The sequence below is a fragment of the Tateyamaria omphalii genome (assembly GCF_014651375.1).
GTDB classification, from domain to species: Bacteria; Pseudomonadota; Alphaproteobacteria; order Rhodobacterales; family Rhodobacteraceae; genus Tateyamaria; species Tateyamaria omphalii.
Genome location: NZ_BMWT01000002.1, coordinates 349,407 through 404,774 on the forward strand (window position 1 = coordinate 349,407; position 55,368 = coordinate 404,774).

At 59.8% G+C, this 55,368-nt stretch carries 59 protein-coding genes, 1 tRNA gene and 1 pseudogene (2 of these 61 running past the window's edge); 30 read left to right on the top strand and 31 right to left on the bottom strand.

The window, feature by feature from the left end:
* The 14 genes from IE087_RS07345 to fabD all read right to left on the bottom strand — a co-directional run.
* Positions 1 to 134 carry the 5' end (the start) of a head-tail connector protein gene (locus IE087_RS07345; protein WP_189368658.1) on the bottom strand. 463 nt of this gene lie to the left of the window's left edge, so only the first 134 of its 597 coding nucleotides appear in the window; the start codon lies at positions 132 to 134; the stop codon falls past the left edge of the window.
* A 161-nt stretch (positions 135 to 295) separates the two neighbouring features.
* On the bottom strand, positions 296 to 1,474 hold the full coding sequence (locus tag IE087_RS07350) for a phage major capsid protein (protein WP_189368659.1): 1,179 nt from the start codon (positions 1,472 to 1,474) through the stop codon (positions 296 to 298).
* 41 nt (positions 1,475 to 1,515) lie between these two features.
* On the bottom strand, positions 1,516 to 2,079 hold the full coding sequence (locus IE087_RS07355; RefSeq protein ID WP_189368660.1) for an HK97 family phage prohead protease: 564 nt from the start codon (positions 2,077 to 2,079) through the stop codon (positions 1,516 to 1,518).
* A gap of 27 nt (positions 2,080 to 2,106) precedes the next feature.
* Complete coding sequence (locus IE087_RS07360) at positions 2,107 to 2,334, bottom strand: GTA head formation protein, RCAP_rcc01685 family (protein WP_189368661.1); 228 nt, start codon at positions 2,332 to 2,334, stop codon at positions 2,107 to 2,109.
* A complete protein-coding gene (locus IE087_RS07365) occupies positions 2,327 to 3,511 on the bottom strand; it encodes a phage portal protein (protein WP_189368662.1) in 1,185 nt (394 codons plus the stop codon). The genes IE087_RS07360 and IE087_RS07365 overlap by 8 nt, the downstream gene beginning before the upstream one ends.
* Positions 3,512 to 3,664: 153 nt before the next feature.
* Positions 3,665 to 5,035, bottom strand: a complete 1,371-nt coding sequence (locus tag IE087_RS07370) for a DNA-packaging protein (RefSeq protein ID WP_189368663.1) — start codon at positions 5,033 to 5,035, stop codon at positions 3,665 to 3,667.
* Positions 4,944 to 5,288, bottom strand: a complete 345-nt coding sequence (locus IE087_RS07375) for a hypothetical protein (protein WP_189368664.1) — start codon at positions 5,286 to 5,288, stop codon at positions 4,944 to 4,946. Before IE087_RS07375 ends, IE087_RS07370 begins: the two co-directional genes overlap by 92 nt.
* 341 nt (positions 5,289 to 5,629) lie before the next feature.
* Positions 5,630 to 6,796: an endolytic transglycosylase MltG gene (gene mltG / locus IE087_RS07380; RefSeq protein WP_189368665.1), complete on the bottom strand. Its 1,167-nt coding sequence runs from the start codon at positions 6,794 to 6,796 to the stop codon at positions 5,630 to 5,632.
* A complete protein-coding gene (gene fabF / locus IE087_RS07385) occupies positions 6,796 to 8,055 on the bottom strand; it encodes a beta-ketoacyl-ACP synthase II (protein ID WP_189368666.1) in 1,260 nt (419 codons plus the stop codon). Before fabF ends, mltG begins: the two co-directional genes overlap by 1 nt.
* 422 nt (positions 8,056 to 8,477) lie before the next feature.
* Positions 8,478 to 9,014 carry a GNAT family N-acetyltransferase gene (locus tag IE087_RS07390; RefSeq protein ID WP_189368667.1) on the bottom strand — a complete coding sequence of 179 codons (537 nt, stop codon included), beginning with the start codon at positions 9,012 to 9,014 and terminating at the stop codon, positions 8,478 to 8,480.
* Between the two features lie 147 nt (positions 9,015 to 9,161).
* The gene (locus IE087_RS07395; protein ID WP_189368668.1) at positions 9,162 to 9,395 is read right to left on the bottom strand and encodes an acyl carrier protein; all 234 of its coding nucleotides are present in this window, start codon (positions 9,393 to 9,395) and stop codon (positions 9,162 to 9,164) included.
* A gap of 183 nt (positions 9,396 to 9,578) precedes the next feature.
* Complete coding sequence (fabG, locus tag IE087_RS07400; protein WP_189368669.1) at positions 9,579 to 10,316, bottom strand: 3-oxoacyl-[acyl-carrier-protein] reductase; 738 nt, start codon at positions 10,314 to 10,316, stop codon at positions 9,579 to 9,581.
* Positions 10,317 to 10,330: 14 nt separating this feature from the next.
* A complete protein-coding gene (locus IE087_RS07405; RefSeq protein ID WP_189368670.1) occupies positions 10,331 to 10,768 on the bottom strand; it encodes a GyrI-like domain-containing protein in 438 nt (145 codons plus the stop codon).
* The gene (gene fabD, locus IE087_RS07410) at positions 10,761 to 11,693 is read right to left on the bottom strand and encodes an ACP S-malonyltransferase (RefSeq protein WP_189368671.1); all 933 of its coding nucleotides are present in this window, start codon (positions 11,691 to 11,693) and stop codon (positions 10,761 to 10,763) included. The genes IE087_RS07405 and fabD overlap by 8 nt, the downstream gene beginning before the upstream one ends.
* A gap of 168 nt (positions 11,694 to 11,861) precedes the next feature.
* On the opposite strand from fabD, the gene IE087_RS07415 reads away from it, so the two are divergent.
* The 4 genes from IE087_RS07415 to IE087_RS07430 all read left to right on the top strand — a co-directional run bounded on the left by IE087_RS07415 (position 11,862) and on the right by IE087_RS07430 (position 15,179).
* On the top strand, positions 11,862 to 13,088 hold the full coding sequence (locus IE087_RS07415) for a cytochrome b/b6 domain-containing protein (RefSeq protein ID WP_189368672.1): 1,227 nt from the start codon (positions 11,862 to 11,864) through the stop codon (positions 13,086 to 13,088).
* A 106-nt stretch (positions 13,089 to 13,194) separates the two neighbouring features.
* On the top strand, positions 13,195 to 13,524 hold the full coding sequence (locus tag IE087_RS07420) for a hypothetical protein (protein ID WP_189368673.1): 330 nt from the start codon (positions 13,195 to 13,197) through the stop codon (positions 13,522 to 13,524).
* Between the two features lie 464 nt (positions 13,525 to 13,988).
* Positions 13,989 to 14,291 (top strand): transposase, encoded by a 303-nt coding sequence (locus IE087_RS07425; RefSeq protein ID WP_189368674.1) that lies wholly within the window; start codon positions 13,989 to 13,991, stop codon positions 14,289 to 14,291.
* Between the two features lie 324 nt (positions 14,292 to 14,615).
* Entirely contained in the window at positions 14,616 to 15,179 is a 564-nt protein-coding gene (locus IE087_RS07430) for a GNAT family N-acetyltransferase (protein WP_189368675.1), read from the top strand.
* 13 nt (positions 15,180 to 15,192) lie between these two features.
* On the opposite strand, the pseudogene IE087_RS23500 reads toward IE087_RS07430, so the two are convergent.
* The 6 genes and pseudogenes from IE087_RS23500 to IE087_RS07460 form a co-directional block, all read right to left on the bottom strand.
* A pseudogene (locus tag IE087_RS23500) lies at positions 15,193 to 15,575 on the bottom strand (methylated-DNA--[protein]-cysteine S-methyltransferase).
* Between the two features lie 111 nt (positions 15,576 to 15,686).
* Positions 15,687 to 16,214 carry an MFS transporter gene (locus IE087_RS07440; protein ID WP_189368676.1) on the bottom strand — a complete coding sequence of 176 codons (528 nt, stop codon included), beginning with the start codon at positions 16,212 to 16,214 and terminating at the stop codon, positions 15,687 to 15,689.
* A complete protein-coding gene (locus tag IE087_RS07445; protein ID WP_189368677.1) occupies positions 16,211 to 16,840 on the bottom strand; it encodes an MFS transporter in 630 nt (209 codons plus the stop codon). Before IE087_RS07445 ends, IE087_RS07440 begins: the two co-directional genes overlap by 4 nt.
* A gap of 93 nt (positions 16,841 to 16,933) precedes the next feature.
* Positions 16,934 to 17,749: an isocitrate lyase/PEP mutase family protein gene (locus tag IE087_RS07450; protein WP_189368678.1), complete on the bottom strand. Its 816-nt coding sequence runs from the start codon at positions 17,747 to 17,749 to the stop codon at positions 16,934 to 16,936.
* A gap of 46 nt (positions 17,750 to 17,795) precedes the next feature.
* Complete coding sequence (locus IE087_RS07455) at positions 17,796 to 18,407, bottom strand: DUF3237 domain-containing protein (protein WP_189368679.1); 612 nt, start codon at positions 18,405 to 18,407, stop codon at positions 17,796 to 17,798.
* 21 nt (positions 18,408 to 18,428) lie between these two features.
* Positions 18,429 to 18,962 carry a VOC family protein gene (locus IE087_RS07460; protein WP_229801307.1) on the bottom strand — a complete coding sequence of 178 codons (534 nt, stop codon included), beginning with the start codon at positions 18,960 to 18,962 and terminating at the stop codon, positions 18,429 to 18,431.
* A gap of 105 nt (positions 18,963 to 19,067) precedes the next feature.
* Between IE087_RS07460 and IE087_RS07465 the strand changes: the two genes are divergently transcribed.
* Positions 19,068 to 19,574, top strand: a complete 507-nt coding sequence (locus IE087_RS07465) for a MarR family winged helix-turn-helix transcriptional regulator (RefSeq protein WP_189368681.1) — start codon at positions 19,068 to 19,070, stop codon at positions 19,572 to 19,574.
* Between the two features lie 311 nt (positions 19,575 to 19,885).
* Here IE087_RS07465 and IE087_RS07470 read toward each other — a convergent pair whose 3' ends face one another.
* Positions 19,886 to 20,455, bottom strand: a complete 570-nt coding sequence (locus IE087_RS07470; RefSeq protein ID WP_189368682.1) for a YceI family protein — start codon at positions 20,453 to 20,455, stop codon at positions 19,886 to 19,888.
* A gap of 134 nt (positions 20,456 to 20,589) precedes the next feature.
* Positions 20,590 to 21,075, bottom strand: a complete 486-nt coding sequence (locus IE087_RS07475; protein ID WP_189368683.1) for a hypothetical protein — start codon at positions 21,073 to 21,075, stop codon at positions 20,590 to 20,592.
* Positions 21,076 to 21,314: 239 nt separating this feature from the next.
* Here IE087_RS07475 and rpsF point away from each other — a divergent pair, with 239 nt between their 5' ends.
* The 6 genes from rpsF (at position 21,315) to IE087_RS07505 (ending at position 24,676) form a co-directional block, all read left to right on the top strand.
* Positions 21,315 to 21,668 (top strand): 30S ribosomal protein S6, encoded by a 354-nt coding sequence (gene rpsF, locus IE087_RS07480; RefSeq protein WP_189368684.1) that lies wholly within the window; start codon positions 21,315 to 21,317, stop codon positions 21,666 to 21,668.
* 16 nt (positions 21,669 to 21,684) lie between these two features.
* A complete protein-coding gene (gene rpsR, locus IE087_RS07485) occupies positions 21,685 to 21,912 on the top strand; it encodes a 30S ribosomal protein S18 (RefSeq protein WP_005608650.1) in 228 nt (75 codons plus the stop codon).
* Positions 21,913 to 21,924: 12 nt separating this feature from the next.
* Positions 21,925 to 22,569: a 50S ribosomal protein L9 gene (rplI, locus tag IE087_RS07490; protein ID WP_189368685.1), complete on the top strand. Its 645-nt coding sequence runs from the start codon at positions 21,925 to 21,927 to the stop codon at positions 22,567 to 22,569.
* Between the two features lie 105 nt (positions 22,570 to 22,674).
* Complete coding sequence (locus tag IE087_RS07495; RefSeq protein WP_189368686.1) at positions 22,675 to 23,238, top strand: DUF4329 domain-containing protein; 564 nt, start codon at positions 22,675 to 22,677, stop codon at positions 23,236 to 23,238.
* A 252-nt stretch (positions 23,239 to 23,490) separates the two neighbouring features.
* Positions 23,491 to 24,003, top strand: coding sequence for a hypothetical protein (locus tag IE087_RS07500; protein WP_189368687.1), 513 nt, complete (start codon positions 23,491 to 23,493; stop codon positions 24,001 to 24,003).
* Complete coding sequence (locus IE087_RS07505) at positions 23,990 to 24,676, top strand: CatB-related O-acetyltransferase (RefSeq protein WP_189368688.1); 687 nt, start codon at positions 23,990 to 23,992, stop codon at positions 24,674 to 24,676. The genes IE087_RS07500 and IE087_RS07505 overlap by 14 nt, the downstream gene beginning before the upstream one ends.
* Before the next feature lie 130 nt (positions 24,677 to 24,806).
* On the opposite strand, the gene tig is transcribed toward IE087_RS07505, so the two are convergent.
* The 3 genes from tig to IE087_RS07520 all read right to left on the bottom strand — a co-directional run bounded on the left by tig (position 24,807) and on the right by IE087_RS07520 (position 27,635).
* The gene (gene tig, locus IE087_RS07510; RefSeq protein ID WP_189368689.1) at positions 24,807 to 26,141 is read right to left on the bottom strand and encodes a trigger factor; all 1,335 of its coding nucleotides are present in this window, start codon (positions 26,139 to 26,141) and stop codon (positions 24,807 to 24,809) included.
* 320 nt (positions 26,142 to 26,461) lie between these two features.
* Positions 26,462 to 27,247, bottom strand: a complete 786-nt coding sequence (locus IE087_RS07515) for a class I SAM-dependent methyltransferase (protein ID WP_189368690.1) — start codon at positions 27,245 to 27,247, stop codon at positions 26,462 to 26,464.
* 303 nt (positions 27,248 to 27,550) lie between these two features.
* Positions 27,551 to 27,635 (bottom strand) — tRNA-Leu (locus IE087_RS07520).
* Between the two features lie 127 nt (positions 27,636 to 27,762).
* Here IE087_RS07520 and IE087_RS07525 point away from each other — a divergent pair.
* Positions 27,763 to 28,266 (top strand): Hint domain-containing protein, encoded by a 504-nt coding sequence (locus IE087_RS07525; RefSeq protein WP_189368691.1) that lies wholly within the window; start codon positions 27,763 to 27,765, stop codon positions 28,264 to 28,266.
* Here the strand turns inward: IE087_RS07525 and IE087_RS07530 are convergent.
* Positions 28,263 to 29,957 carry an NAD(P)H-hydrate dehydratase gene (locus tag IE087_RS07530; protein ID WP_189368692.1) on the bottom strand — a complete coding sequence of 565 codons (1,695 nt, stop codon included), beginning with the start codon at positions 29,955 to 29,957 and terminating at the stop codon, positions 28,263 to 28,265. The genes IE087_RS07525 and IE087_RS07530 overlap by 4 nt on opposite strands.
* A gap of 173 nt (positions 29,958 to 30,130) precedes the next feature.
* On the opposite strand from IE087_RS07530, the gene IE087_RS07535 reads away from it, so the two are divergent.
* From IE087_RS07535 to IE087_RS07550, 4 genes are all read left to right on the top strand, one after another.
* Positions 30,131 to 30,469 (top strand): P-II family nitrogen regulator, encoded by a 339-nt coding sequence (locus IE087_RS07535; protein WP_189368693.1) that lies wholly within the window; start codon positions 30,131 to 30,133, stop codon positions 30,467 to 30,469.
* Between the two features lie 31 nt (positions 30,470 to 30,500).
* A complete protein-coding gene (gene glnA, locus IE087_RS07540) occupies positions 30,501 to 31,904 on the top strand; it encodes a type I glutamate--ammonia ligase (RefSeq protein WP_189368694.1) in 1,404 nt (467 codons plus the stop codon).
* Between the two features lie 512 nt (positions 31,905 to 32,416).
* Complete coding sequence (locus IE087_RS07545; RefSeq protein WP_189368695.1) at positions 32,417 to 33,226, top strand: lytic murein transglycosylase; 810 nt, start codon at positions 32,417 to 32,419, stop codon at positions 33,224 to 33,226.
* Positions 33,227 to 33,437: 211 nt separating this feature from the next.
* Complete coding sequence (locus IE087_RS07550; protein ID WP_189368696.1) at positions 33,438 to 33,881, top strand: glyoxalase superfamily protein; 444 nt, start codon at positions 33,438 to 33,440, stop codon at positions 33,879 to 33,881.
* A 25-nt stretch (positions 33,882 to 33,906) separates the two neighbouring features.
* Here the strand turns inward: IE087_RS07550 and IE087_RS07555 are convergent, their stop codons facing one another.
* Entirely contained in the window at positions 33,907 to 34,653 is a 747-nt protein-coding gene (locus IE087_RS07555; RefSeq protein ID WP_189368697.1) for a heme-dependent oxidative N-demethylase family protein, read from the bottom strand.
* Between the two features lie 121 nt (positions 34,654 to 34,774).
* Between IE087_RS07555 and dddP the strand changes: the two genes are divergently transcribed.
* From dddP to IE087_RS07585, 6 genes are all read left to right on the top strand, one after another.
* Positions 34,775 to 36,115 (top strand): dimethylsulfonioproprionate lyase DddP, encoded by a 1,341-nt coding sequence (gene dddP, locus IE087_RS07560; protein WP_189368698.1) that lies wholly within the window; start codon positions 34,775 to 34,777, stop codon positions 36,113 to 36,115.
* 256 nt (positions 36,116 to 36,371) lie between these two features.
* Positions 36,372 to 38,306 (top strand): LodA/GoxA family CTQ-dependent oxidase, encoded by a 1,935-nt coding sequence (locus IE087_RS07565; RefSeq protein ID WP_189368699.1) that lies wholly within the window; start codon positions 36,372 to 36,374, stop codon positions 38,304 to 38,306.
* On the top strand, positions 38,306 to 39,382 hold the full coding sequence (locus IE087_RS07570) for an NAD(P)/FAD-dependent oxidoreductase (RefSeq protein WP_189368700.1): 1,077 nt from the start codon (positions 38,306 to 38,308) through the stop codon (positions 39,380 to 39,382). The genes IE087_RS07565 and IE087_RS07570 overlap by 1 nt, the downstream gene beginning before the upstream one ends.
* 92 nt (positions 39,383 to 39,474) lie before the next feature.
* On the top strand, positions 39,475 to 41,523 hold the full coding sequence (gene lodA, locus IE087_RS07575; protein WP_189368701.1) for a CTQ-dependent lysine 6-oxidase LodA: 2,049 nt from the start codon (positions 39,475 to 39,477) through the stop codon (positions 41,521 to 41,523).
* Between the two features lie 2 nt (positions 41,524 to 41,525).
* Positions 41,526 to 42,830 (top strand): tryptophan 7-halogenase, encoded by a 1,305-nt coding sequence (locus IE087_RS07580; protein ID WP_189368702.1) that lies wholly within the window; start codon positions 41,526 to 41,528, stop codon positions 42,828 to 42,830.
* 154 nt (positions 42,831 to 42,984) lie between these two features.
* On the top strand, positions 42,985 to 44,220 hold the full coding sequence (locus IE087_RS07585) for a bifunctional alpha/beta hydrolase/OsmC family protein (RefSeq protein WP_189368703.1): 1,236 nt from the start codon (positions 42,985 to 42,987) through the stop codon (positions 44,218 to 44,220).
* A gap of 95 nt (positions 44,221 to 44,315) precedes the next feature.
* On the opposite strand, the gene IE087_RS07590 is transcribed toward IE087_RS07585, so the two are convergent.
* From IE087_RS07590 to IE087_RS07600, 3 genes are all read right to left on the bottom strand, one after another.
* Positions 44,316 to 44,915, bottom strand: a complete 600-nt coding sequence (locus IE087_RS07590) for a biotin transporter BioY (protein ID WP_189368704.1) — start codon at positions 44,913 to 44,915, stop codon at positions 44,316 to 44,318.
* 91 nt (positions 44,916 to 45,006) lie between these two features.
* On the bottom strand, positions 45,007 to 45,414 hold the full coding sequence (locus tag IE087_RS07595; RefSeq protein WP_189368705.1) for a DUF6314 family protein: 408 nt from the start codon (positions 45,412 to 45,414) through the stop codon (positions 45,007 to 45,009).
* On the bottom strand, positions 45,404 to 45,736 hold the full coding sequence (locus IE087_RS07600) for a hypothetical protein (RefSeq protein WP_189368706.1): 333 nt from the start codon (positions 45,734 to 45,736) through the stop codon (positions 45,404 to 45,406). Before IE087_RS07600 ends, IE087_RS07595 begins: the two co-directional genes overlap by 11 nt.
* A gap of 81 nt (positions 45,737 to 45,817) precedes the next feature.
* Between IE087_RS07600 and purB the strand changes: the two genes are divergently transcribed.
* The 6 genes from purB (at position 45,818) to IE087_RS07630 (ending at position 51,241) form a co-directional block, all read left to right on the top strand.
* Positions 45,818 to 47,125: an adenylosuccinate lyase gene (gene purB / locus IE087_RS07605; RefSeq protein WP_189368707.1), complete on the top strand. Its 1,308-nt coding sequence runs from the start codon at positions 45,818 to 45,820 to the stop codon at positions 47,123 to 47,125.
* A 195-nt stretch (positions 47,126 to 47,320) separates the two neighbouring features.
* Positions 47,321 to 47,485, top strand: a complete 165-nt coding sequence (locus IE087_RS07610; RefSeq protein ID WP_189368708.1) for a carbohydrate-binding module family 14 protein — start codon at positions 47,321 to 47,323, stop codon at positions 47,483 to 47,485.
* Positions 47,486 to 47,571: 86 nt separating this feature from the next.
* Positions 47,572 to 48,177 carry a tetratricopeptide repeat protein gene (locus IE087_RS07615; protein ID WP_189368709.1) on the top strand — a complete coding sequence of 202 codons (606 nt, stop codon included), beginning with the start codon at positions 47,572 to 47,574 and terminating at the stop codon, positions 48,175 to 48,177.
* A 71-nt stretch (positions 48,178 to 48,248) separates the two neighbouring features.
* Positions 48,249 to 49,328, top strand: coding sequence for a flagellar motor switch protein FliG (locus IE087_RS07620; protein WP_189368710.1), 1,080 nt, complete (start codon positions 48,249 to 48,251; stop codon positions 49,326 to 49,328).
* Positions 49,329 to 49,461: 133 nt separating this feature from the next.
* Positions 49,462 to 50,319 (top strand): DMT family transporter, encoded by an 858-nt coding sequence (locus tag IE087_RS07625; protein WP_189368711.1) that lies wholly within the window; start codon positions 49,462 to 49,464, stop codon positions 50,317 to 50,319.
* A 25-nt stretch (positions 50,320 to 50,344) separates the two neighbouring features.
* On the top strand, positions 50,345 to 51,241 hold the full coding sequence (locus tag IE087_RS07630) for a lysophospholipid acyltransferase family protein (protein WP_189368712.1): 897 nt from the start codon (positions 50,345 to 50,347) through the stop codon (positions 51,239 to 51,241).
* Positions 51,242 to 51,247: 6 nt separating this feature from the next.
* On the opposite strand, the gene IE087_RS07635 is transcribed toward IE087_RS07630, so the two are convergent.
* On the bottom strand, positions 51,248 to 51,940 hold the full coding sequence (locus IE087_RS07635; protein ID WP_189368713.1) for a DUF1223 domain-containing protein: 693 nt from the start codon (positions 51,938 to 51,940) through the stop codon (positions 51,248 to 51,250).
* Between the two features lie 253 nt (positions 51,941 to 52,193).
* Between IE087_RS07635 and acnA the strand changes: the two genes are divergently transcribed.
* Positions 52,194 to 54,881, top strand: a complete 2,688-nt coding sequence (gene acnA / locus IE087_RS07640) for an aconitate hydratase AcnA (RefSeq protein WP_189368714.1) — start codon at positions 52,194 to 52,196, stop codon at positions 54,879 to 54,881.
* Positions 54,882 to 54,943: 62 nt separating this feature from the next.
* Positions 54,944 to 55,368 carry the 5' portion of an SDR family NAD(P)-dependent oxidoreductase gene (locus IE087_RS07645; protein WP_189368715.1) on the top strand. Its footprint extends 277 nt past the window's final position, so 425 of the gene's 702 nt are visible here — the first part of the coding sequence; its start codon is at positions 54,944 to 54,946; the stop codon falls past the right edge of the window.

The window sequence follows — 55,368 nt, forward strand, 5'->3', positions numbered from 1 at the left end:
GCACGCAGGAAACTGACAAGCACCGCGTCCTGCACGGTATCATTGCCAAACCCGCTGCCCAGACGCAGATGCGCCTTGAATTCTTCGACCGGCAGCGCGGCGTCAGGCACCGTGGTCTCTTCGTTCAACATCATGGAACATCTCCAGGAAAATTCTGCCCCTCGGCTCCAAAGGCCCGGGCGCGCGCCAGTCCGCATTGCTCGGACGGAGGGGAGCAGCTAGACAACACGGCGCACTTCCAGCGCGCACCCGGAACCGGGGGCGGTCACCCCCCCCGGCCATCCGCATTTGCCGCTTAGGCGAGTGCGAATTTCAGCAGCTTGATCGCAGCAAAGTCGCTGACGTCACCGCCCACGCGCTTGGTGGCATAGAACAGGACATGAGGCTTGGCGCTGAAAGGGTCACGCAGCACACGCAGGTCCGGGCGCTCGGCCACGGTATAGCCAGCGCTGAAGTCACCGAAAGCAATGGCATCAGCACCAGACGCCGCATCGGGCATGTCCTCGGCAATCAGCACCGGATAGCCCATCAGCGTTGCCGGCTGTCCAGCGGTCAGGCCATCAGACCAAAGGAAACGACCGTCATTGTCCTTGAGCTTGCGGACAAGTCCCGCGGTTTTCGAGTTCATGACAAAGGTTGCATTGGCACGGTACTCGGCACCCAGCGCATAGACCACGTCAATGATGGCGTCGGCGGTGACGTCGCCATCAACACCCGACGGGACGTAGCCAAGGTTGCCCCAAGCCCAGACATCATTGTCGACAGATGTGTGGTTCAGGAAGCCGCGAGGCTTGTCGATACCATCGCCGTTGACGAAAGCTGTTGCCTCGGCGCGCGCGAACTTGTCCGCAATGCGACCCGCCAGCCATGCTTCGATGTCAAAGGCACTGTCGTCCAACAGGCGCTGGGACGCACGCGGCAAAGCCGACAACTCGTGCAGCGGAATGGTGATCCGGTCGATGGACGGTGTGTCGGTTTCGGCTTGCGTCCCAGTCTCGGTTGCCCAACCCGCGCCTACGTCGGTGTGATCCACCAGCACGTCAAAGGAGGTCGCCTCGACATTTACCACAGAGGCAATCGACCGGATCGACGCAGTTGCGTTCAGAACCGATTTCACGGTCTCCGACGTCTGCGGATCGACCAGATACCCACCGTCCGAATTCACAGCCGTAGACAGCGATTTGCCTTCCATCTCCAGGCCGCGCAGGCCCTCGTCTTCGCCCGAACGCAGATAGGCGTTGAACGCCTTCTGATGGGGGGCACCCGCATCGACGGCACCTGCCAGAGGGGTGCGCGCCGCAGTCATGTTTTTCCGATCCAGCATGGTCAGTCGCTCTTCCGTTTGTTGAATTTTGGTTTGAAAATCGGCCTGGAAGCCTTTGAATTCGGTCACGAAACCCGTTACGGCCTCTGCAACCTCCTGAGCCGGGGACAAACCTTCCCCGGCCCGAGCCTTGATCTCGGTCTTGCTCATCAGCATGTCCTTGATGGTTGGTGTGAAACGGCCCTGCGCGTTCAGCGCTGCGCCAACTCCGCGCGCGCAGCCCGCAGGGCCGCCGCCATGTCGCGCAAGGTCGCGTCCTGATCCGAAGGCATCTCCTCGGACTTGGCCGCCACCCGCGCACTGGGCAGCATCGGGAAGGTCACCAGCGACACTTCCCAAAGCTCCAGTTCGGTCAAGAGCCGCTGGCCCTTGTCATTCTTCGTGGCCTTTACGGTGCGATAGCCGATGGACAGACCATCAATGGCTCCCGCCCCGATCAGCTCTGCCGCCTCACGGCCCTTGGCGATCGAGGGCAGCAAGCGCCCCTTCACCCACAGACCCTTGGCATCCTCCCGCACCTCGTCCCACACGCCTATGGGAAAGGCCGGGTCATGCTGCCACAGCATCTTCACGTTGCGCCCTTCGGCGGCAATGGCCTTCAGGGACGCCGCATAGGCTCCCTTGCTCACCACGTCACCGCCCTGATCACAGGCGTCAAACAGGCTGGCATAACCCTCAATAACCGTGCCATCCTGCACTTCGACGCCTTCGCCAAATCGCGCAAATTTCGTCTCCAGACCGGTCTCTGCCTGCATCTGCATTCTCCTTCTCAATGCGGCCCACTAGTGGGGTATCGCCGCCATGATCGATTGAAACCCGGTCGCCAGCACCACCGCGACAACGCCATAAACGGTCAGCCACAGCCGCTTCTCCAACCGCTCCATCAACGTCTCCAACCGCTTCAAACGGTCGGAGATATTGGCGAAATGCACCTCGGTCAGGCGCTCATGGGCCTCCAACTTCAGCCCCGGCCCACATGCAAACTTTTCCCAAAGCTTCGCATCATCCATCCGCACCGTCCTCGGCCAAGGCCGGCAGGCCCAGCAAACGGCGCTTCTCGGCGACGGTCAGGAAGTCTGCGCCCGCCACGCGCGCCCATTGCGCATCCCGCTCGGTCGACAAGGCCGGGACCTGGTCCAGATCCGGCGACAGCACCACATCCTCGTCGGTATGCGCCCCAAGCCACTCGGCCAGCGCCGCGGCAACGCGGGTCGCCAAAGGCAACACGGTCAGACGGTAGAACGCCCGGTTGGCCTCCTGATAGTTGGCATAGGTCGCATCACCCTGAATACCCAGCAACATCGGTGGCACCCCAAAGGCCAATGCGATCTCCCGCGCCGCAGCGTCCTTGGTTTTCTGGAACTCCATGTCCGAGGGTGAAAAGCCCATCGGCTTCCAGTCCAGACCACCTTCCAGCAACATCGGACGCCCCGCATTGCGCGCGCCCGAATGGTTGGTCTCGATCTCACTCACCAGCCGGTCATACTGATCGCCCGACAATTGCGACTGCCCATCCGACCCGCGATACACAATGGCCCCCGAAGGCCGCGCCGCATTGTCCAGCAATGACTTCGACCACCTCGACGCCGCTGTATGCACGTCCAGCGCCATGGCGGCCGCCTGCATCGGCGAAAAGCCGTAATGATCATCCTGCGGATGAAAGCTCTTGATATGACAGATCGGGCTCACCGGCCCCGTGGCATCAAACCGATGCTTGGCACCGCCTACCGCATACTCATAAGCCACCGGCCAGCCATCCGCGCCCGGCACCACTGACATCCGATCCGACCGCAGCACATGCAACTCCAACGGCGCGCCGCTCTCACCCGCCACCGCCTCGACATAAGCGTTTCCGGACAACAGCAGCTGCGCATAGAGCGCCTCCAACAACTCGGCCCGCCCCTGCCCCGGATTGGGCCGCTTGATCAGCGACAGGATCGGATGGGTCTCAAACCGCTGCTCCATGTCCTGCAACACCAAGGGCAACGCCGCCGCAGCTTCGGCAATCAGCTTGACCGACCGAAACCCGACCGGGTTCCCCGAAAAACCTGCGCGCGTCAAAGACACCGCATCACGCGGGCTCCACGCCACGCGGCCCCCTGTCTGCCAGGCCACGACCTTCCCCGTCGCGCTTGCCTTCTGCTCTGGTTGTTCCGCCACAGCCCGGTTCCGAAAGAAATCAAACACGAAGGGTCTCCTTTTGATCCCAAAGGGCCGACCGGCCCGTCGTCCAAAGAAAAAGGCGGCTCAAAAAGAACCGCCTCATCGCAAGGGCCATGCCCCTGCTTCATTTCGCCAAATAAACCGCCCACGGAGGGGACGACGCCACAGGCAGTGACGTCACAAACTCCGCACGCCCGGTCGCCGATACGCATTCGCCGGCTCAATCATCAACTCATGCAACGCCCAGACCAACGCATCCACCCGGTCAGGCGATCCCTCACCCTCATAGCCAACGCGGGTCATGCGGGTCATCTGATCCTCCAGATCCCCCAAGCCAAGGGCATGGGTCACCCGATCCTGCTCATAAAGGGCTGCCACCGGCTCTGCCCGCGCCACCTTGCCTTTCGAGGCATGAACGGTCTTGAGCGACACCAGCGGATCCACCTGCCGGATCACCTCGCTCACCAACTGTCCGCCCTGGTTCACCTCGGCCACCAACCGATCGGCATTGTACGTGTCCATAGCGTCTATTGCCGCCTTCGCCCATTGGGTGGGACTGGCGCCCTGCACGGTGCAATCCGCAATCACATGGGCACGCCAGTCCTGCGGCGGCCCATCCATCGACACGCCCGCAACAACGATCCCACACGCATCAGAAGAGCGGCCTGCACTCACCGCCGGGTCCAGTGCCACAACTACGCGATCCAGCTTCGGTTTCCGCTTCCGACGCACCCCATCCAGCATTGCCGTGGTCCACAAAGCCCCCTCGGCATCGCTCAACAAGATACCTTCCAACTCCTGCCGCCCCAACCGGGTTCCAGCATAGCGACGGCGCACTTCCTCCAGGAACGACCCAGCCAGATTGGCGGCATTCGCCTCGGTCGGCGCATGGGTGACAACAGTCGACGACTGCGCCAGCAAATCCTTCAAAACATCCACGTTGCGGGGCGTGGTGGTCACGCACACACGCGGATCATCGCCCAGCCGCAACGCAAACTGCAGCATGTCCCAGGTCTCCTGCCCACGCTTCCACTTGGCCAGCTCATCAACCCAGGCACAATCAAATTGCGGCCCCCGCAGACCCTCGGGGTCATGGGCCGTGTGAATGGTCGCGACAGCCCCGTTGGGCCATTCCAGCATCTTCCGGGTCGCATGGAACTTTGGGCGGCGATCAGACGGCGTGCACACCAAAAGCCCGCTCTCGCCAAAAATCATCACCTCGCGGACTTGCTCGATGGTTTCACCAACCAGTGCAACCCGCTTGGCCTTGCCCTTGTCCAACGGCATCGGTCCCTCGACCATGGACCGGACCCATTCGGCCCCGGCGCGCGTCTTGCCAGCGCCGCGCCCGCCCATGATCACCCAGGACCGCCAATCGCCTTCAGGCGGCAACTGATGCTCCATCGCCCAGAATTCAAACAGAAAAGGGAGGGCGCCCAAGGCGCCCTCTCCCAACTCACTCAGAAACTGTTCCTGCGCCTCCACAGGCGCGGAGGCGACCAAGCGCGCACCGTACCTCAGCTCGGGCAAAGTCAAGGTCGAAGGCATACCCGTTCTGGGCGATGCCGGTTCGGGCTTGTCGAAATTCGTCAAGCTTCTTCTCCATACCTTCCAGGTTCACGATCAGCTTGTTCAACGTGACAAGCTGGCTGTTCACCTCAGTTTCCTTCACATCCTCCCCGGCTTCTGCCTTTCTTGTGAAGGCTTTGAAGTGCTTTCGCATAGTCGTCAGGGTGTCGTGCATCGACGAGACAAGCTCCTCGCTGCGGTCGCCCTCAGCCTCCGGGGTAATCAATGCCATGTGATATGACCTCTCATGCGTTGGGATAGCTCCGCACGAGAGAAATAGAAAAGCGACCTCCGGGTCACCCCGGGGCCGCTTGCCCACTTCTTCTAGCTTGTCACAAGTTATACGTGTGACCGTTCGCAAAGTCAAGCGAATTCGACTTGAGGAAAAGCCCCTAACCGTACGGTATGATTAACAAAATCTTACTTCATTGGTTAAGATACGGTTAACGCAACCCGTAAGCCTTTGATCCCCCACAACAACACTTGTTTGTCCCCGCGGGGACAAACAAGCGGAGGACACCTCCGCCTTACGAATGATCCCTTGCGTCCCGTAAGGCGAACGTGTCGTCCGCCCTATCCATCATCCGACTGGTTCGCCCGCTCCGCCTCGATCTCACGCCAACGGGCCACGTTGCGATTGTGCTCATCCAGCGTCTCGGCAAAGGCGTGTCCACCAGTCCCATCCGCGACAAAGAACACGAAGTTCGTCGTATCGGGTTGTGCAGCAGCCATCAGGCTCTCACGCCCCGGATTGGCAATTGGTGTCGGTGGCAGACCCTGAATGACATAGGTGTTCCAAGGCGTCGCAGCACGCAGCTCAGACCGGCGCAGACCGCGGCCAAGCACACCCTGCCCCTTGGTGATGCCATAAATCACCGTCGGGTCCGTCTGCAGGCGCATGCCACGGTTCAACCGGTTCACAAAGACCGACGCCACCTGACGCCGCTCCTCCGCCACCCCGGTCTCCTTCTCGATGATCGAAGCAAGGGTCAGCAGGTCCTCAGGGCTCTCCAGCGGCAGCTCCGCGTCGCGAGCCTCCCACGCAGCAGACACCCACAGCTCCTGCTGCTCTGCCATCTGCGCCAAAATATCTGCACGGTTGTCACCACTACGTACTTCATAACTGTCAGGGGCTAGCGCGCCTTCCGGCGGAACCTCGGCCACCTCACCATCCAGCACATCCATGTTGCGCAAGGCATCCACGACCTGCCAGCTCGTCACGCCCTCGGCCAGCGCCACACGATACCGCGTGTCCTGCGCAGCGCGCACCTCGGTATAGATCTCGGGTGCGTCTTCCTCGCCCGGCTGGAACTCTGCCCGTTCAACAAAGCGGTTGGTTGCCGGGTCCAGTTCCCGCACCTGCGCACTCAGCCGATTCACCCCGATGCGATAGACCACTTCTGTACCGCAGGTACTGGCGCCACCACGGGTCACAACATCCACGATCTCTTCCATGGACGCGCCGGGTTCCACCAAGAAACTCCCGGCCTTCAACTCGCTTGTCTTGCCCGCGTATTCCGCCCCGGTCCGGAAAATCCAACCGTGGTTGACCGCCCCTTGTTCCTCAAGGTCCGCGCTCACACGACGAAAGTTCGATCCCCGATCCACCTGAACGCAGATCGCTTCGGTCAGGGGACCAGCCCCTTCATATTGGCCACGTCCCCATAGGATCAGACCGCCCACAACGAACAGGGCCACGATCAGGAATGTCAGCGCGTTCGAGGCGATGGATCGCCACATCAGCTGACCTTTCCAAAGATCACGCTGGCATTGGTGCCACCAAAGCCAAAGCTGTTGGACAGGGCCACATCAACCTTACGCTCCCGCTTGGCATTGGGCGCCAGGTCAACAGACGTTTCAACGGCAGGATTATCCAAGTTGATCGTCGGTGGGCAAACCTGATCACGGATCGCCAGGATTGAAAAAATCGCTTCAATCGCACCCGCAGCCCCCAGCAAGTGGCCGGTCGCCGACTTGGTCGATGACATGGTCACGTTGGCTGCATGATCGCCCAGCAACCGCTCAACCGCTCCCAACTCGATGGTATCGGCCATTGTCGATGTGCCATGCGCGTTGATATAGTCGATATCCGAAGGCTCCAGCCCCGCATTGCGCAGCGCGGCCCGCATCGACCGCTCACCGCCCTCGCCGTCCTCGGATGGTGCAGTGATGTGATAGGCGTCGCCCGACAGGCCATAGCCCCGGACTTCCGCATAAATCTTGGCTCCGCGCGCGACTGCGTGCTCATATTCCTCAAGCACAACGATGCCAGCACCCTCACCCATAACAAACCCGTCGCGGTCCTCATCATAGGGGCGGCTCGCGGATTGCGGATCGTCAGCACGCTTGGTCGACAGTGCCTTGCAGGCGTTAAACCCGGCAATGCCGATCTTGCAAATGGCCGCCTCGGCTCCGCCGGCGATCATCACATCCGCATCACCATGCTGGATCAAACGGCTCGCATCGCCAATGGCGTGTGCACCGGTGGAACAGGCTGTTACCACCGAATGGTTCGGCCCTTTGAAGCCGTACTTGATGCTCACCTGACCCGAAATAAGGTTGATCAGCGCGCCGGGAACAAAGAAGGGCGACACGCGGCGCGGCCCCTTCTCTTCCATCATCACGGCGGTGTTCGCGATTGAGTTCAGGCCACCAATCCCAGAACCGATCAGGACGCCCGTGCGTTCAAGGCTCTCAGTGTCCTCAGGCATCCAGCCGGAATCCTCGACCGCCTGCTGAGCCGCCGCCAGACCGAACATGATAAAGGTATCGACCTTGCGCTGTTCCTTGGGCGCCATGTAGGCATCGCCATTGAACGTGCCATCGGTGCCGTCCCCGCGGGGCACTTCGCAGGCGTATGTTGTGGCCAGCCCCTCGGGATCGAACTGCGTGATCGGACCGGCGCCCGATTGTCCGTCCAGAATACGGCTCCAGCTTGCCTCGACCCCGTCCGCCAATGGCGTCACCAGTCCAAGACCTGTCACGACAACTCTGCGCATCTGCTCATGCCCCTCTCGTTTCTGGATCGCCTCTTACCGCGCCCGCACATACCTGTTCAAGTCCCGAGCGGGTGCGGACCTTTCGCTTCGGAGCCGCCTTTGCTGCGGCGGAGAGGGCGGATGAGCGGATACGAGCCAAGTCCAATCACCGAGGGGCCCCACTTTGTGGGGATGCGGTTGTTTGACTTGGGGCGCAGCCGATCGTCTGCCATGTCCAAAGCACCAAAGGCGGGTCAGAGGCGAAAGACCTTTCGCTTGGGTGAGCCTGAAGCGTTTTTCTCAGCACTGCAACAGCGTGGAGCAGCGCGCCTTCTGCGAAAGCACTCTCCCCCCGCCACTTTTTCACTCAGCGAAAAGGTGCTTTAACGCGTCAAATAATAATGTAACGCGCCGCCAGGCGCGCATTCGGATCACGTCGGCGATCAGCGCTGTGGCGGCGCCTTGCGCGACAACAACCGGATCGGTCCATCCTTGTCCTCGGCCATGCGCATATCCACATACCCAAGCTGTTCCGCTATTCGCGCTGATGCTGCGTGATCTGGGTCCATCATGCAGACCAAAGGGCCCGTCACCACGCGATCAAACCAATCATGGGCCGCCTGCGCAGCCTCTATCCCCAAACCAACGCCCTGCGCTTCGGGCGCCAGAACCCAGCCCGCTTCCGGCACAGAATCAAAGTCCTCGCCAAGCCCGCGCGCGCCGTGAAAAAAGCCCACCTGTCCGACCAGACGTTTGGAACTGTGTTCTTCGATGCCCCACTGGCCAAATCCGGTCACTTGCCAGTGGCCCGCGATGTTCAGAAAAGACCGCCACGACTCGTCGCGCGTGCGCGGCGTGCCACCGATGTAAATCGCGACATCGGGCATCGCCCAAATCTCGGCAAAGCGATCAAATTCGCCTGGCCGCATTGCGCGCAAGGTCACGCGCGCCGTGTTGATGGTCGGCACATGTCTGCCCATGTATGTTGTCCTGCCCGAACGATTTGTCGTTTTGGGCAAGTGTGTCTGCGCAATGCAACTATGGCAAGAGCCCATTGCACAGACATAAAAAAACGGCGCTCTTTCGCAAGAAAGAACGCCGCCAATTCAGGCAATTGCCCGGAATGCTTACGAGGCTTTCGAGATGAAGCCCACTGCGTCGCCAAAGGTCTGGATGGTTTCGGCCGCGTCATCAGGAATCTCGATGCCGAACTCTTCTTCGAAGGCCATCACCAGTTCCACGGTGTCCAGGCTGTCTGCGCCCAGGTCATCGATGAAGGACGCGTTTTCGCTGACCTTTTCTTCGTCCACACCCAGGTGCTCTACAACGATCTTTTTCACGCGATCGGCGATGTCGCTCATATGACTGTCCTCATTTTACCGGGGCAAGTATTCGCGCCCCCAAGTGGTGTCCCCGTGCAAGCAGGGCTCTGGTCTTGCCCCCCTGGGGCGGTGAAGCAACAGACCATTTGCACGGTCTGCCGCCGGAATCTGCGCCGCCTATAGCACATCCCGTAAAGATGGCAATACGCGGCGTGTTAGCGCCTACAACATGGCCATGCCGCCATTGACGTGCAAGGTCGTTCCCGTGACATAGGCCGCCTCCGGGCTGGCAAGATAAAGCGTTGCAGCAGCAATTTCATGCGCTTCGCCCATGCGACCGGCAGGAATTTGCCCCATGATTCCAGACTTTTGGTCGTCGGTCAGCTTGTCTGTCATGGCCGTGGCGATAAAGCCCGGCGCAATTGCGTTCACCGTGATGCCCCGGCTTGCAACCTCGTAAGCGAGGCTCTTGGACATGCCAACCATCCCGGCCTTGGACGCGGCATAATTCGCCTGCCCCGGGTTGCCCGTCGCGCCCACAACCGAACTGATATTCACGATCCGGCCCCAGCGCGCTTTCATCATGCCGCGCATGACGCCCTTGCACAGCTTGAAGGTGGATGTGAGGTTCACATTGATCACCGACTGCCATTCCTCGTCCGACATACGCATGAAAAGGTTATCCCGCGTGATCCCTGCGTTGTTCACAAGGATATCGACCGACCCCATTGCCTCGGTCGCCTGCTTGGGCAGCGTATCCACGGCCTCGGGATCGCTCAGGTTGCACGGCAGGACATGTGCCCGGTCACCCAATTCACCCGCCAGTGCCTCAAGCGGGTCGGTGCGTGTACCGCTCAGCCCCACGGTCGCGCCTGCGCCATGCAGCGTGCGCGCAATCTCGGCCCCGATGCCGCCCGATGCGCCCGTGATCAGCGCGGATTTTCCTCTCAGATCAAACATATGAACCTCTTTCGTTAAGTCTGGGCCACGTCCATGTAGACGTCGCAAATGTTCAGGGACGCGTCCTTGGCCATGAAACGGTAGACCTCTCGCGCCCAGCCGGTCCGCGTCAGGCCCCGGGTTTCGACCTCTGCGGTCAGGGCCTGATAAACGCGCGGCAGCGTGTCAAAGGCGCCATGATGACGAATATGGAGGGCCTGTGCCGCATCCACATCAAACATCTGGAAGCCCGGCAGAGGTTTGGGCAGCGGTACTCCGATCCGGATGTCCATATCGCCACCCTCCACCCGGTACAGAGCCGTCTGCGGCCCTGCAAAGAAGATACCCGCCTGCCCCAGCAGCGAATCCATCCGCCCGAACACATCCGGGATCAGCTGGAACCGGCGGGCAAACGGCACCGTATCAATCACGCCACCCAAGGTTTCGGGCGGCAGGGTGACCAGATCAGCCATCAACGGCTGCCTTTACATCATCCGGTGTGCATACGGGACGGGTGGCGATGGAGCGGTCGATGCGGCGGATCATGCCTGACAGCGCCTTGCCTGCGCCGATCTCCCAGATCTCGGTCACGCCTTGCTGGCCCATATACAGGACGGTTTCACGCCAGCGCACCGAACCTGTCACCTGCGACACGAGATGTGCGCGCAGGTCATCAGGTGTGCTGCAGGCCGTGACCGTCACATTTGGAATCACTGGAACGGCGGGGGCATGGATGTCGACGCCACCAAGCGCATCGGCCATCGCGCGGGCTGCGGGCTCCATCAGGCTGCAATGGAACGGTGCAGAGACAGGCAGCATCACGGCGCGTTTGGCGCCTTTTTCCTTGGCGATATCGACGGCTCGTTCAACAGCACCCAAATGGCCCGATACGACCACTTGACCCGGATCATTGTCATTCGCGGCTTGGCACACTTCACCCTGTGCCGCCTCGGACGCCACGGCCGTAGCCGTTTCAAAATCCAGACCCAGCAGCGCGGCCATAGCACCCACGCCAACCGGCACGGCCTCTTGCATGGCCTGCCCGCGCGTGCGGAGCAGCCGGGCAGTGTCGGCGACACTCAGCGCGCCCGCCGCACAGAGGGCGGAGTATTCCCCAAGCGAGTGTCCTGCGACGAAGCTGGCCTTGTCGACGCCGATCCCTTCGGCCTCAAGCGCACGCATGGCGGCCACTGATGTCGCCATCAGCGCCGGTTGCGCGTTCTGGGTCAGGGTCAGCGTGTCCTGCTCACCTTCCCAGATCAGCGTGCTGAGCTTTTCGCCCAGCGCCTCGTCCACCTCGTCGAACACTGCGCGCGCTGCCGGGTAGGCATCGGCCAATGCCTTACCCATTCCGATTGTCTGTGCGCCCTGTCCCGGAAATACAAATGCCACGCTCATGGCCTGCCCCCTCGTTGTCGTTTCCACCGGGTGTAATGGCCCTGTCCGCGCCAGACAAGGGATCGGTGCACGGCATCTGTGCGGGAATTGCGTGTTGCACTGCGCGCACGTCGCATAACATTGGGTGCAAAGGTGTTAGACCTACACGCAAATGCCCGGAGACCACTCATGTCCCTTGCCAATACCGCCGACCGCTACGGCAGCCTGTCCAAGACTTTTCACTGGCTGACCGCCCTTCTGATCCTGACGCTGTTTCCCTTGGGACTGATCGCGAACAACATGGCGTATGAGTTGCAAGCGCTATCCACGCCGGCGGATGATCTTGTCGCCCGCACAGCCTGGCTGTTTTCACTGCACAAGACATTAGGCGTCACGGTTTTCTTCGTGGCGCTGCTGCGCATTCTGTGGGCACTGAGCCAGCCGAAGCCGGGCTTGCTGCACCCTGATCGCAAACTGGAGAGCCTTGCCGCAGAAACTGTACACTGGCTTCTCTACGGCAGCCTTGTCGTTGTGCCCCTGTCCGGGTGGATACACCACGCCGCCGCCAGCGGCTTTGCTCCGATCTGGTGGCCTTTTGGCCAAAACCTCCCGCTGGTCCCCAAATCCGAAGCAGTTGCCGCGGCCATGGGCGGGGCGCACTGGGTGCTGACAAAGGTGCTGGGCGTTGCTTTGCTCCTGCATATCGCGGGCGCCCTCAAACACCACGTCATCGACAAGGATGCCACCCTGCGCCGCATGTGGTTCGGGCGCACCGACGTTCCCCAAACCGAACCTGACCACAAACATGCAGCCCCAATCACGGCAGCGATTGCCTTGTGGGCGCTTGCGCTGTCGGGTGGCGCGGCCTTGGGCGTCTATGCCCCGCACGGGGACGGGACGGCAATCGCCGAACTGGAAGAGGTTCAATCCGACTGGCAGGTTCAGGACGGCACATTGGCCATCACGGTGACCCAGCTTGGATCCGAAGTGGATGGGCAATTTGCAGATTGGACCGCCGCGATCAGCTTTGACGAAACCGTTGAAAACGGCACAGCCGGCACGGTTGAGGTCATGGTGGCGATTGGCTCACTCACCCTTGGCTCAGTCACCGATCAGGCGATGGGACCGGACTTCTTCAACGCTGCCGACTTCCCGACAGCAACGTTCTCGGCAGACATTATTCCGGTGGTCGATGGGTACGAAGCCCAAGGCACACTCACAATCAAAGGCCAATCTGTCCCGATCACCCTGCCTTTTGGCTTGTCGGTCGATGGCGACACCGCCTCGATGACCGGTGGCCTGACATTAGACCGCCGCAGCTTCGGGATCGGAGACACCATGGCTGACGAAAGCTCACTCGCCTTTTCCGTCTCTGTGGACGTCAACCTGACCGCCCAGCGCGCCGCAGCGGAATAAAAAACGAAGTCAAAACCCCTTCCCTGTTTCAAAAAAATACCATGCTGGACGGCGGCGCGGCTGACTGCTGCGATGCCGGAACATTCCAATCATAGGAGTTTCCAGCATGGTAAAGAAAGCAACACGCATTTCGCGGTTTGTGGCGGCAATTGAAGACTGGCCTGTCGTCGTGGGCCTTGATGTTCACACGAAGACCTATTCGATTGCGCTCTTTTCAAAAGACGGCGGTTTGGTGGAGAGTTACACCTGTCCGGCAGGCGAGGCTGCACTGGCACATCAGTTGGCAGAACGCGGCATCAACACTGACCATGTCGTCTATGAGTCGGGGCCAACCGGCTTTTCGCTTTCGCGGGTTTTGACGGACGAGGGTTTCAACATGTCAGTCATTGCAGCCTCTCGCACTCCACGTGGATATGCAGGGAGCGCGAAAGAATGACCGGCTGGATGCGGTGAAACTGGCGACGTACGATGCGCGAGGGCTGTTGCGCCCCATTGCGATCACGACTGTCGAACAAGAGGGCTACCGAGCGTTGGTGCGTCGCCGCAAACGGATCGCGGAGAGCCGGGGCAAGATCAAACAGAAGATCAAGGGTTTCTTGCTGGCGTCTGGCATTGATGAACCACACAGCATCCAAAAGTGGTCATTCGCAGCATCCGCCGACCTCATGGCGCTGAATGTGCCGCCTCAGCACCACATAGCTCTTGCCTCAATGGTGCGCGAGTATCTGTTTTTGCTATCAGAAGACAAAATGCTGCGTGCGGAGATCCGAACGGCAACCAAGCGCATGCACGCTCAATCCTTCGAACGGCTGACGTCCATCGTCGGGTTGGGAGAGACAGCCGCATCCAACTTTCTGGCCGAACTGTTCTCGCCAGAGAGATGCAACAGGCCGGAAGTAAGTGACTTCGCATCTCGGATTGGCCCCAGTGGTCAGTCAGAGCGGCGGCAGTGCAGCCCGCGTCAGGATCAGGCCGGTGGGCCAGAAACGCCTTCGCGGTATTCTCATCGAAGCTGCATGGCAATGGACTTCGCGCGCCTCGGAGGCCAAGGACCTCTACAATCGACATTTTGCGAAGCATGGGATCGGGCAGAAAGCCATTATAGCTGTTGCCCGCAAGCTCGCAATCAAGTTTTGGCAGCTCGCGGTGGACACACAGCCTGCGCCCATGGGGGATGCTGCGCGCGGGGCCCGGTCGGCATAACCGACAGTAAAAAAGGGCAGCATCCCCATCAACCAGCGCGTACCGAAAGAGGTGCTTAGTGACCTCACATGATCCTGTCAGGCACGAATAAGAAAAGGCTTGCGCAGCTCGGTGAACGGTGGTGGTTCGGCCTCCGAACTCGGTGCCTTTGACAGGCACCGTGAGTTCTGCTGCGGCCAATGCCCAATGTCTCAGGTGCGGACCAGTGCTGCCATTCAAAGCGACAAACTGAACGGCCGCTTTTGAACCTTCAGAGAATTAAAGCCTTTCCAGCTTGACGATATGTGCGGACCGCACATAATGGCGTTGAAAGGCGAAAGCACCATGATTGACTATGAAACCAAGCCGCTCGATGCGCGCACCTGGGACGATTTTGCGGGCCTTGTTGAGGAGAACAATGGCGTCTGGAGCGGGTGCTGGTGCATGTGGTATCATGGGAAAGAAGTTGCGGACGCCTCGGTGGAACAAAAGCGCGCGATGAAAGAGGCGCGCGTCAAAGCCGGCGAAGCACACGCCGCCCTTGTTTTTCACGACGGCAAGTGTGTCGGATGGTGCCAGTTCGGCTCAACTTCTGAGTTGCCACGCATTCACAACGCGCGGGCCTACCAAAAGGATAACCACAAGCTACCGGACTGGCGTATCACGTGCTTCTTCTCCGGCAAAGGACATCGAGGGGGTGGCGTCGCCTCAGCAGCTCTCACAGGGGCAGTCGAACAGATCAAGGCCCTCGGCGGAGGGCGGGTTGAGGGCTATCCAGAAGACATCGAAGGCCGCAAGGCGGCGCCTGCGTTTCTGTTCAACGGTGCGCTGCACATGTTTGATAGGTTGGGTTTTGAGCGATCTCGCAAAATCGGAAAGCACAAATGGGTCGTCACGCTTGATCTCTAGTTCTCGGTTACAGCTATGACCGCGTTTTCACGGACAGAGGCAAGTGGGCGAACAGACCCGGCCCGCCAACCGTCGCGCCTTCGATTGCCAGCATCTTCAGTTTGAGTTCCACCCCGCCAGGTGCCGAAAATCCGGTGAGACGTCCGCCCGCACCCAAGACACGGTGGCACGGAACAATGATGGGACGAGGATTTGGCCCAGGGCTTGCCCGACCTCTCTCGCCTGATGTTTTTCACCAACCTCGATCGCGATCGCGCCGTAGGTCGACGTCTCGCCAGGAGCCAGCGCTGGTGTCGCAGTACAGACCAGTGCTGCAAATGGACCTATGTCTTCAAAATCACAAGCGATGAACGAAAGGTTCGTCCGATCCCCCTCGAGAAGAGCAGTTATCGCCATGATCGCCCCTTGAATAGTCTCAGGTGGCGAACCCTCTTTCGCGCCACGCTATGCCGCAACGTCCAATGGGTGTCGGGAACAGTGCGAACTCAGCGATGCTTGCATTGCCGGTCATCCGCTCACGTCTTTAGGCGGCTCAGGCAGTCGCCAGAAGGCCAACGTCGCCACTGCAATGGTCACGCTTACGAACAGCAGAGCGGCCCGCGCGGCCTCGATACCGTAATCCGCAGCCAGCGTAACTGCGGTTCCGCTGCGCCACTGCATCGCGGCGACACCGCCGAACATTGCCATCGTGAACACGCTCAATGCCCGGCCCGTCATCTCCGCCGTGTATGAGGAACGCACGTCCGCGTATTGCATGGTAACACATCCACCGGACAACCCGGTGAAGACTGCAAGCGCCGTATCGAACCCCGCGTTCCATCCAGGGGCAAGCCCCGCAAACTGCACCGCACAGGTAGCGCTGAACCAAATGATAATCTTGCGGCGTCCGCTTGGTCCCGGGTCGATGCGCCCGAATAGATATGGACCGATAATGACGGCAATAGAGATGACCAGCGCGATGTGACCGACTTCGATGAGCGAAAAGCCATAGCGCTCCGTCAAAAACGGACCGATCCAGAGGCCACGCAAGGTCATGAAGGCCGCATGAGTGACAGCACCAAGACAGCAGATGCCAAGCGTATGCGGTTGCGCAATAACCGACCCCAGGCCGCGCGGTTCGGTTCTGATGGACTGGTTTTGCGTCCCATGCTTGTGCGGCTCTTTTTCCAGGAACCAGAACACTGCGATCCAGCTGAGTGCCGCCAGGACCATACCTCGATGACCCAAGCCAGGAGCGTGCCCGTCATCAGCATGCCGACGCCACCCGTTGCGAGGATGATTCCCGACAAGGATGCGAACCTCTCCGACCGGTAGCGGCGGGCCACCAGCAACATTGCGACCAGAAGCGCGGGCGCGCAGCCTAATCCGAGCAGACACTGCCCGAGGATCAGAACGTCCACCCGTTGCGCCAGGGCTGAAACGGCGCCACCGATCAGCGCCACGACGAAGGCGACGAGAACGGTGCTCCTGGGTCCGTACCGATCGAGCGATATGCCAACGGCCGGTTGGGCCAGCGCGAAGGCCAGATGAAAAGACCCGGCGATTGCACCAAGCGCTTGGGCTGAAGCATTGAACTCGTCCGCCAAAGGTTCGGCTGCAATACCGGTGACAGTGCGGAAAGCGTGGCTGAGGACAAAGACGAAGACCAGAGCTGCCAGCATCAGGGGGACGCTCTTTTCCGGATGCTGAGTTGCTGGTTCAGACGGCAGGTGGGGGGCTCTACCTGTGTCGTGTGGCTTCCTCTTCTGAAAGCCTCACCGCATCAAACCGTTAAGCTCTGGATAAGGCATTCCGCCCTCAACCCAACCGAATGTGCCATCGTTATGAAGCTCTTGCGCCGCAGCTTGCAGTCGGCCCGCAATGGCACTGTAGAATTGCGAACCAACGCTGATACGGCGGACCCCGCGCGCCGCGAAATCGGACACCGTTCCTTCGTTTCCGACACCCGCCAAAACATTGATCGGCGTTTGGACGTGGCCAACAACTTTATCGACATCCGCAAGTGTCATGAGCGCGGGTGCAAACAGCAGGTCGGCCCCCGCTTCTTCGTATAGGGTCAGACGGGCGAGGATCTCATCAAGGTCGCAGGCTCCCGCAAAAAGACCATCCGCGCGTGCGCAGAGAACGAAAGGGCGATCCAAAACGCGTGCTGCTTCGACGGCGGCAATGATCCGTTCTTTCGCCAGTTCCCGGTCAAAAAGAGGCGCTGCGGGATCGCCAGTTGTATCTTCGATGGACCCGCCTGCAAGACCTACATCTGCAGCAAGGCGGATCGTTTCCGCGACAGTTTCGGGGGAAGCGCCAAACCCATTCAGCAAATCGCCAGAGACAGGGACGTCGACCGCGTCCACGATCGCCTTGGCGTTTGCCAAAGCGAGGTCGCGCGACGTTGCGCCATACTTTTGCCCGATCGCCCATGCAAACCCTGCACTGGTGGTGCCGAGACCCGAGAAGCCTGTGGCTTCAAGCATTCTCGCAGAGCCCGCATCCCACGCATTCGCCATCACGAAACATCCGCTTGCATGCAGCTCCCGAAAACGCTCAGCCTTTTGCTCTGTAGTCAAGGTCAAGTCTTTCTCCTTCTGTTACTCATTGCATCACTACGCGTGGCGCGATTCACAGAACCGCATAAAACCGATGAATCGGCCCGCCGTTGCCGGTGCGCGATTTGCTGACTGCCACAATATTGTTCAACCAGGCGTAGCGCGGATCGCCGGTCTCAAATCGCGGTGCGGCTCGGAAGTAGTAGCGCCATGCGCCATCTGGATCGTCAGCCTTGGCGACATCCGCCGCATATTCGGCATCTTCGGGGCGCGACCAGAAACGCCCAAGCCATTGGACGTAAATCAATGCGTTGTCATGGGTTTCCCATGTGAAGCGCACATCAAGCACGCCAACACCATCCGGGCGAACGTGCACCCAATCCGCTGCAGCGTCATTTGTCACCCGCCCCCGAATATGCGGGCCATCAATGGTCCCCCCGGTCACATTGAAGATCAGGCCTTGTCCATTTGGCCCTGCGCCCGTGGTCGTTGGCGGCGTTTGAACCTGAACTCTGGCCTCTGTCAGAAACAGCAGCTCGGGCGGAGCTTCGGCATCCCATCCGTCTGGGCTGAGCACAACCCCACCGCCGTTAGGGTTCATGCCGTGTGCCTGGCTTTCGCCAGCCAGCGCGGTCGCCCCCAGTGCGCCAGCTCCTATGAGCAAGTTTCTTCGAGTTTGGTCCATCGGATACCGTCCTTGTTCGTGTTACGAGTTTGAGGCTTGATAGAGTTCGATCAGCTCTCTGCTTGGCCCTTGCAGAAAGGCTATGCGCATCGGTTCCGGTCGCGTGCCGGACATGATCACATCCAGCGGCGTGCCGTCCCATTCTTCGTTGGGCACAGGAATTTCGAACCGCACTCTACCAGCTGAGAGCGCCTGCGCGTAGGCGGCATCCACGTCCGCAACCGAGAGGGCGAGATGGTTCATCGGAAAACCGGGCGGAGACATCTCGCTATCACCCGCAGGGCGCAATTCGATGTATCGGCTTTCACCTGCTTCAAGGAACACACTCGCCACCGTGAACGGGAATCTGCGCGTGCCGCGCACACCGACGATGTCATCGAACTCTTCTCGGAGGGTGAGCCCAAGGCCTTCGGTGTAAAAGCGGGCTGATGCCTCCATGTCGGACACAAAGAGACTGACGTGATGCAGAACGGGGCCGGTCATCGGGCCGAACACCCGATCCTCCAGCTTAGTCACCCCTGTTTCCCCTTCGATCTCTTGCCCTTCTGCGGACATCACGCAAACCTCGCATTGCCGTTCGATCTTGCGCGATCAAAAATACGTGCGCTCCGCACATATCGTCAAGTTGAAAATCGTGCGGTGCGCACATAATGTGGTGCCATGACAAACAGAACAGCTAATCTTCTTGGGGTCGTTGGCCTTGCCGTGGCGGATCGGATCGAGCATGTCGCGCGCGAAATCCTAGGCCGCGTCGGCGAAACACCTGCCGCACTGGTCGTCATCGGGCACGGCACCGGGCTATCCAACGATGCGCTTCGCCGCATCCTTGGCCGATCGCACCCGGGAACTGTGAGGCTCGTCGATCGGCTTGTTGCTGATGGCCTTGTTGAGCGCACCGAAGGCCAAGACCGACGTGCCGTTGCGCTGCGGCTCACGGACCAGGGTCATGCCGTTCGCGACGAACTCCTTGACGGACGCCTGTCTGCTGTGGACGCTCTTCTGGAAACTCTCTCATCAAGGGAACGCGATTTATTGGATGCACTCTTAACGAAGATCCTGACCTCTTTGGACGCGACGATCGACGAACGGCGAACACTCTGCCGGCTCTGCGACGTTCAGGTCTGCGAAAACTGTCCAATACCGGCCAGTGAGGGTAGAGTGGCATGACACAGCAAAGGTCGAAACAAGACCGCCCGTAACCTGTCCTCAAAAGTCGCCATTCGTCGATTACGCAGCATTGGACAAACTGGGCTCTCAGCCAACATTGAGAGATTGGCTTTGCAATAGCGGCATTCAGTGGTTGGGCTTGACACTAGTCCACATAAGAAAATCCCCGCCGGAGGCAAATCACGGGAGGGCCTGAAAAGGCCCTCCTGAATTAAATCGTGTCGCGTGTATGCGCGGCCTTTCGACAGCAGCCACGAAAAAAGCCGCGCGATTGTCTCGCGCGGCTTTCAAAGGTTTCGTGAGTGATGGTCTTATTCAGCCTTCTGGGCTTCCACTGAAATCTGCACTTGTACTTCGTCGCTGACGGCCGGTGCAAAAGCACCCAGGTTAAAGTCCGACCGCAGCAAGGTGGTTGTCGCGTTGAAACCGGCCCAGTCTTTCTGGTTCAGGGGATTGGCGCCCGCTTGGTTCAGCGTCGCCTCCAGCACAACAGACTTGGTGACGTCATTCATTGTCAGATCGCCAGTAATCTGCGCGGTGCCATCGCCGGTGACTTCAATGCCGGTGGATGTGAAGGAAATGACGTCTTCATCCGTGGCCCCGAAGAAATCGTCGGACATGAAGTGGCCGTCGCGCTGTTCCCAGCCTGTGAACATCGATTTGGTCGGCATCGACACGGTTACACTGGAGTTTGCCGGGTCTGCCTGGTCGAACATGATCTCGCCTTCAAAGCCCGAGAACATGCCCCATGTGGTCGAGAAGCCGAGGTGGTTGTAGGAAAACAGGATTTGGCTGTGGCTCGAATCCAAAGTGTAGCGATCGGCTGCAAACGCGAATGATGCAGTTGAGGCCAGCGCTGTGGCAAGAAGAAGGGATTTCATGGGGCGTGCTCCACAAGTGTTTATGTATGCTGACAAGATGTCGCATATTGCTGCAGAGGCAACTGCACATCCGTCAACATATCGTGCGCATGGCTGAACATCGCTCATGCGCACGAAGAGCATCCGAAAGGATTTCAGAGTTTGCCGGCGTCCTGCAAAGCGCCGTAGACGCTGGACCACGCATCCGCATCAGGCAGGGATACAGCCGCCAGAAGCGCACCGTTCGCGGCGGTCAGCCGGATCACATTGCCCACGGCTTCCGCACGTCCCAAATCACGAATGGCAATGCGACGGATCACTGAGGTGCGGCGGCCCCGCTGGCGTGCGATGCGGACTTCGCGGCGTACGGTATCAATCTGCACTTCCGGGTCCTGCCCTCGGGACATGTCCTGCATCAAAGCAAGACCGGCGAACCCGAGGAAAAGCGACACACCCAGCTTCATCACCAAAAGATCGATGGCCATTTGTGCCCCGGGCTCGATCCACAGACCAAGCGAGGCCAAAACCAGCACGGCTCCGAGTGCGCGGCTTGCGATCCCCCTCGCCCCTAGTGACCAGATGCGCGTACTCTCGGGTCCGTGTTGTTCGGTGTGGGGCGTTGTATCGAATGTGGCAGTCATGGCAGTGATCCTCCAGCGTGTTGCGGAGACACTGATCATCAAAAATGACTAAAATACGGCCCATCCAAGGAAAGCCTCGGGTGACGTAACGGAACAAACTCCCTCTTGCGTCGCGGTCCCACCGGTGTATACGGGCGCATCCCTGCAAACCCGTTTTGCCGCGCAGTCTCTCGTGACCGTCCCGCAGGGCCTTGATGGACCGGTCTATGAAATGCGCCTTGATAGAAGTGGAGAAGTCCATGCCTCTTTATGAGCATGTGATGATTGCCCGTCAGGACCTGTCGAACACGCAGGCCGAGGGTCTCATCGAACATTTTGGCACCGTCCTCGCCGACAATGGCGGCACCCTCGTTGATAACGAGTACTGGGGTGTGAAGACGATGGCCTACAAGATCAACAAGAACCGCAAGGGCCACTACGCCTACCTGCGCACCAATGCACCGGCCACCGCCGTGCAGGAGATGGAGCGCCTGATGCGTCTGCATGACGATGTCATGCGCGTTCTGACGATCAAGGTGGACGAGCACGCCGAAGGCCCCTCGATCCAGATGCAGAAACGTGACGAACGCGACAGCCGTCGCGAGCGCCGCTAAGAGAGGGAGCTAAACCATGGCTGCAAAACCGTTTTTCCGCCGTCGTAAAGTGTGCCCCTTCTCGGGCGAGAACGCACCCAAGATCGACTACAAGGACACGCGCCTGCTGCAACGCTATATCTCTGAGCGTGGCAAAATCGTGCCTTCCCGTATCACCGCCGTATCGGCCAAGAAGCAACGCGAGCTGGCCCGTGCCATCAAGCGCGCCCGTTTCCTCGCCCTGCTGCCCTACGCCGTGAAATAAGGAGCGACTGACATGCAAGTTATCCTTCTCGAACGTGTGGCCAAGCTGGGCCAGATGGGCGACGTCGTTGACGTCAAGCCTGGCTACGCCCGCAACTACCTGCTGCTGCAGAAAAAGGCGCTGGTCGCATCGCCCGCCAACATCGCAGACTTCGAGTCGCAAAAAGCGCAGCTTGAAGCCCGCAACCTCGAAACCAAGAAAGAAGCCGAAGCGCTGGGTGAAAAGCTGGATGGCCAGCAATTCATCGTGATTCGTCAGGCGTCGGACGGTGGGAACCTCTATGGCTCCGTCACGCCCCGCGATGCTGCGGACGTGGCAACTGCCGAAGGTTTCACCGTTGACCGCAAACAGGTTGTGATCCCCAACCCCATCAAGGAACTGGGCCTGCACGACGTGCACGTGACCCTGCACCCTGAAGTGGACGTGGTTATCCAGCTCAACGTGGCCCGCTCGGAAGAAGAAGCCGAGTTGCAGGCGTCGGGTAAATCGATCCAGGAGCTGGCCGCCGAAGAGGAAGCCGCTGCCGAGTTCGAAATCCAGGAGCTGTTCGACGACATCGGTGCCGCGGCATCCGAAGACGAAGAGCTGGCGGAATCCGCAGGCATCGCCGCAGACGACGCTGCCGAAGGCGACGCGGAAGAAGAGCCCAAGGCCTGATCCTTTTTCGGATTAAAACAAGCAAACCGCGTCCCCTTGGGGCGCGGTTTTTTTTGTCGCCCTGCCCCATTTGACCTTTGCGCTTTGCATCGCCAAGGTGCGCGCATGTTGCGACGCCTTGGCCTGTTTCTATTTGCACTTGCAGCCTGCGATGACGCGGAGCTGGGCGGCGATCCTGCCACCATCGTCATGGCCCCCCGCCCCTTTGCCCAGACCGAGGCCGAGATCGCCTTTGCCGCAGACCTATTCAACGGCCTGCAGGCGCAATCGATTGACGAGGGGCGTGAGTATTGCGGATTGATCGGGGTGGATGCTGACGGGGCCTACGTTGCCACAACAGCCCGGCGTGGGGGAAAAGCGACTTGCTTGCCACCTGCTTCTGCAGGCGCAAACGTTACAGTTTTGGCGTCTTACCATACCCACGGGCACTACAAGCCTGCCTTCTTGACTGAGATTCCGTCCTATGACGACATTCGGACAGACATTGAGGATGGCACCGATGGCTATGTCGCCACCCCGGGCGGGCGCCTGTGGTACATTGATGCGCGCGCGCAGGAGGCCCGACTGATCTGTGGCACGCGATGTCTGGTGAGTGACGCGGATTTCCAAGAAGATCCAGCATTTCCCGTGTTTCCGCGATACACATTGCAAGACCTCAGATCTTTCTGAGGCCGTATCAGCGCAGCATACGGTACGTCCCGATCGCAGTCCTTGCACAAAATCCCGGCTTTCATGGGCGGGACTATGCGCACTTTACACGGCATTCTACATTGCTTCACGGTTCGGGGGCCACTAGACACGGCATGTGGCGCACCGGCGCGCCATAGCTCGAACAAGACGACGTCAGCCGGTCGAACGACCCAGACACACCAGATGACTCCGCCGTATTTCGAGCGTCGGCTTTGCAAGGAGCGTCATGGAATGACCCATACCCCCCGCGATCGATTGCTGCGTGAAATCCGCATTCAGGCCACGCGGCTGCTCAAGGCAGCGCGCCAGGGCGATGCGACAGCAATTGACCGTCTGAACGGGCGCTTGAAACGTCGGCACGCGCTGGACGTCATTGCGCGCCAGCTTGGCGGCGCACCCTATGTTGACCTGGTTTCGGCGCCAGAGAGAACACCGCTGGCTGATCCATCCCGTTTCTTCGATCAACCGATGGCAACCTATTGGAACCACTGGTTCCGCCGCTATGACGAAGCGCTTGCGCACAGGACCATGGCCGGTGGCTACCTTTTTCCCTTTCGGCAACAATTCGTGGTCGTTGAGGAGCACCTGCTGCGCGCACTTGGTATCGATCCAGAACATCCAGACTGGGCACGGATCGCGTTCAACTGGGCGCGACCTGCAGACCCGGCGGCCTTCCTTCGTCTGAACGCAGTATTGTGTGATGCCGGGTTCGCCGAACAGGAGGTGACGCATGCAGCCCAATGACGGCGATACGCCCCCGTTTCGACTTCCTGACCCACGGCTTCGCAATCCGCTTATGCTGCCTCAGGGTGTGCGGGACCCGGCGACCGTTTTTCTGACAGAGGTCATCGACCACCCAAACATACAGGTTGGCGATTGGACCTACTACAACGACAGGACCCTGCCGGAGAATTATGCCGAGACCTTGGCCCCCTATCTGTTTCCGGGCGCGCCGGAACATCTGCGGATCGGTCGTTTCTGCCAGATCGCGCAAGGGGTTCAGTTTGTGACGGCAACGGCAAACCATCCGATGACTGGTGCGTCGACCTTTCCCTTTGCCGTATTTGATCCGCCGCGTTTCGGGAGCTATCGGGCCTCGTTGCCACGCGGGCGCGATACGATTGTCGGGCACGATTGCTGGATCGGGCGCGAAGCCATGCTGTTGCCCGGTGCAGAGCTGGGCAATGGGGTCATTGTTGCGGCGCGCAGCGTTGTGCGTGGACCCGTTCCCGACTTTGCAGTGGTCGCAGGCAACCCAGCCAAGGTCATTCGCATGCGTTATGACGACCAGACAATTCAACGTTTGAATGCGTTGGCGTGGTGGTCTTGGGCTTCCGATCAGATCGAGCGTGCTATCGGTGCCATCGAGGCGGGCGACGTCGCTGCGTTGGAACAACATTTCAACACGACCGCTTAAGACCGTTTAAGTGTCGGTCCGACGGATCGTGCGGTGCCGTCATCCGGTCGGGCAATTACAGGACGAGAGAACGAAAAAGGGCTGCGCCAAGCAGCGCAGCCCTGAAAGGAATATCGCCTAAGGCGATAACTTAGTCTTCTTCTTCCAGTGCCTCGACGGCCTTTTGCAGATCGTCCTTGCTGACATCCTTATCCTTGACCGACGCGCTTTCGACGATGTGGTCAACCACTTTGTCCTCGAACAGCGGCGCGCGCAGCTGCTGCTGCATCTGCTGGTTCTGCTGCACGAATTCAAAGAACTGGCGTTCCTGGCCCGGATATTGACGGGCTTGTTGCATGATGGCCTGGCTCATTTCGGCGTCAGTCACTTCGACTTCGGCCTTCTGACCCAGCTCGGCCAGCAGGAGGCCAAGGCGTACGCGGCGCTCGGCCAGCGTGTTATGCTCGTCCGTCGGCTCGATCTCTGGGTGGTCGTGCCCTTCGACGTCCGGGTTTTCTTCGTGCCACAGCTGGTGTGCAATCTGCTTGGCTTCCGCTTCGACAAGCGAGGGCGGCAGGTCGAATTTGACGATGTCATCCAGCTGATCGAGCAGCGCACGCTTCATAACAGCGCGGGCGGCACCGCCATATTCACCTTCCAATTGCTCGGTGATGCGGGATTTCAGACCGTCCAGATCTTCGGCGCCGTATTTCTTGGCCAGTTCATCGTCGATCTCGGCAGCGACGGGTTCTTTGACCTCTTTGATGGTGCACTCAAAGACGGCTTCTTTGCCCTTGAGGTTCTCGGCCTGGTAATCTTCGGGGAACGTGACCGTCACGGCCTTTTCCTCGCCCGCTTTCACACCGACCAGCTGATCTTCAAAACCGGGGATGAAAGAGTTCGAGCCCAGCACCAACGGGTAATCTTCCGCGGCACCGCCATCAAAGGCTTCGCCGTCGACCTTGCCCAGGAAGTCAAAGACAATCTGGTCGCCGTCCTTGGCCTTGGAGCCTTTCTTGCGCGCTTTGAAGTCTTGTGCGTTTTCCGCCAGCGATCCGAGCGTTTCTTCCACCGCCGCGTCGTCTGCTTTCACAACCAGGCGTTCCAGTTTGACCTTGCTCAGGTCAACCTCGGGGATCTCGGGCAGCGCTTCGTAAGACATTTCGACGTGGACGTCGTCGCCTTCTTTCCAGTCCTCGTTGGTCATCTTGACCTCGGGCTGCATGGCGGGGCGGTCACCGCTGTCTTCGAAGTGCTTGTTCATGGCGCCATCGATGCTTTCCTGCATCGCTTCGCCCATCAGACGCTGACCAAACTGCTTTTTCAGCAGAGCCATGGGCACTTTGCCCTTGCGAAAGCCCTTCATCTCGACTTCGGGCTGAGCCTCGGTCAGTTTTTCGTTGACCTTGTCGTCCAGTTCGGCGGCGGTCACGGTGATGGCATAGCCGCGTTTCAGCCCTTCGTTCAGCGTCTCGGTGACCTGCATGTGTGCTCCCATAGCATTAAAGCCCCGTCCATGGGGGCTGATCGGAAATTCGCGCCCTTCTATGCAGCGCGGATGCCGTGTGCAAGGGGATTGGCGCATGTCATGTAAAAATGGGTGGATTGAGAGTGCGACCCAAGGTGACGCATGCGTGCTCGCCAATCCTGCGTGCCGTTACGATGGGGCGGCGGCGTGTCTGTTCGGGTGCGTGGGAGCTGGCTCCAGACGGATACGCCTGAAAATACTCTGTCAGCGCCCCACCGTGTAGACGTAGAGTCGTCGTGGAGGCACCCAAGATGAATACCTCCACTTGCACCGCAGACCTAGCGTTTCACACCAAGCCGCAGCACCTGACCACCACTCTGGCTGTGAAAATTGGGACTTAGGTCAAGTCCGGCCTCATCAAACAGCTTATGCAGCCAGTCTTGGCTTGTGATCGCGATACCATAGTTGTCCCACCGACCCGTATCACCCCAGACAAATCCTTTTTCGGCCAAAGTTTTGTCTGCATCCTTGCGCGGGCCCAGTATCCTTGTGATCCAATTGGTTGTGTTTTGGCGGGTATAGAAGCTTTCCATCTGACGCTCGGTCAGAACGGAAATCACTGCAATGCCACCGGGCTTCAACTTCCGGCCAATCTCTTTCAACGTGTATTCAGCCGATGGCTCGGACAGGTGGCTGAATACCGAGTTGGCAAAGACCAGATCAAACATGCCATCACCGAACGGGATCGGCCCCATGCTTTCGACAACCTTGTGCTGCATGTCTGGTAGAAGTCCGTTTGCGCTTTCAATGAGCTTGGGATGCGTATCAACGCCGCACACCTGACCATTCGGGAAGTTGTATCGGATGAGGCGCGTCATGCGGCCCCAACCGCAGCCATAATCCAAAACGTTCCATTCCGGGGCAATCTGCCGAACCTTGGCAATGTCGTTTTGCATCCGGGTCCAGATATCGATCGCACCCTTGGCCGTTTTCTTTCCGGAATGACCATTGGTTATGACCTGTATGTCCTCGGGCGGGAACGGGATCAGGTCCGTGCGTTCCCCTTCTGCGTGCGCGACGTAAATTTCGTGCCAGTCTTCTTGTGAAATATCGTGAGTATTCATGGCGTCTCCAAAGGATTTGACGCCCGCCGGATTTCACAACCCATACGTGAAGTCCAGTGTGCTTTTTTATCGCAGGGCGTCTATCGCGGCTGCAGCAGTGCGATGCCGGCCAACCACACTTGAGAGCAACAAATTTCAGGCGGAAAGACCTCACTGATCTCGACGCGTGCATCTGGGTGAAGGCCGGGCATACTCGGCATTTGGGCAAGGGCAATTGCCGCTTCTTCTATACCTCAAAACTGGTCAAGCAATTCGCAACCTGATGGGGACAAAGACGTGCTTCTTCAAAAAACACTTATAACTTGGTGCGGGCGGGGAGACTCGAACTCCCACACCTTGCGGCGCCAGAACCTAAATCTGGTGCGTCTACCAATTCCGCCACGCCCGCGTCCTCGGCCCCTTTAGCAAAGCAATTCGAAGGATGCGAGACGTATTTGCGTAAAAACCACGCGACATTAAGGACCTGTTCAGCTATTGTGCCCGTAACCTAGAGGCAGGTTACAGAAAGAGACGCCATGAAACCGAATACGGTCGGGCGCGAAACAGGCGGGCAGATGCCCCCCTTGCGCATTGACATTGAACATGTCGGGCTTGTGTCCGGCACCCTTATTCTGACAGCGGATGGAGAAATACCCGTCGAATATCTCTCGGCCGGTGACAGGATCATCACGCGAAATGCCGGCCTTGTGCCGCTGACCGCCAGTCAATCCTATCGCACCACGGACGAGGCGGTGAAAATCGCCGCCGGGTCGCTGGGGCATACCAAGCCCACGCACAACGTTATTATCCCCGCGGCCCAAATGGTGCTTGTGCGGGACTGGCGGGCCAAGGCATTGCGCGGGGCGGCACAGGCCGTGATGCCCGCCGGATGCCTGATTGATGATGAGTTCATCACATCGCTGGGCCCGCGTGAGATGACTCTGGTGCGAATGGGCTTTGAATCGCCCCATATCGTTTATGCCGATGGCTTGGAGCTGTCGGTGCCAGCGATGACAATGGCTGGGGCCGCGGCCGCCTAGGCACCGATGTCACGCAGGACCTGCGGCAATATCTCGGGCAGATCCTCCGCGATCAGACCCGGGCCAAAGGCGCGGGCGCATTCTACATGAAGCCATGCGGCGATTTCCGCCGCATCCATGGGCTCAAGCCCACGGGCCAGCAAGCCCGTGATGAACCCGGCCAGCACATCCCCTGCCCCAGCCGTCGCCAGCCAAGGCGCCTCGCGCCCATAGGCCGCTGCATGGACCGAGCAGCGACCGTCCGGGTGGGCAATTACCGTGTCGGGTCCTTTGAACAGGATGATCGCGCCGCACCGGGCCGCCGCATCCCGGGTTGCATCAACCTTCGAGTAAGCCGGACCTCGGTCCGGCACCCCACTCAGTTTCTCTGCGATGTCCGGAAACAGCCGCGCGAACTCTCCGCCATGCGGGGTCAGCACCGCATGTTCGTTCAACGCCTCCATCCGCCGTGCATCCTGCGCAATCAGCGTCAGAGCATCCGCATCGAACACAACGTGGCGCGTAAGGCGGAGGTGTCCTCCGCCCAGAACGGCATCGACTAGCGCCGCCGCGTGATCATTCAACCCGAGGCCCGGACCCAGGCAAAGCGCATTGATCCGCTCATCGTCGAGCAGATCGGTTAACGCATCAGCATCGCCGATACGCGCCAACATAAGGGCCGTGATATGTGACGCCACTTCCATCTGCGCGGCAGGCGGCGTACCAAGTGTTACCAGACCCGCCCCGATCCGCAGCGCTCCGAGTGCGGCAAGGCGCGCAGCACCTGTGCGCCCGGCCCCACCCGTAAGGACCAAAGCATGACCATGATCGAACTTGTGGCGTCCCGCGCTGGATCGCTTGGCAACCAGATCGTAGGGCCAGATCTTGCGACTGCCACCGCGGGTTGGGTCAAAGTCCACAAGACAAGCGACCTCCGGGTCACGCGTCATGCGAAGATGCGCAGGATGCCGATCTTCCTCGCCCAGACCAATATCGACGACCCTCAGCGCATAGTTTTGCTGCCCAAGGTAGTGACCCACCTTACGCCTGTGGAACGTCACCGTCAGGTCGGTTTGCAACAGACGCTTGGACGCATCTTCCTTCCACCAGCGCCAATGCGCATCGACATCATCCTCAATATCCTTGGGATACTCGGGCATCAGAATGTGCCCACTGTCGCAATCCATTCCGGAGGGACAGTCCACAGCAACCACGTGGTACGGGACAAGCCACGGATGTTCATCTCCCACATCGCGCTTGCGCACGGCTTCATGTGCCACGGCACAGTCCAAGGGAATGGCACGCGTCAATCCGGTGCCGAACATGGCATCGACCATCAGGGCCGGGCGCCGTCCTTTTGAAACTGCCGATACATCAAGCGGTTTAACCTCGCCCATACCTGCCCAAAGGTCGTAGTTTGACTGTGCATCCGGTGGCAGTTTGTCTGGATCACCATAGAGAAACACCTCGACCGCCCAGCCTCGGGCTTTCAGCAAACGCGCAACCACAAAGCCATCGCCGCCATTGTTGCCCGGCCCACATAGAACCACCGCCCGTTGTTTACGGTCGCTCAACTCTGGCCATTCTTCGAACACTGCCTCGACGACACCTGCCCCAGCGCGCTCCATCAACTCGAACCCGGTCACCTCACCCGACTCAATCGCAGCCTGTTCGATGGCCCGCATCTGGGCCGCTGTCAGCAGCTCGGTCATGCACAAATCCCCAAAGTTTTCATTTTGCTCATTTTTTATGCGCATCGCCCATTTCAAGGGCGCTCACCTCACAATCGCGTCTCATCCACCCCAATCTCTACCGCATCCCATGGACGCCCCAAACCACAAATGATCCACCGCAGACAGACGGCGCGACAAAGGGAGGCAGCCCCATGAAAAAGATCGAAGCGATCATCAAGCCCTTCAAGCTTGATGAAGTCAAAGAGGCCCTGCAAGAGGTCGGCGTTCAGGGTCTGTCCGTGATCGAAGTCAAGGGCTTTGGTCGCCAGAAAGGTCATACGGAACTCTATCGCGGCGCAGAATATGTGGTCGACTTTCTGCCCAAGGTGAAAGTCGAGGTCGTACTGGACGACGATCAGGTCGATGCCGCCATCGAGGCCATCGTCGACGCCGCCAAGACCGAGAAAATCGGTGATGGCAAGATTTTCGTATCACCCATCGAACAAACCATTCGCATCCGTACCGGTGAAACCGGCTCGGACGCATTGTAACTCTACTCAAAGACAGGAAGGACCAATAGGAATGGCCAACCCCGTTCTCGATATGATCAAGGAAGAAGGCGCCGAGTACGTCGACATCCGTTTCACCGACCCGCGCGGCAAGCTGCAGCACGTGACCGTCATGGCCGATCAGGTTGATGAAGACTTCCTCGAAGAAGGCTTCATGTTTGACGGCTCCTCCATCGCAGGCTGGAAATCCATCGAAGCCTCCGACATGAAGCTGATGCCTGATCAGGCCAGCGCCTATGTCGATCCCTTCTATGCCGAAAAGACCATCTGTGTGCACTGCTCCATCGTTGAGCCAGACACCGGCGAAGCCTATGAGCGTGACCCGCGCGGCACAGCCGAAAAGGCCGAGGCATACCTGAAATCCACAGGCATCGGTGACGCGGCCTACATGGGCCCCGAGGCGGAATTCTTCCTGTTCGATGATGTGCGTTATTCCAACAGCATCAACAAGGTATCCTACGAAGTTGATGCAACTGACGCCTCGTGGAACACCGACACCGAATACGAGATGGGCAACATGGGCCACCGCCCCGGCGTCAAGGGCGGCTACTTTCCTGTGAACCCCACGGACGAAAGCCAGGACCTGCGCTCCGAGATGCTGTCCACTATGAAGCGTCTGGGCATGAAGGTCGACAAGCACCACCACGAAGTGGCGTCCTGTCAGCACGAGCTGGGCCTGATTTTTGACAGCCTGACAAAGCAAGCCGACGAGCTGCAGAAGTACAAGTACGTCATCCACAACGTCGCCGCCGCCTATGGCAAGTCGGCCACGTTCATGCCGAAACCCATTGCGGGCGATAACGGCACCGGTATGCACGTCAACATGTCGATCTGGAAAGACGGCAAGCCGCTGTTTGCAGGCGACAAATACGCCGACCTGTCCGACGAAGCCCTGTATTTCATCGGTGGCGTTCTGAAACACGCCAAGGCTCTGAACGCCTTCACCAACCCATCGACCAACAGCTACAAGCGTCTGATCCCCGGCTTCGAAGCCCCCGTTCTGCGCGCCTACTCGGCCCGCAACCGCTCGGGCTGCGTCCGGATCCCATGGACCGAGTCGCCCAAAGCCAAGCGGGTTGAGGCACGCTTCCCCGATCCGTCGGCCAACCCCTACCTGTGCTTTGCGGCCCTGCTGATGGCTGGCCTCGACGGCATCCAGAACAAGATCCACCCGGGCGAGCCGTCGGACAAAGACTTGTACGATCTGCCGCCAGAAGAGCTGGCCGGTATCCCAACTGTCTGTGGTTCGCTGCGCGAAGCCATGGAAGAGTTGGAAGCCGACATGGACTTCCTGCTGGCCGGAGACGTGTTCACCAAGGACCAGATCGAAGGCTACATCGCTCTCAAAATGGAAGAGATCGAAACATACGAACACACACCGCACCCGGTTGAGTTCGGCATGTACTACAGCTGCTAATCTGTTTCGTGACAGGTTGTGTGTTGAAGGGGCGCCGTGGCGCCCCTTTTTTGTGCACAACCTCTGCGGCTAAGGATTGTCAAACATAATCCGCAACCACCCGGTCTGCGGCATGAAATGCTCATCACCCAGCACGATCATACGCGGTGTGTTTCATTGGAGACCGCGAGCGTAGGTAAGTCTGCCTACTGGTGATCCGCCATGCGATACTGCACTATGAAAAGATCGGCGACAGCTTGCTCATTTGGTGGTCAGGACGCTCCAAGATCCTGAAATCCTGACTTGCATGCTCGGTCCGCTGCCAAGATTATGGCAGTATTACATAACTGATTTAACCAGGTGACTATATTATGACCACGACACAGTTTTGCGTTCGCGTCTGCATTGCCGCATCCACCATCATGGGATTGCACTTGATCCTGACGCACGTCGCTTAATCAACGCAAAGAAGGTTGATTTTGAAAACTGAACGCGTGCGGGGTAACCTGCACGCGTTTTGCAGGAGAGCTAAAATGTATTTTAAACAGCGTGCGCGCAGTTTGGTTATCGCCGGAATCCTTGTGACATCCGGCGCAGGAGCAGCGTTGGCCCAGTGCGGGAACACCTCTGCGGGGTTCGAGAATTGGAAAGCCAGTTTTGCAAATGACGCGCGCCAAGCGGGCGTCCGATCATCCGGCTTGCAGGCTCTTGCCAATGCGCAATATGCGAAACGCACAATCGCGGCGGATCGCAATCAGAAGTCGTTCCGCTACTCGCTCGAAAAATTCATGCAGATCCGTGGCGCGGACACAATTGTTGCCCAAGGGCGCAAGCGCAAAGCCCGAAACCCAGATTTTTATGCAGCACTTGAACGGCAATACGGTGTTCCTGCGGGGGTTCTGATTGCCATTCACGGAATGGAGACCGCCTTTGGTGGGTTCATGGGAGATAGTTCGGTTGTGTCCGCCATCGTGACACTGACCTATGATTGCCGACGCTCGGATTTCTTCGCCCCGCACGCCATTGGCGCGCTGAAACTGGTGGACCAGGGGTCGATCACTGGCGCAACCAAAGGGGCCAAACATGGCGAGTTGGGACATACCCAGTTCCTGCCCGGAAATGCGCTGAAATACGGCGTCGACGCAAATGGAGACGGGCGTGTCGATCTGTATAATCAGACTGATGCCCTGGCATCGACGGCCAACTTCCTCAGGCAGAAAGGCTGGAAACCCGGACAGGGATACCAGCAAGGGCAACCGAATTTTGCTGTGATTAAGCAGTGGAATGCGGCGACCGTCTACCAGCAGTCCATTGCAATCATGGGTGCGCGCATCGACGGGTGATGCGTGCAACACCTGTTTTCGCTGACCCAATTCCCACCCCTATGCGCTTGTCTTTCTGCCGAGCTCGGCATAAGTGACCGGCCATAGGGATCAGGCCCCTGCCCTCCGCATTCTGGTGAAGCCTGACGATCCGACCCAGTTTCTTGGTCGCAGGCATGGCAACGCGGAGATCCGACAGCCCAGATCACGCGACCGGAGAACGGAGACGGATATGGACATCCCCCTTCCCTCACGCGCCGCATTGAAGGCGCAAGCCAAGCGATTGCGCGCGGCCATGAACGAGGCTGGCACCCCTTGCACGCATTCTCAGGCGCTGGAAACAGTGGCGCGGCAATGGGGCGCGCGCGATTGGAACACGTTGCATGCGCGGGCACAGGACGAAGGCCAACACAGCTATCACCCCGGACAACGTGTGTCCGGTCGCTATCTCGGGCACCGCTTTGCGGGATTCGTGAAGTCTGCGCGGCTCATGCCGAACGGACGTCACGCCCTGACCTTACGGTTCGACGATGCCATCGACGTTGTCGCATCGCGGCACTTCTCGGCCTGGCGCAAGCAGGTGAATTGTGTTGTGGACCAGCGCGGACGCACCTTGCGGACCACGTCCAACGGGCAACCGCATGTGGTGATCCACGATGCCTGGTCCGGCAAATGATCGGGTAAGGCGGGCCTTGGTCCGCCTAGCTCAGCTCGGGCACATCAGCTCGCGCCAGCACATAGGTGTGAATAGCAAACACCACTGCACGACTTTGCGGTAGGCGCAGCAGCGTCTGCCGCTCGCTCCTGTAATACGGCCCCTCGGTCAGGCCTGCCCCGACCCGGCGTGGCTCTGACTGAGACCGGGGCTGGAACAGCTCGGGATCCTGATACCAAAGCTGGTTGAACCGCCAGAGCGGTCGCCCGACCTGTATCCCGTCAAACAGGCGTTGCACGCGGCGTGCAACGTCATCGGTGTATTCCGAAACAGGCACATGAATGTCGACCAAGGGACGGCCCGCCTTTTCACTCAGGCGCCATGAGGCTGGAAAACACAGGACCGCACCCGTCAACACGTGTTCATCGCCGCGCTTCTGCATCAACACAAAATCGTTCTGACAAAGGCGTCCCAACGTCTTCATCGGCGCGGAATAGTCGAGCGCTACAGCACGCCCATCTGGACAGGAAACGTGATTGCCATCCCGCTGAAACCCTTGCGTGGGCAAGATGTCGAGCACGGTATTCAGCAATTCCACTGCCGCGGCCCGCGCCGAAGGGTCGAGGTACAAAACATCCGCTTCTCGTTCCGCCAACAAGGCCTCGCGCCGCGCCATCTGTTCGGCATAGGCCTCGTCAACGCGCAACCACGGCCCAACCTCGGGCTGGATACCCGGCAAGGCGCGGCTGACATGCATGTCGTCGGGCAATTCACTCTGCAAAATCACGGTCATGGCGCACATTTGCACGGGGTTCACGGAACACGCCACAGCAAAAAAACGCCGGATCGCTGTCGGAAACGGGCAACTACACCGCGCGAATCCAAGCCACCCTGCCGACAGGGAAGGACGCACCATGAACCAGCATTACCGTGACACGCGCAAAATCGACCCCAATCGCGGCGCCGCATTGGGCGATGGTACGCCAAACGATGCCGACCGGATTGAGATCGGCCCCACCCAACTGGCCTTTGCCGAATGGGAGGCTGCTGGTCTGCAACTGCCCAATCTCGCCAATATGCGCGAATACCGCTGGCGCAGGCTGACCCAACACATCGTGGATCGCGGCTATGCTGGCCTGTTGATGTTTGACCCGCTCAACATCCGATACGCCACCGACTCGACCAACATGCAGCTTTGGAACACGCACAACCCGTTCCGGGCAGTGCTGCTTTGCGCTGATGGCCACATGGTGATCTGGGATTACAAGAACGCCCCCTTCCTGTCCTCGTTCAATCCACTGGTCAAAGAGGTGCGGCACGGGGCCGACCTGTTCTACTTCGACCGAGGCGACAAGGTTGATGTCGCGGCGGATGTCTTTGCCAATTCTGTGCGTGAGATTTGCGCTGAACACGCCCCCGGCCATACGCGCCTTGCTGTCGACAAGCCCATGGTTCACGGGCTGCGCGCCCTTGAAGCACAGGGCTTCACTGTCATGGATGGCGAAGAGGTCACGGAAAAGTCCCGCTCGATCAAGGGGTCGGATGAGATCAAGGCAATGCGCTGCGCCGTCAACGCCTGCGAGGCCTCGGTCCAAGCCATGGAGGACTTTGCACGCGCCAATGTGGGTGACGGCAAGACATGCGAGGATGATGTTTGGGCCGTCCTGCACGCCGAAAACATCAGGCGCGGCGGCGAATGGATCGAAACCCGGCTGTTGTCCTCCGGGCCGCGCACCAACCCATGGTTCCAGGAATGCGGGCCGCGCATCTGTCAAAAGAACGAAATCATCTCTTTCGACACCGATCTTGTCGGGTCCTACGGGATCTGCGTCGACATCTCGCGCAGCTGGTGGATCGGCCCGGACAAACCGCGCCCCGACATGATCTATGCCATGCAGCACGCACACGAGCACATCATGCAGAATATGGAGATGATCAAACCCGGTGTCATGATCCCCGAGTTGACGGCCAACACACATGTGCTGGATGACAAGTTCCAGGCCCAGAAATATGGCTGCCTGATGCACGGCGTTGGCCTGTGCGATGAATGGCCCCTTGTGGCCTACCCGGACAAGGCCGTCGCAGGTGCGTATGACTATGCGCTAGAACCAGGCATGGTGCTTTGCGTCGAAGCTGCGGTTGGCGAAGTTGGCGGTGACTTCTCGATCAAGCTGGAGGATCAGGTTCTTGTCACCGAAGACGGTTTCGAGAACCTGATCGGATACGAGTTTGACCCCGCTTTAATGGGGGTCTGAACCTTCAGGCCCGGCGCCCAAGACAGGTCCACCTGCTGAACATCGCACTGTTTTCTCAGGCCTGCAGCCCCCTGCCCGCAGAACCCGGGCGTGCGCGACATACGTGGATTGGGCCACCCCCTTAACTCTAACCCCCTCTAAAAACTGTATGCGGATCAGGGTTTCTCGCATACCGTGAATACACGCGCGTCGAATCTCGGTTTGGTTGAAACTGTTTTTTTACTCATGCGTGAGCAAAGTTATTTTGGGGGGCCATATGAACGCCGACGATATTGAAAGCATCGCAATCCATCCTGCCATTGGTGTCGCCCGTGTCGGCAACGCGAAAGACGCCTATTTCCTTGCCCCAGAAGTGATTGGCAAAACACCGAAAGACACGGACGGGTTTCGCGATGGGCACGGTCATCTCAAACGGCAGGTGGCGCGGTTTCGCGTGTACGCGACCCTCAAGTCCGGTGAGGTGCGTGAGATCACGGCAGCCGAAGCCAACATCAACTGGCGGGTCGAAGTGGCGAACCTCAAGGCCGGTTGGTACGACTTCCAACACGCGATGGACCTGCCACCCGATCAGGTGTTTGAGCCCCCGAAACGCAACGCCAACTTCAATGGCGATGATCGCGAGCGACTGAGCATTCGACCCAGCGCACGTCACATCAGCGGCGCCAGCCAGACCTCAGCCCCCTTCGATGACGGAACTTTTTTCGGCAAACCAGTCTATCTAGGTGAGCTGCGCACAGATGACCAGGGGCGGCTTTTGTTCTTTGGCGGCCATGGCAAGTCCGAGCCGTTGGTCCCCGGCACCGCACCCACAACATTCGCCAACAATGATGGCTGGCACGACGACACCTGCGACGGCCCCGTGCGCGCGACAGTCACCATCGGCGATAAGGATATCGAGGCGCGACCGGCGCATGTCATTGTCGCACCACCGAATTTTGGCCCCGGCCTGTTTGGCGTCGTCACGATGGACGACGTGGTGCGGGACCTGTTCATCGGGTTGGGCACCCTTCCGCACCCTGGCAAAACCAGCTTCAGCAAGGACATCTGGCCGATCTTCGACAGGATGACCGGGCATCAATGGGTCTGTGACGGTATCCTGCTTCTGGCAGGTCAAGGCACACCGCTGGATGCCCGCGACCCCGAAATCATAGCGCAGATGGGCGACCCCTCAGACGCAAGCGCAGCTTACCGTCAGGCCGTCTTCAACCTGTTCCGCAACAGCAAGACCGAAGAGCTAAAACATGCGGGCTTGCCCCCGTTCTACGGGGACACATACGGCGACCGCTATCCCAATGGCGATTTGGTCAATCCAGCGCGCGAAGACCTGTTTCTGACCAAGACTCAGTATCAACACCTCGAAAACTGGGCGAATGGCGATTTTGAAGCCGACTGGGCTGGCATCCCTGCAATCCCAGATTTTGGCGACATTCCGGCTGCGGACCAGCCGCGCGAACTGGACCGCGCCGCGTTGCACGAGTGCTTGGGCGGGCCGTTTCACCCCGGCATCGAGCTGACCTGGCCCATGCGCCTCGCCTCGATGTGGGATCCCGATCAACCGTACCGGCTGCGCCCCCTGCCCGAGGGCGTGCCAGTGCGCCAGGACTACGGCACGACGCTCAGCCGTGAACAAGCGCTGGCATGGGACGGGCCCTGGGGCCCCACGGGTGCAGGCAGCCTGACCCGCTGGATGGGCGTGCCATGGCAAACAGACGAGGCGTCCTGCAACTCGGGCCTTGTCTATACGCCCAGCCTGTACCTTAGCTCGCCCAGTTTCTGGGGCGCGCGTGTACCAAACCAGGTGCTGCCGATCGAGGCCTACAACATAGCCACCACTCCGGACCTCGCCCCGCTTCAGGTACAGCGCCATTTCAGCAACCGCCGCTTCTGGCTGCGTGACCTGCAAGGAACCGGCTACGCCGCCCGCATCAACAACATGGTGCACAAATGGTGGATGACGGGTTTGGTCGAGGCGCACACCCCGCCTGAAGGCATAGGGCTGCCCGAGACCTGCTATGTTGAAACCGGCCGTTCCCCCACCTTCACCAAGGGTGACCCAAGCCTGAGGTTGGCAAAGGGTGTCGTGGCCCTTCAATCGCAAGAGGACAAGGCGGTTGGGCCATTGGGTGCACAGCCTGCCGAAGATGCCGTCGAAGAACAGACTTTCGAACGGCTGGGACGCGGCGAGGTCTAGTGACAAGCGTTCTGATCGCAGGCGGCGGTCCCGCAGGACTTGCCGCCGCCATCGCCCTTGCAGAACGCAAGGTGCCTGTGAAAGTTGTCGATCCTTCGGGGGCGGCAACGGCCACTCGGGGCGAGTTGATTGCTCATGGTGGTGCGCAAATCATGCAGCGCTTGGGCCTAGGCCACGTTCTGACCGATGCGGTGTTGATCCGTGATGTTGTTAGCCATTGGGGGGCCGCGGGCCTGCAATCTCATGGCTCGCATCCCGGTCTTGGCCTGCATGGCTGGGGCTTGGATCGCAGTGCTCTGGCCAAGGCGATGATAGGCCGAGCCGAACAGCTGGGGGTGACACTGCACACGGGGCGGATCACCAAATCACAACACACGCAAGCAGGGTGGACCGCAACAACCGAGACGCCCGCAGGTCGCGAAACATGGCATGCAGACTACGTGATCGATGCAACCGGTCGCCCTGCCCATATCGCCCGGCGCCACGCCGCCACGGTCTTCCACGGTCCTGCGCTGGTCGCGGTTCTGTGGCAGATGGGCTCGGCTCAAGATACAACCATGCGGGCCGAGGCCACGCCGGAGGGGTGGTGGTACAAGGTGCCACACAAAACCGGTGGCACGGTCGGCTTTGTCACCGATGCCGCCACCGCCAAGCGCATCACCGCCGCACCGTCGGTGTTTCTAAGTCAAGCGCAGGACAGCCTGTCGCTCATCTCGCTCAAAGGCATATCCTCGCGCCCCTGGTCGATGGATTGCCGCAGCGCCCTGCTGGATCAAACATCCGGTACGGGCTGGCTTGCCATAGGGGATGCCGCTGCCGCCTTTGACCCCATCACGTCCCAGGGTCTGTTCAACGCCTTATCCGCCGGTTTCTTCGCAGGAAATGCGGCGGCAGATGCCCTGTCCGGCGATACTGATGCCCCTCGGGTTTACGATGCGCTGCTGGCTCAGACAGTGGACCGCACATACGCCACCACCCATCTGCAATACGCCGCCCTGCCCTTTGACACACCGTTTTGGCGACACCACGCACGGGCCGGTATGGAAAAGAAAGAAATTCGCCCGATTCACGCTTGAGTGGAATCAATACCGAATGCAATCTGACGTTGTTTTGGTGCTGCAGTAACGAGTGATTGTTCAGATCATTCCACATTTTTGGAGGAACAGAGTTGCCAACATTTGAAATTCACCCCCGTATCGGCGTTGCACGACTTGGCAACAGCCTCACGGATTTCTACCTCTCGCCGACTGAAACGGGTGGTCTTCCCATCGCCTGCGACGAATGGGGCAACGAAACACCAGATGCCGGACCTGTGACCGTATTCAAGGACACAACAGGCGCGATCAAACGGCAGGCGGCAAAGTTTCACATCTTCCAAAAGGATAACGACGGCACCGAACACAAGGTGAACCTGGACGACGCCAAAATCGACAAGATCGAATGGGTGGCCCATGTCGCGAACAAGAAACCGATCTGGTACACCTTTTCCGAACTTCTGGGTGACCTCGAATTCGGCGAAAGCAACAGCTACGAAAACAACCACGTCCCATGGAACAACCCGGACGTGACCAGCAAGAAAAAGCGGCAAAAGCTGATCATCGACCCCGGCCCGCGCCACATTTCTGAGCCGCAAACCAGCATCGGGTTCACACGGTACAACATCCCTGAGGATTACAAACACGGGTCCTTCCCTGACCTGTCCAACGGCGGTCAACAGATCGACACGCTGGGCGAGTTGAAAATGGACGCGCAAGGCAACCTGATCGCCTTGGGCGGCTTTGGCCGCGTCACGGGCAGTGCAGAGATTTCCAGCTTCCGCGGGGCTGCGGGCTATTGGGACGACATCGCGGATGGCTACGTCTTTGCCCGCGTGACCATGGCGGACGGCACGGTGCACGAAACATCCTCGGCCTGGCTGGTTGTCGGCAGTCCAAAATACGCGCCCGAGATCGTGAATATCACAACGCTGGCCGACACGATGGATGATGTGGCGATCCGTAAAAACGACGCCCGGCCCGACATTTTCCCCGGCGGCGACACATCCAGCGATTGGCCAACCGATCCACGCAATGGCTATACGCCGCTGCAGGGCTTCAACCCGGACTATGTCGTGAACTTCGAACGCGACGTGCAGCCCATCGTCGACCGTATGGGGCTTTACAAATACGTGGCGAACGTCCCCACGATGGATGATTTTGCCAACCCGAAATTCGACATGCGGGATGCCAGCGACACTAACGCAGATCACCGCATGCGCTATTTCCAACTGTTCCGCATGCCCCTGCTGCCCAAGGACTATGCCGAATACTACGCCACCATGTCCAAGGGCCCCGGCCAGCTCTACGCACTCAAAGACAACGACCCCGACACCTTGTCGGGCCTGCCCATGATGCCCTTGAACTCGGGCGACAACTCGGTCACCAATACCGGTCCGATCTACAAGTTCGAAACCCTGTCGCCGACACAGTATTTCTACCTGTACCAATGGGCCTGCGGGCGCTTCACCACCGACAAACCCGATCCGCTGTCCCTGACCGAACATCTGGATCGCGTCGATGCCAGCAATTGTGTGGGTGCCCCGTTCAGCCCCGGCATCGAGGTGACGTGGAGCGTGCGCAGCGCGGCCCTCTATGACGCCCCTCTGCATCTCAAGCTCGCCCATGACAAGCGCGGCTACGCCAAGATGACCAAGCATTATGAGAAAGAAGGCCTGAGCGTCGATCACAACGAATGCGCGGGCGGTGGCTGTGAACCCGGCGATCTGACCAAGCGCATGGCGATCCCGTGGATGGCCGATTTCCACGAATGCACGGTCCAGACGCCAAACCTGACCAACATCCACGTGAACCAACTGGTGGATGGCTCAGGGATCGAGGTGCCACCGGCCTTCTATGTCTACTGGTGGCCGCCACAAAGCCCGTTCAACGTGACCACCGGCACGCAACTGCCACAGGATCAGGTGCTGGATGCCTTTGTCAGCGACATTGACGGACAGACCATCGTGCCCCAGGGCCAGAACGTCGAGTTCCAGCGCGGCATCGATTCTGCGCAGAAGATGATCGACTCGTGGTTCATGTTGGGCTTCCTGCTGAACCGCGGCACCGAGGAGATCCCGTATATCGTTGAAACCGAACGGAACTTCGGCCAGTTGGCACAGGCACACATCACCGAGATCGCATCGACAGCCGCTGCGGCCTCGACCGCGGCCAAGGGCTGACAGTGGACCAGCACTTTGATGTCGCAATCATCGGCGGCGGGCCTGCGGGCACCGCCGCCGCACTGACCCTTTGCAAGCGCAACGACATCTCGGTCACCGTCCTAGAACGTGGCGCATATGAGCAGCCCAAGGTGGGGGAATCCCTGTCACCCGGCGTCCGCGGCCTACTGCAATATCTCGACCTGTGGGACCGGTTCGAACAGGAACAACGCCTCAGCCTGCTGGGCAGCGAAGCGGCATGGGGCAGCGACACCCTTGGCACCATGGACTTTATCCTGACGCTGCACGGGGCGGGCTGGGCGCTGGATCGTCAGCGTTTTGAGCAGATGATGGCAGATGAAGTGTTGCACCGCGGCGTTGCATTGCAAACCGATGTGACAGTGACCGCGTGCCGCCATCAGGATGGCCTCTGGCATCTGGATCTCGGCGGTCGGCACATCACGGCACGCTACGTGATTGACGCTGCCGGGCGCACGTCGCGGTTTTCGCTGCGTGATGGCGCGCATCGACAGCGCAATGACACACTAACCGCCATCAGCACCCGATTGCCGCGTGCACAAGGCACGCAACAGATGACCCGCGTCGAGGCATTTGAAGATGGCTGGTGGTACGCTGCCCCGCTGCCGTCGGACCAGACAATTGTCTGCCTGTTCTCGGACGCTGAGCGCATTCATGCGCTGCGCCTCACAGATCCAACCGTGTGGGCCAGCCACCTGTCCCAGACACGCCACATCCGCCAGTTGATCGGCGACATTGACAACTGCCTCAGCCTTGAAACCCTGCCCGCCTTTTCCAGCCTGCTCAGCCGCAGTGATCCGAACCTGCCCATGGTCGCCGCCGGGGACGCTATTGCCGCCCGCGATCCACTGTCCTCATCCGGGATCCCCAATGCCATTGGCGGTGGCATTCAGGCCGCGCGGGTTGCCGCGGACTGGTTGTTTGGCACAGGCACGTTGAAGCCTGCCTATCTGGACGGCGTTGCCCAGGATCACGCGGCCTACCTCAAAACACATTGGAGCACCTACAGGACGGAAAGCCGATGGTCCAACGCACCGTTCTGGCGTTTCCGATCCGCGCAGGTGTGCAGAGGCCCAAGCGCCACGATCCGCTCCAAATCCAACGGGCACAGATCGATCTTCGTACCTAGTCACGTGGCACGCTGGATTGCAGACACTGCAAAGCACCCCATGTCCCAGATCGAGGTTGTTCAGCAGGCGCGCAGCACATTCCCGGACATCCCCGATGAACGCCTGCTTCTGGCGATCGAGGACCTCACCCATATCGCAGACACCGTGCCCACTGCCTGATCAACCTGAGTCCCAAGATCAGGCCAAAAGGCCGCGCACCCCGCCTGACGTAATAAACAGGATATGTCAGGCCAACACCTGTGCGTGAGAACTGTGTCACGCCCCTTCTTTTGCGAGGCATCCTGCCCCATTCTCCGTGACAAGGAGACACCACATGCCAACCGAACGCATCACATTCCCCGGCCATGCCGGCACCCTCGACGCCCGGCTCGACCTGCCCGAAGGGCCACATCTGGCCACGGCGGTCTTTGCCCACTGCTTTACCTGCGGCAAGGATATCCCGGCCGCGCGCCGGATCGCAGCGCGTCTGACGACCATGGGCATCGCCGTTCTGCGCTTTGATTTTACCGGTCTGGGCCACAGTGAGGGCGAGTTTGCCAACACCTCCTTCACCTCGAATGTCGAAGACCTGGTGCAAGCTGTCGCCTATCTCGAAAATCGGGGCATGTCCCCCACCCTGATGATCGGCCATTCGCTTGGCGGTGCAGCCGTGCTCAAGGCCACCGCGCGGTTGGACCAGATCAGGGCCGTGGCAACAATCGGTGCACCTTTCGACCCGGAACACGTAACCCACAACTTCGCAGACGCCCTGCCCGAAATTCTTGCCAGCGGTGAGGCCGAAGTGAGCCTTGGGGGCCGTCCCTTCCGCATCGGCAAAGGCTTTGTCGAAGATGTGACCGAAGAAGCCCTGCAACCCGCCATCGCGCGTCTCAATGCAGCGCTGCTGGTTCTGCACGCCCCCCGCGACTCCATCGTCAGCATCGACAACGCGAGCGAGATTTTCCTCGCCGCCAAACATCCCAAAAGCTTTGTCACGCTGGACGACGCGGATCACTTGGTGACCAAGGCCGAACACGCCGAATACGCGGCTGACATCATCGCCACCTGGGCCAAGAAATACCTGCAGCTCAAACCACCCGCCCCGCCCATTGGTGCGCCCGAAGGCGTGGTGCGCAGTTCCGAAGCCGACCCAAAGGGCTTCCTGCAAGACATCACTCACGGCACACGACATCACATCCTGGCAGACGAACCGCGCGCCTATGGCGGCACCAACCAGGGCCTGTCGCCCTACGGTCTGCTGTCGGCGGGTCTCGCGGCCTGCACCTCAATGACGATCCGCATGTATGCCCGCCGCAAGGAATGGCCACTGGATCATGTTCATGTCGATGTCAGCCACAACAAGGTGCACGCACAGGATGCAGGCACCGTGTCTGGTGACAAGATCGACGAATGGAAACGCCGGATCAGCCTGACCGGACAACTTGACGAAAGCCAACGCCAAAGACTGCTCGAAATTGCAGATAAATGCCCTGTTCACAGAACGTTAGAGCGCAGTTCTAACGTTTTGACTGAACTGGCGCCATCCGATGGGGTCCTTGAAAACATCTGAACCATCAGGGGCTCAGACCCGCAAGTTCATCCCTAAAATGAAACGAGGCGCGGACCCGTCAGGGACCGCGCCTTTCATTTGGATCAAGGGAAGGATCAGCCGCGGGCGCGGCCAACCAGCTTCCACGCAGCCGGCAGAAGCAGCGCGGCCAGCGCCAGCTTCAGCGCATCACCGATCAGGAACGGCGTCAGGCCCCATGCGAGGATCGGCTTGTCCCAGCCATACAGCTGACCCAGCCACGCAAGGCCAGGCACATAGATCAACACGGTGCCGATCAACATCGCCAGCGCCATCCATAGCACCGACCGGTCCCAGCCACGGCGCGCCAACGCACCGAGCGCGAGCACGGCCAGAACCCAACCGACCAGATAGCCGCCGGTTCCTCCCATCATGTATTCCAAACCATTCGTCTCTGCCGTGGTGCCCGCGAAGACATCAAAACCCAGCGCGCCGATGATCATGTAGCCCATGATGGTGACCAGTCCCAGACGGGCGCCATAGGCGGCACCGACGCTGAGCACGGCAAAAGTGCTCATCGTGATCGGAACGGGCCACATCGGCACCTTGATCTTTGCTGCAACTGCGAGAAATGCGATGCCCAGCACCACCAGAGCCGCCTGCTTAACGCGCAGCGCCGTACCCTCTGTTGCGCCAAACATGTCGCTCAGCACCTTGTTATTCCACGTCGTTTCCATGAGGCCTCACCTGTCAGGACAAAAAGAAGTGGGCGTGTTGTGCCAAGGCCCGGCCTTTTCTGCAAGCGCAAAGCCAATGTTTGCGATCACGTCAGATGTTCCGGCTGAACCGCGTCACGCTGATGTAGTCCTTGCGCGGTCCACTCACCTTCCAGGTCACATTGAATGAAGGCCAGGGCAAGAAATCATATGTTCCGACATAGGTGTCCGGGTCACAGAAATGCTCGGTACGCCCCCCCAAGGGCGGCACCTTGTGAAAGAAACGCCCGTCGTCAAAGAAGACGGACAGATCCTGCGCCCAGTGATACTTGCGCTCCGCCTGCATTGGGGGGACGCCTTCCATCTGCAAGACACCCCTTTCAACGTAGTCCAACCCATCTGACGCAGGCGCCCATTGTGCGGTGCCCTCAAAGCGGGCCACTGGTCCCACGGTGGGCGTGATCGTACGCTCGATGGCCCACTCGCCGACAAAATCTGCCAACGTCCGATCAGTCGGCATAGCTGGCTTCCGTGATGTCACCGCCCTGCCCGACAAAGCGCAACCGGTCACCCTTGCCATCCATTGTGTAGCAGGCCCACATGTCATTCGGTGGCCATTGGCTGCAATACCGATCATCTTCGATGCGCCAATATCCCCAGCTTTCACGGCCCCTGAATATGTAGAGGGTCCGACCGGATGCGCGAAAGTCCTGTGAGGTATCGGGATAGGCCAGCACGCGGCCCGTCAAGGCGTCGCGAATCTGCTCTCCGCTCATCGGCATCCAGTCTTGCGCCGCGACAGGCCCGCCCAAAAGGGCCAGGATCAGGGCAAAGCGTCTCATATCAGAGCCTTCGTCTTGTCGTTCGTCGGACCTCAGTCTAAGGACGCGGCACGATATCCGACAGTCACAAAAAGGTGCCCCATGATCCCACGTTATTCCCGCCCCGACATGGTTGCGATCTGGGACCCGGCCACCAAGTTCCGCATCTGGTACGAGATCGAGGCGCATGCCTGTGACGCTATGGCCGATCTCGGTGTGATCCCCCGCGAAAATGCAGACGCCGTGTGGAAGGCTGAAGATGTGGAATTCGACGTCGCCCGCATTGACGAAATCGAAGCCGTGACCAAGCACGACGTGATCGCCTTTCTCACCCACCTGGCTGAACATGTGGGCAGTGACGAGGCGCGCTTTGTCCACCAGGGCATGACGTCCTCGGATGTACTTGACACCTGCTTCAACGTGCAGCTCACCCGCGCCGCCGATATCCTGATTGCCGATCTCGAAGAGTTGCTGGCCGCCCTCAAACGCCGCGCGTTTGAACACAAGGACACCCCCCGCATCGGGCGCAGCCACGGCATCCATGCAGAGCCCACGACCATGGGCCTGACCTTTGCCCGCTTCTATGCCGAGATGGACCGCAACCTGTCGCGCATACGCGACGCACGGGCCGAGATTGCGACAGGCGCCATCAGCGGCGCCGTCGGCACCTTCGCCAATATCGATCCTGCCGTCGAAGAACATGTCTGCGACAAGCTGGGCCTTGTCCCCGAACCCATCAGCACGCAGGTGATCCCCCGCGACCGTCACGCGGCCTTCTTTGCAACCCTTGGTGTTGTGGCATCGTCGATCGAAAACATCGCCTTGGAAATCCGGCACATGCAACGGACCGAGGTGCTGGAAGGGGCCGAATTCTTCTCCATGGGTCAGAAGGGTTCATCGGCCATGCCGCACAAGAAGAACCCCGTTCTGACGGAAAACCTGACCGGATTGGCGCGCATGGTGCGCTCTGCCGTGATCCCGGCTATGGAAAACGTGGCCCTGTGGCACGAGCGCGACATCAGCCATTCCTCGGTCGAACGCATGATTGGGCCGGATACCACCATCACGCTCGACTTTGCGCTGGCACGTCTGACCAGCGTGGTCGACAAGATGCTGATCTTCCCCGAAAACATGCTGGAGAACATGAACAAGTTCCCCGGCCTGATGATGAGCCAGCGCGTGCTGCTTGCCTTGACCCAAGCCGGTGTTAGCCGCGAAGATGCCTATACTCTGGTGCAACGCAACGCGTTGAAGGTCTGGGAACACCGCACTGATTTCAAAGAGGAATTGCTGGCTGATGCGGATGTGACCGCCGCGCTCAGCAAGGAAGAGATCGAAGAGAAGTTCGACCTTGGCTATCACACCAAGCATGTCGACACGATCTTTGCCCGGGTGTTCGCCGAAGGCTGACCTGCAGGGCGGACGACACGTCCGCCTTACGGTTTTCGCGCCCTGAAATATGCGGCGGAGGACACCTCCGCCTTACCCGCTTTCGCGCAGATTGCATGCAGTAAGGCGCATCACGATGCGCCTGTTTGCGTTTTTCTTTGGCGGATCACTGTCTCTGAACTACCTTTGCGCCACCCAAGACAAAGGAGAGGACAGATGAAGACCAAGACCCTTGTGGTGGCACTGGCGCTCACCCTCGCCCCGACGCTGACATTCGCCATGGGCTGCAACTATGGCAAACACGAACAGCAAGCGATGTCCTGTGCCGAAGGCACGGTCTACGACGCCGACACAAACCGCTGTGTCACCGCGACTGGATAATGCTCACGATTTCGTGATCGCATAAAAACCGGAGGCGTCGGGTTGTCTCTGCATCATACCCGACGCATCCAATACGGAGACTTCCCATGCTGCGCACCCTGATCCTGACCACGGCCATCGCCCTCCCGCTGGCCCTGCCCACCAGCAGCTTTGCCGCAGGCGGCAACGACAATGCAAAACCCAAGAAGACCGAGACCACGCAGAACTGCTTGCAGGCGCGCCAATGGGATCCCGACAAAAAGGCCTATGTCCGCTTTTCGCAGCCCGTGAACGGGGTTTGGGACGCGACCATCGGCAAATGCGTGCGCCCTGACAAGACATCCTATCTGGATGCCGATGAGCTCTACAAAGCCGTGCGCGAACTGGCCTATGCGGGCCGTTACAACGAGGCCAACACCGTGCTCGACCAGATGCCCGACCAGGCAGAAGACCGCGTGCTGACCTATCGCGGCTTCACAGCGCGCAAGACCGGCCAGCTTGAACTGGCCAACGTCTACTACCAGCAGGCCATCGATGCGAACCCCGACAACATTCTCGCCCGCTCCTATATGGGCCAAGGCAAGGTTCTCGAAGGGGACAAGGTCGCCGCCCTGACCCAATTGCGTGAAATCCAGGCGCGCGGCGGGGCTGGCACCTGGGCCGAAGCCAGCCTGCGTGACGCCATCGAAACAGGGACCACGTACAACTACTGATCCCCGGTCTGGGTTGAGGGATTCTCAACCTTTGCCTGCCAAAACGACATCAAATCGTTTCGAGGCAGGACATGACCGAACTGGTACCCGTGTCCGCCACCCCTGCCCCAGTGCAGCAGGGTGGCGGTTTTTCTTCTACCCGGACCCCACCCTCCCTTTCGCGCCGGGCCAAGGCTGCCATCGTCGTGCGACTGCTTCTGAACGAGGGGGCAGATATCCCGCTGGAAGAGCTGCCAGAAGACCTGCAAGCGCATCTGACCAAGGCGATGGGTTCCATGCGTGTAGTGGATCGCGACACTTTGCAGATGGTTGCCAGCGAATTCGCGGAAGAGGTCGAACGCGTCGGTCTCAGCCTGCCGGGCAGTGTCGCCGGCGCGCTGGACGCGCTTGATGGCAAGATCAGCGCGCAGACAGCGGCGCGTCTGCGCAAAGAGGCAGGTGTGAAACGCGGGGGCGATCCATGGCAGCGCATCCGCGAAATGAATCCAGAAACGCTCCTGCCCATTCTTGAAGAAGAAGCGGTTGAGATCGCAGCCGTCATGCTGTCGAAACTGGACGTGACCAAGGCGGCGCAGCTCCTGGGACTGCTTCCAGGTCCGCGGGCGCGCCAAATCACCTATGCCGTCTCGCAGACCGGCGCTGTCACCCCAGAAGCCGTTGAACGGATCGGCCTGTCGCTGGCCACACAAATGGAAGTACAGCCACCGCGAGCGTTTGATGACGGTCCGGTCGAACGGGTTGGCGCGATCCTCAACTCGTCAACCTCGATCACGCGCGACGATATGCTTGCCGGGTTGGACGAAACCGATGAAGGGTTCGCGACGGCCGTGCGCAAAGCCATCTTCACGTTCGAAAATATCCCCACCCGCATCGAACCCCGCGATGTGCCGCGCATTCTGCGCAATGTGGAACAAGGCGATCTGATTGTCGCTTTTGCCGGGGCTCCCGCCATGGGGTCCGACGACTCCGCCGAGTTTATCCTGACCAACATGTCCGCGCGTATGGCAGATCAGTTGCGAGAAGAGGTGGAGGAAGCGGGCACCCCGAAACCGGCCGATGTCGAAGCTGCAATGGGAAATGTGGTCAAGGCGATCAGGGACATGGAGGCGAGCGGCGATCTGATCCTGATTACCCAAGAGGAGGAAGAGTAAGGCCGAACTGGGCCTTTTCCTGCCCGTGTCTCCGCCGGTTGGAAAAAGCGATTGGTGCTGATCTTTATCAGGGCGGTCCCTTGCCCGCGATCACCTACTCGACACCGATCACCGCGCCGCGTAAGCGGCACGGATGCAGCCATCAAATCCTTCCCGTGCTATTCTGCTGACCATCACGGCCATTTTGTGCTTTGGCATCATGGATGTTGCAGTCAAGGCGGTGTCTCCGTCGACGGGCGCACTGCCCGCACTATGGGCGCGCTATGCCGGTCAGATGCTGATCGTATTGGTTCTGGTTGCGCCTCGCCTGCGGCAAGTGGTGCGCAGTCGGTATCCCAAGTTGCAAATCGCGCGTTCCATTCTGCTGATGCTTGCTACATTCTTTTTCTTTTCAGCACTTGGGCGCATTGGGTTGGCCGAGGCCACAGCTGTCATGGCCCTCAATCCCGTCCTGATCAAGCTTGGTGGGGCACTGTTTCTGCAGGAAAGGTTGGGACCGCGCCGCATTGGTGCCATTGCCGCGGCGCTACTTGGTGCGCTCATCATCATCCGTCCCGGCACCGATGTGTTTCAAGCCGCTGCCCTTCTTCCGCTCGCCGCCGCCTTCTGCTTTGCAGGCTATACACTGATCACCCGGCGTGTCGGTCCTGACGAAGATGTCTGGACTTCCCTATTCTACACCGGGCTGATCGGGTCGGTGATCATCAGCGGCCTTGTCCCCTTTCACATGACCATGCCAACCACTCAATCCATCGTATTGCTTGGGGTAATCGGCATCTTTGGGACCATGGGACAATTGATGTTGATCCGCGCCCTGTCACAGGCCGAGGCCGGATTGCTGGCGCCCTTCAACTATGTAGGTCTGATAGCGGCCGTGATCTGGGGGGTACTCTTATTCAGCGAATGGCCTGACGTGCCGACGCTCATAGGCGCGCTTGTGATCGCGGGGGCAGGGATTTATGTCTGGCATCGGGAAACACGGGCCGGTTGACGGCACGCTCAGATCACGGACCTTGATGCGATACGATCCTGAAGACCTGCCCTGGCGCGTCAAGCTCGCCTACCTCGCCACCAACGCCGTGGCGCGCACCTGCATCGGCACTGCCCTGGCGCTGCCCTACCGCCTGCGCGTGCCGTTCATGGGGTGGATCATGTCGCGCATCGTGGGACCCGCCGCCGGGTTCCACCGGCGCGCTGTCGATCACATCGCCTTTGCTATGCCGCACCTGCCACACGCCGAACACCAGCGCATCGCGCGGGAAAGTCTCGGGAATGTCGGGCGCACCCTGATCGAAAACTACTCGACCCGCACCTTACTGGCCCGTCAAAAGGATGCCCCCATCGAAGGCCCGGGATTTGACGCGATGGTCAAGGCGACCGAAACCGGGCAACCCGTGATCCTGGTGACCGGGCATTTCGGCAATTACGAAGCCCTGCGCGCAGCCCTTGTGGGACGAGGGTTCAAGGTTGGCGGGCTCTACCGCGACATGTCGAACCCCTATTTCAACGCGCACTATGTCCGCACGATGCAGGCCTTTGGCGGTCCGGTCTTTCCACGGGGCCGCAAGGGCACGGCGGGCTTCGTGCGGCACCTGAAATCAGGCGGCCAGCTGGTTCTGCTCTTTGATCAACATGTGTATCAAGCGCCCGTTCTGGACTTTCTCGGGCACCCGGCCCACACGGCCGTCTCTGCCGCCGAACTGGCTCTGCGCTATGACGCGTTGCTGGTCCCGTTCTACGGCATCCGGAATGCAGACGGCCTGAGCTTCCAATGTGTGATGGAAAACCCGATCCCGCATTCCGATGCGCTGACCATGACTCAAGCCATGAATGACAGCATCAGTGCGCGGATCAGATCGAACCCGGCCCAATGGCTTTGGGTCGCCCGCCGTTGGCGGGCAGGCAGCCATTAGAGACAGTTAGCGAAGCTGAGAGGCAGCCAAAATCGGGCCGTTCAGCCCCTTCTGCACCATCACAACCAACGGCTTTTCGCCGGGCGCATCCGCTTCAATGGCCAGATCGGTGATGCCATCCCATTCTTGCAGGATTTTCCAGTCTTCCGTGACATTGGCATAGGAAATCGTGTGGCCTGCGTTCTCGCCGCGCGTGATGCGCGCTGTCCGTTCCGGTGTGTACCGCAACATCTGCACGACAAGCGGCCCATTGGCCTCACTGCTCTGTGCTACGATCTGCACCCGGTCCCCGCTCCGCGTCACCTCAAGGGTGACTGGCGTCGCCTTGCCCGCATAGTCCGAAATGACACGCGACAACTCCATCGGACGTGCCCCGACAATATCGGTCTGGCCATTGATGATCATCTGTGGGGTATAGACAGACCGACGACCGGCCTGAACAGCATATCCACGCTGCCGCTTGGCATAGGCAGGATCCGCAAACTCATCTTTCCAGCCGATATAGTCCCAATAGTCCACATGCAGCGCCAAGGCGATCACATCATCCCGCTTGGCCAACTCGTGCATCAGCTTGTCCGCAGGCGGACATGACGAACACCCCTGTGACGTAAACAGTTCGACCACCACAGGCGACTGCGCCGAGGCGGGATTGACCAAGCTGGCAAAGGCCGCAAAGGCAAGAGGGATCAAACGATGCATCAAAGGGGCGTACTACCTGTTGTCGGTTGGGTTTCGTCCTGTACCGCTTAATTAAGAAAGACTGTTCCGAACTGCCAATCAAGGTTTGTTGAGCGTATGTGACAGGCCGATCACAGGAATGCGTATGAAAAACTGTATGCAATGGTATACAAATTTGGCACAGACACCCTAAATCCAGTTGATCGCACACGCCATTTCAAGGCATGACACTGCCAAGTCATTGCCCCATCCGTTTAGGAAAGGAAGATAGCCCATGCCCATCACCGTAGGTCAAGACACCGCAAAAACGCGCAAAACGCTGACTGTTGGCGATCACTCAATCGACTACTATTCGATCCCCGCAGCCACGGATGCGGGCCTGGGCGACTTTTCCAACCTGCCGGCCGCCCTCAAGGTGGTGCTGGAAAACATGCTGCGGTTCGAAGACGGCAAGACCGTCAGCGTCGACGACATCAAGGCCTTCGCAGAATGGGGTGCCAAGGGCGGCAAGAACCCCCGCGAAATTGCCTATCGACCCGCCCGCGTGCTGATGCAGGATTTCACCGGCGTGCCTGCGGTCGTGGACCTTGCCGCCATGCGTGACGGTCTGGTGGCTCTCGGCGGTGACCCGGAAAAGATCAACCCGCTGAACCCCGTTGATCTCGTGATCGACCACTCGGTCATGATCGACGAGTTCGGCAATCCCCGCGCCTTCCAGATGAACGTGGACCGCGAATACGAACGCAACATGGAACGCTACACGTTCCTCAAATGGGGTCAGTCGGCGTTTAACAACTTCCGCGTCGTTCCCCCCGGCACCGGTATCTGCCACCAGGTGAACCTGGAATATCTGGCCCAAACCGTCTGGACCGACACCGACCAGAACGGGGCCGAGGTGGCCTATCCCGACACGCTTGTGGGCACCGACAGCCACACAACCATGGTCAACGGCGCCGCCGTCCTCGGCTGGGGTGTTGGCGGGATCGAAGCTGAGGCCGCCATGCTCGGCCAACCCATTTCGATGCTGATCCCCGAAGTGATCGGATTTGAATTGACCGGTTCCATGGTCGAAGGCACCACAGGCACCGACCTCGTGTTGAAGGTCGTGGAAATGCTGCGCGAAAAGGGCGTGGTCGGCAAATTCGTCGAATTCTACGGCGAAGGGCTGAACCGCCTGCCGCTGGCCGACCGGGCAACGATCGCAAACATGGCCCCCGAATACGGCGCCACCTGCGGCTTCTTCCCGATCGACAACGAAACCCTGCGCTACCTGCGCAACACCGGCCGGGACGAAGACCGCATCGCGCTGGTCGAAGCCTATGCCAAGGAAAACGGGTTCTGGCGCGGCGACGATTACGCTCCGATTTACACCGACACCCTGCACCTCGACATGGGCACAATCGTGCCTGCCATCTCGGGGCCCAAACGCCCGCAGGATTACGTAGCCCTGACGGACGCCAAAACGGCCTTCCACAAGGAAATGGAAGAGACCTTCAAGCGTCCCATGGGCAAGGAAGTCGCCGTTGACGGCGAAGATTATACCATGGAATCGGGCAAGGTCGTGATCGCGTCGATCACCTCCTGCACCAACACATCAAACCCCTACGTGATGATCGGCGCGGGCCTTGTGGCACGCAAGGCGGCTGCGCTGGGTCTGGATCGCAAACCATGGGTCAAAACCTCGCTCGCACCGGGATCGCAGGTTGTGTCGGCCTATCTTGAAGCCGCGGGCCTGCAAGAAGACCTCGACAAGATTGGCTTCAACCTCGTGGGCTATGGCTGCACCACCTGTATCGGCAACTCCGGCCCCATTCAGGCCGAACTGTCCAAGGCCATCGCAGACGGCGATCTCGTCGCGACCTCGGTGCTGTCGGGCAACCGCAACTTCGAAGGGCGGATTTCGCCCGACGTGCGCGCCAACTACCTCGCGTCCCCACCGCTCGTGGTGGCCTATGCGCTGGCCGGCACGCTCGACATTGATCTGACCTCCGAACCGCTGGGGCAGGACAAGGACGGCAACGATGTCTTCCTGAAAGACATCTGGCCCTCCAGCCAGGAAATCGCGGAACTGGTCGAAGCAACAGTCACGCGCGAAGCCTTCCTGACCAAATACGCCGACGTCTTCAAAGGCGACGAGAAATGGCAAGGTGTGGAAACGACCGATCAGAAAACCTATGACTGGCCGCCGCAATCCACCTATGTCCAGAACCCGCCCTACTTCCAGGGCATGTCGCCCGAACCGGGTGTGATCACCAACATCGAAGGGGCCAAGGTTCTGGCCGTGCTCGGTGACATGATCACCACGGACCACATCAGCCCCGCCGGGTCGTTCAAGGAAAGCACGCCCGCGGGCCGCTACCTGACCGAACGCCAGGTCGCGCCACGTGAATTCAACTCCTACGGTTCGCGTCGCGGCAACCACGAGATCATGATGCGCGGCACCTTCGCCAACATCCGCATCAAGAACGAGATGCTGGACGGCGTCGAAGGCGGCTATACCAAGGGTCCTGATGGCGAACAGACCTCGATCTTCGATGCGTCCATGGCGCATCAGGACAACGGCACGCCGCTTGTGATCTTTGGCGGCGAGCAATACGGCGCAGGCAGCTCGCGCGACTGGGCGGCCAAGGGCACAGCGCTCTTGGGCGTCAAGGCGGTGATCGCTGAATCGTTCGAACGTATCCACCGCTCGAACCTCGTTGGCATGGGTGTCATCCCGTTCGAGTTCACCAACGGCGACACCCGCAAGACACTCGGCCTGACCGGAGAAGAAACGGTCAGCATCTCCGGCCTCGACACGATCCAGCCGCTGCAAGAGGTGCCTTGCACCATCACCAAGGCGGACGGCACCGTGCACGACATCATGCTGAAATGCCGGATCGATACCGCGATCGAGATCGAATACATCGAGCATGGCGGCGTTCTGCACTACGTGCTGCGCAACCTTGCATCTGCCGCCTAGGCTGGCTTTGATACCACCAGAACGGGTGCCCCTCGGGGCACCCTTTTTGTTGGGAGAATGCCATGAAAACCGCACTGATCACCGGCGCCGTGCGCGGGCTTGGACGCGCCATCGCCACCGACCTCGCAAAGGATCACCATGTCGCCATCACTTGGCGCGGCACCAATCCCACGCCCCTGCTCAGGGACTGCCCCGATATCGCTGCCTTTCAAGTCGATCTGGCCAACCCAGAGGCGACGGCGGCGTTGCCCGAACAAGTCATCAACCGTTTTGGCAGTCTCGACCTGATCGTGAACAACGCGGGCAGCATACTGACCGACGACGCGGAAAACTACGACGCCCAAACGGTGGAGACCAATTTCAACGTCAACGTAAACGCACCAATGGGGTTGGTCGCCGCAGCGCTCGACCACCTGAAACCGGGCGCTGCGATCGTCAACATCTCGTCCCAAAACGCCCGCCTGCCCGCCATGGTCGCGCACAGCTA

Coding starts and splice junctions, on each gene's coding strand:
- IE087_RS07620 (WP_189368710.1), top strand. CDS start 48,249: ATGACCGAACTGGTACCCGTGTCCGCCACCCCTGCCCCAGTGCAGCAG.
- IE087_RS07525 (WP_189368691.1), top strand. CDS start 27,763: ATGAAACCGAATACGGTCGGGCGCGAAACAGGCGGGCAGATGCCCCCC.
- IE087_RS07445 (WP_189368677.1), bottom strand. CDS start 16,840: ATGCTGGCAGCTCTGGTCTTCGTCTTTGTCCTCAGCCACGCTTTCCGC.
- IE087_RS07535 (WP_189368693.1), top strand. CDS start 30,131: ATGAAAAAGATCGAAGCGATCATCAAGCCCTTCAAGCTTGATGAAGTC.
- IE087_RS07600 (WP_189368706.1), bottom strand. CDS start 45,736: ATGAGACGCTTTGCCCTGATCCTGGCCCTTTTGGGCGGGCCTGTCGCG.
- IE087_RS07430 (WP_189368675.1), top strand. CDS start 14,616: ATGATTGACTATGAAACCAAGCCGCTCGATGCGCGCACCTGGGACGAT.
- IE087_RS07630 (WP_189368712.1), top strand. CDS start 50,345: ATGCGATACGATCCTGAAGACCTGCCCTGGCGCGTCAAGCTCGCCTAC.
- rpsF (WP_189368684.1), top strand. CDS start 21,315: ATGCCTCTTTATGAGCATGTGATGATTGCCCGTCAGGACCTGTCGAAC.
- IE087_RS07550 (WP_189368696.1), top strand. CDS start 33,438: ATGGACATCCCCCTTCCCTCACGCGCCGCATTGAAGGCGCAAGCCAAG.
- IE087_RS07565 (WP_189368699.1), top strand. CDS start 36,372: ATGAACGCCGACGATATTGAAAGCATCGCAATCCATCCTGCCATTGGT.
- IE087_RS07420 (WP_189368673.1), top strand. CDS start 13,195: ATGGTAAAGAAAGCAACACGCATTTCGCGGTTTGTGGCGGCAATTGAA.
- rplI (WP_189368685.1), top strand. CDS start 21,925: ATGCAAGTTATCCTTCTCGAACGTGTGGCCAAGCTGGGCCAGATGGGC.
- IE087_RS07530 (WP_189368692.1), bottom strand. CDS start 29,957: ATGACCGAGCTGCTGACAGCGGCCCAGATGCGGGCCATCGAACAGGCT.
- IE087_RS07610 (WP_189368708.1), top strand. CDS start 47,321: ATGAAGACCAAGACCCTTGTGGTGGCACTGGCGCTCACCCTCGCCCCG.
- IE087_RS07440 (WP_189368676.1), bottom strand. CDS start 16,214: ATGACCTTGCGTGGCCTCTGGATCGGTCCGTTTTTGACGGAGCGCTAT.
- tig (WP_189368689.1), bottom strand. CDS start 26,141: ATGCAGGTCACCGAGACGCTGAACGAAGGGCTGAAACGCGGCTATGCC.
- IE087_RS07590 (WP_189368704.1), bottom strand. CDS start 44,915: ATGGAAACGACGTGGAATAACAAGGTGCTGAGCGACATGTTTGGCGCA.
- glnA (WP_189368694.1), top strand. CDS start 30,501: ATGGCCAACCCCGTTCTCGATATGATCAAGGAAGAAGGCGCCGAGTAC.
- IE087_RS07615 (WP_189368709.1), top strand. CDS start 47,572: ATGCTGCGCACCCTGATCCTGACCACGGCCATCGCCCTCCCGCTGGCC.
- IE087_RS07350 (WP_189368659.1), bottom strand. CDS start 1,474: ATGAGCAAGACCGAGATCAAGGCTCGGGCCGGGGAAGGTTTGTCCCCG.
- IE087_RS07375 (WP_189368664.1), bottom strand. CDS start 5,288: ATGGCATTGATTACCCCGGAGGCTGAGGGCGACCGCAGCGAGGAGCTT.
- IE087_RS07390 (WP_189368667.1), bottom strand. CDS start 9,014: ATGGGCAGACATGTGCCGACCATCAACACGGCGCGCGTGACCTTGCGC.
- IE087_RS07505 (WP_189368688.1), top strand. CDS start 23,990: ATGCAGCCCAATGACGGCGATACGCCCCCGTTTCGACTTCCTGACCCA.
- IE087_RS07460 (WP_229801307.1), bottom strand. CDS start 18,962: ATGTCCGCAGAAGGGCAAGAGATCGAAGGGGAAACAGGGGTGACTAAG.
- IE087_RS07475 (WP_189368683.1), bottom strand. CDS start 21,075: ATGACTGCCACATTCGATACAACGCCCCACACCGAACAACACGGACCC.
- IE087_RS07455 (WP_189368679.1), bottom strand. CDS start 18,407: ATGGACCAAACTCGAAGAAACTTGCTCATAGGAGCTGGCGCACTGGGG.
- IE087_RS07555 (WP_189368697.1), bottom strand. CDS start 34,653: ATGACCGTGATTTTGCAGAGTGAATTGCCCGACGACATGCATGTCAGC.
- IE087_RS07595 (WP_189368705.1), bottom strand. CDS start 45,414: ATGCCGACTGATCGGACGTTGGCAGATTTTGTCGGCGAGTGGGCCATC.
- fabF (WP_189368666.1), bottom strand. CDS start 8,055: ATGCGCAGAGTTGTCGTGACAGGTCTTGGACTGGTGACGCCATTGGCG.
- IE087_RS07495 (WP_189368686.1), top strand. CDS start 22,675: ATGTTGCGACGCCTTGGCCTGTTTCTATTTGCACTTGCAGCCTGCGAT.
- IE087_RS07545 (WP_189368695.1), top strand. CDS start 32,417: ATGTATTTTAAACAGCGTGCGCGCAGTTTGGTTATCGCCGGAATCCTT.
- IE087_RS07635 (WP_189368713.1), bottom strand. CDS start 51,940: ATGCATCGTTTGATCCCTCTTGCCTTTGCGGCCTTTGCCAGCTTGGTC.
- IE087_RS07360 (WP_189368661.1), bottom strand. CDS start 2,334: ATGGATGATGCGAAGCTTTGGGAAAAGTTTGCATGTGGGCCGGGGCTG.
- IE087_RS07370 (WP_189368663.1), bottom strand. CDS start 5,035: ATGCCTTCGACCTTGACTTTGCCCGAGCTGAGGTACGGTGCGCGCTTG.
- IE087_RS07585 (WP_189368703.1), top strand. CDS start 42,985: ATGCCAACCGAACGCATCACATTCCCCGGCCATGCCGGCACCCTCGAC.
- purB (WP_189368707.1), top strand. CDS start 45,818: ATGATCCCACGTTATTCCCGCCCCGACATGGTTGCGATCTGGGACCCG.
- dddP (WP_189368698.1), top strand. CDS start 34,775: ATGAACCAGCATTACCGTGACACGCGCAAAATCGACCCCAATCGCGGC.
- IE087_RS07395 (WP_189368668.1), bottom strand. CDS start 9,395: ATGAGCGACATCGCCGATCGCGTGAAAAAGATCGTTGTAGAGCACCTG.
- fabD (WP_189368671.1), bottom strand. CDS start 11,693: ATGAGCGTGGCATTTGTATTTCCGGGACAGGGCGCACAGACAATCGGA.
- IE087_RS07625 (WP_189368711.1), top strand. CDS start 49,462: ATGCAGCCATCAAATCCTTCCCGTGCTATTCTGCTGACCATCACGGCC.
- IE087_RS07355 (WP_189368660.1), bottom strand. CDS start 2,079: ATGCAGGCAGAGACCGGTCTGGAGACGAAATTTGCGCGATTTGGCGAA.
- acnA (WP_189368714.1), top strand. CDS start 52,194: ATGCCCATCACCGTAGGTCAAGACACCGCAAAAACGCGCAAAACGCTG.
- mltG (WP_189368665.1), bottom strand. CDS start 6,796: ATGTGGCGATCCATCGCCTCGAACGCGCTGACATTCCTGATCGTGGCC.
- IE087_RS07465 (WP_189368681.1), top strand. CDS start 19,068: ATGACAAACAGAACAGCTAATCTTCTTGGGGTCGTTGGCCTTGCCGTG.
- fabG (WP_189368669.1), bottom strand. CDS start 10,316: ATGTTTGATCTGAGAGGAAAATCCGCGCTGATCACGGGCGCATCGGGC.
- IE087_RS07415 (WP_189368672.1), top strand. CDS start 11,862: ATGTCCCTTGCCAATACCGCCGACCGCTACGGCAGCCTGTCCAAGACT.
- IE087_RS07470 (WP_189368682.1), bottom strand. CDS start 20,455: ATGAAATCCCTTCTTCTTGCCACAGCGCTGGCCTCAACTGCATCATTC.
- rpsR (WP_005608650.1), top strand. CDS start 21,685: ATGGCTGCAAAACCGTTTTTCCGCCGTCGTAAAGTGTGCCCCTTCTCG.
- IE087_RS07515 (WP_189368690.1), bottom strand. CDS start 27,247: ATGAATACTCACGATATTTCACAAGAAGACTGGCACGAAATTTACGTC.
- IE087_RS07405 (WP_189368670.1), bottom strand. CDS start 10,768: ATGGCTGATCTGGTCACCCTGCCGCCCGAAACCTTGGGTGGCGTGATT.
- IE087_RS07500 (WP_189368687.1), top strand. CDS start 23,491: ATGACCCATACCCCCCGCGATCGATTGCTGCGTGAAATCCGCATTCAG.